Origin of the sequence: Amycolatopsis sp. NPDC052450 (assembly GCF_044547565.1) — a bacterium.
In the GTDB taxonomy this organism is placed as follows: domain Bacteria; phylum Actinomycetota; class Actinomycetes; order Mycobacteriales; family Pseudonocardiaceae; genus Amycolatopsis.
This window is the reverse complement of record NZ_JBIUAQ010000007.1, coordinates 1-54993: the sequence shown is the minus strand read 5'-3', so window position 1 is coordinate 54993 and position 54993 is coordinate 1. Positions and strand designations below refer to the sequence as shown.

Annotated in this window: 58 protein-coding genes (1 of these 58 only partly in view); 29 read left to right on the top strand and 29 right to left on the bottom strand. The window is 69.1% G+C overall.

Annotated elements, in window-relative coordinates; all coding sequences use genetic code 11:
* On the top strand, nt 1-2901 hold the 3' portion of the coding sequence (locus ACIHAO_RS14275) for an AfsR/SARP family transcriptional regulator (RefSeq protein ID WP_396557813.1). The gene continues 120 nt to the left of window position 1, outside the view; the window shows 2901 of its 3021 coding nt (coding positions 121-3021); its start codon lies off the left edge, out of view; its stop codon occupies nt 2899-2901.
* A gap of 1 nt (nt 2902) precedes the next feature.
* Here ACIHAO_RS14275 and ACIHAO_RS14270 read toward each other — a convergent pair whose 3' ends face one another.
* Nucleotides 2903-3331, bottom strand: coding sequence for a hypothetical protein (locus tag ACIHAO_RS14270; RefSeq protein WP_396557811.1), 429 nt, complete (start codon nt 3329-3331; stop codon nt 2903-2905).
* Nucleotides 3332-3479: 148 nt separating this feature from the next.
* Between ACIHAO_RS14270 and ACIHAO_RS14265 the strand changes: the two genes are divergently transcribed.
* Nucleotides 3480-4346 (top strand): DUF4394 domain-containing protein, encoded by an 867-nt coding sequence (locus ACIHAO_RS14265; protein ID WP_396557809.1) that lies wholly within the window; start codon nt 3480-3482, stop codon nt 4344-4346.
* A 49-nt stretch (nt 4347-4395) separates the two neighbouring features.
* On the opposite strand, the gene ACIHAO_RS14260 is transcribed toward ACIHAO_RS14265, so the two are convergent.
* The gene (locus tag ACIHAO_RS14260) at nt 4396-5397 is read right to left on the bottom strand and encodes an anion permease (RefSeq protein ID WP_396557807.1); all 1002 of its coding nucleotides are present in this window, start codon (nt 5395-5397) and stop codon (nt 4396-4398) included.
* Nucleotide 5398: 1 nt separating this feature from the next.
* Entirely contained in the window at nt 5399-6025 is a 627-nt protein-coding gene (locus ACIHAO_RS14255) for a DUF47 domain-containing protein (RefSeq protein WP_396557805.1), read from the bottom strand.
* 133 nt (nt 6026-6158) lie between these two features.
* Here ACIHAO_RS14255 and ACIHAO_RS14250 point away from each other — a divergent pair, with 133 nt between their 5' ends.
* A complete protein-coding gene (locus ACIHAO_RS14250; RefSeq protein ID WP_396557803.1) occupies nt 6159-6860 on the top strand; it encodes a hypothetical protein in 702 nt (233 codons plus the stop codon).
* Between the two features lie 10 nt (nt 6861-6870).
* Here the strand turns inward: ACIHAO_RS14250 and ACIHAO_RS14245 are convergent, their stop codons facing one another.
* Both ACIHAO_RS14245 and ACIHAO_RS14240 read right to left on the bottom strand, forming a co-directional pair.
* Nucleotides 6871-7032 (bottom strand): hypothetical protein, encoded by a 162-nt coding sequence (locus ACIHAO_RS14245; protein ID WP_396557801.1) that lies wholly within the window; start codon nt 7030-7032, stop codon nt 6871-6873.
* A gap of 51 nt (nt 7033-7083) precedes the next feature.
* Nucleotides 7084-7578: a DoxX family protein gene (locus ACIHAO_RS14240; protein ID WP_396557799.1), complete on the bottom strand. Its 495-nt coding sequence runs from the start codon at nt 7576-7578 to the stop codon at nt 7084-7086.
* Between the two features lie 77 nt (nt 7579-7655).
* On the opposite strand from ACIHAO_RS14240, the gene ACIHAO_RS14235 reads away from it, so the two are divergent.
* The gene (locus ACIHAO_RS14235; protein WP_396557797.1) at nt 7656-8192 is read left to right on the top strand and encodes a TetR/AcrR family transcriptional regulator; all 537 of its coding nucleotides are present in this window, start codon (nt 7656-7658) and stop codon (nt 8190-8192) included.
* A gap of 7 nt (nt 8193-8199) precedes the next feature.
* Here the strand turns inward: ACIHAO_RS14235 and ACIHAO_RS14230 are convergent, their stop codons facing one another.
* The 4 genes from ACIHAO_RS14230 to ACIHAO_RS14215 all read right to left on the bottom strand — a co-directional run bounded on the left by ACIHAO_RS14230 (nt 8200) and on the right by ACIHAO_RS14215 (nt 11039).
* Entirely contained in the window at nt 8200-8967 is a 768-nt protein-coding gene (locus ACIHAO_RS14230) for an SDR family oxidoreductase (protein ID WP_396557795.1), read from the bottom strand.
* Between the two features lie 250 nt (nt 8968-9217).
* Nucleotides 9218-9901, bottom strand: coding sequence for an ABC transporter permease (locus ACIHAO_RS14225; RefSeq protein ID WP_396557793.1), 684 nt, complete (start codon nt 9899-9901; stop codon nt 9218-9220).
* The gene (locus ACIHAO_RS14220) at nt 9898-10710 is read right to left on the bottom strand and encodes an ATP-binding cassette domain-containing protein (RefSeq protein ID WP_396557791.1); all 813 of its coding nucleotides are present in this window, start codon (nt 10708-10710) and stop codon (nt 9898-9900) included. The genes ACIHAO_RS14225 and ACIHAO_RS14220 overlap by 4 nt, the downstream gene beginning before the upstream one ends.
* Nucleotides 10707-11039, bottom strand: coding sequence for a PadR family transcriptional regulator (locus ACIHAO_RS14215; protein ID WP_396557789.1), 333 nt, complete (start codon nt 11037-11039; stop codon nt 10707-10709). The genes ACIHAO_RS14220 and ACIHAO_RS14215 overlap by 4 nt, the downstream gene beginning before the upstream one ends.
* Before the next feature lie 160 nt (nt 11040-11199).
* On the opposite strand from ACIHAO_RS14215, the gene ACIHAO_RS14210 reads away from it, so the two are divergent.
* Nucleotides 11200-11568: a YciI family protein gene (locus ACIHAO_RS14210; RefSeq protein ID WP_125789303.1), complete on the top strand. Its 369-nt coding sequence runs from the start codon at nt 11200-11202 to the stop codon at nt 11566-11568.
* Entirely contained in the window at nt 11556-12776 is a 1221-nt protein-coding gene (locus ACIHAO_RS14205) for an RNA polymerase sigma factor (protein ID WP_396557787.1), read from the top strand. Before ACIHAO_RS14210 ends, ACIHAO_RS14205 begins: the two co-directional genes overlap by 13 nt.
* Here the strand turns inward: ACIHAO_RS14205 and soxR are convergent.
* Nucleotides 12766-13212, bottom strand: coding sequence for a redox-sensitive transcriptional activator SoxR (soxR, locus tag ACIHAO_RS14200; protein WP_396557785.1), 447 nt, complete (start codon nt 13210-13212; stop codon nt 12766-12768). The two genes, ACIHAO_RS14205 and soxR, sit on opposite strands and share 11 nt — an antisense overlap.
* Before the next feature lie 52 nt (nt 13213-13264).
* On the opposite strand from soxR, the gene ACIHAO_RS14195 reads away from it, so the two are divergent.
* The 3 genes from ACIHAO_RS14195 to ACIHAO_RS14185 all read left to right on the top strand — a co-directional run bounded on the left by ACIHAO_RS14195 (nt 13265) and on the right by ACIHAO_RS14185 (nt 15926).
* Nucleotides 13265-13885, top strand: coding sequence for a hypothetical protein (locus ACIHAO_RS14195; protein ID WP_396557783.1), 621 nt, complete (start codon nt 13265-13267; stop codon nt 13883-13885).
* On the top strand, nt 13882-14706 hold the full coding sequence (locus ACIHAO_RS14190; RefSeq protein ID WP_396557781.1) for an NAD(P)H-binding protein: 825 nt from the start codon (nt 13882-13884) through the stop codon (nt 14704-14706). Before ACIHAO_RS14195 ends, ACIHAO_RS14190 begins: the two co-directional genes overlap by 4 nt.
* Nucleotides 14707-14831: 125 nt before the next feature.
* On the top strand, nt 14832-15926 hold the full coding sequence (locus ACIHAO_RS14185; protein WP_396557779.1) for a methyltransferase: 1095 nt from the start codon (nt 14832-14834) through the stop codon (nt 15924-15926).
* Here the strand turns inward: ACIHAO_RS14185 and ACIHAO_RS14180 are convergent.
* Nucleotides 15895-16779, bottom strand: coding sequence for a LysR family transcriptional regulator (locus ACIHAO_RS14180; RefSeq protein ID WP_396557777.1), 885 nt, complete (start codon nt 16777-16779; stop codon nt 15895-15897). The genes ACIHAO_RS14185 and ACIHAO_RS14180 overlap by 32 nt on opposite strands.
* Nucleotides 16780-16849: 70 nt before the next feature.
* On the opposite strand from ACIHAO_RS14180, the gene ACIHAO_RS14175 reads away from it, so the two are divergent.
* Nucleotides 16850-18184, top strand: coding sequence for an FAD-binding oxidoreductase (locus tag ACIHAO_RS14175; protein ID WP_396557775.1), 1335 nt, complete (start codon nt 16850-16852; stop codon nt 18182-18184).
* A gap of 97 nt (nt 18185-18281) precedes the next feature.
* Nucleotides 18282-19463: an acyltransferase family protein gene (locus ACIHAO_RS14170; RefSeq protein ID WP_396557773.1), complete on the top strand. Its 1182-nt coding sequence runs from the start codon at nt 18282-18284 to the stop codon at nt 19461-19463.
* Between the two features lie 76 nt (nt 19464-19539).
* On the opposite strand, the gene ACIHAO_RS14165 is transcribed toward ACIHAO_RS14170, so the two are convergent.
* Genes ACIHAO_RS14165 through ACIHAO_RS14155 form a run of 3 tightly spaced genes read right to left on the bottom strand, consistent with a single transcriptional unit; the run spans nt 19540 to nt 21055 of the window.
* The gene (locus ACIHAO_RS14165; RefSeq protein WP_396557771.1) at nt 19540-19956 is read right to left on the bottom strand and encodes a nitroreductase family deazaflavin-dependent oxidoreductase; all 417 of its coding nucleotides are present in this window, start codon (nt 19954-19956) and stop codon (nt 19540-19542) included.
* Between the two features lie 36 nt (nt 19957-19992).
* Nucleotides 19993-20343, bottom strand: coding sequence for a PLDc N-terminal domain-containing protein (locus ACIHAO_RS14160; protein WP_396557769.1), 351 nt, complete (start codon nt 20341-20343; stop codon nt 19993-19995).
* A 37-nt stretch (nt 20344-20380) separates the two neighbouring features.
* On the bottom strand, nt 20381-21055 hold the full coding sequence (locus ACIHAO_RS14155) for an oxidoreductase (RefSeq protein WP_396557767.1): 675 nt from the start codon (nt 21053-21055) through the stop codon (nt 20381-20383).
* A 73-nt stretch (nt 21056-21128) separates the two neighbouring features.
* Between ACIHAO_RS14155 and ACIHAO_RS14150 the strand changes: the two genes are divergently transcribed.
* The gene (locus tag ACIHAO_RS14150) at nt 21129-21983 is read left to right on the top strand and encodes a PaaX family transcriptional regulator C-terminal domain-containing protein (RefSeq protein WP_396557765.1); all 855 of its coding nucleotides are present in this window, start codon (nt 21129-21131) and stop codon (nt 21981-21983) included.
* Nucleotides 21984-22068: 85 nt separating this feature from the next.
* On the opposite strand, the gene ACIHAO_RS14145 is transcribed toward ACIHAO_RS14150, so the two are convergent.
* Entirely contained in the window at nt 22069-22473 is a 405-nt protein-coding gene (locus ACIHAO_RS14145; protein WP_396557763.1) for a RidA family protein, read from the bottom strand.
* Between the two features lie 48 nt (nt 22474-22521).
* On the opposite strand from ACIHAO_RS14145, the gene ACIHAO_RS14140 reads away from it, so the two are divergent.
* Nucleotides 22522-24873 carry a bifunctional salicylyl-CoA 5-hydroxylase/oxidoreductase gene (locus ACIHAO_RS14140; RefSeq protein WP_396557761.1) on the top strand — a complete coding sequence of 784 codons (2352 nt, stop codon included), beginning with the start codon at nt 22522-22524 and terminating at the stop codon, nt 24871-24873.
* The gene (locus ACIHAO_RS14135; RefSeq protein WP_396557759.1) at nt 24870-26012 is read left to right on the top strand and encodes an acyl-CoA dehydrogenase family protein; all 1143 of its coding nucleotides are present in this window, start codon (nt 24870-24872) and stop codon (nt 26010-26012) included. Before ACIHAO_RS14140 ends, ACIHAO_RS14135 begins: the two co-directional genes overlap by 4 nt.
* On the opposite strand, the gene ACIHAO_RS14130 is transcribed toward ACIHAO_RS14135, so the two are convergent.
* On the bottom strand, nt 25984-26619 hold the full coding sequence (locus ACIHAO_RS14130) for a DUF2306 domain-containing protein (RefSeq protein WP_396557757.1): 636 nt from the start codon (nt 26617-26619) through the stop codon (nt 25984-25986). The genes ACIHAO_RS14135 and ACIHAO_RS14130 overlap by 29 nt on opposite strands.
* A gap of 191 nt (nt 26620-26810) precedes the next feature.
* On the bottom strand, nt 26811-28199 hold the full coding sequence (locus tag ACIHAO_RS14125; protein WP_396557755.1) for a GH1 family beta-glucosidase: 1389 nt from the start codon (nt 28197-28199) through the stop codon (nt 26811-26813).
* A gap of 85 nt (nt 28200-28284) precedes the next feature.
* On the opposite strand from ACIHAO_RS14125, the gene ACIHAO_RS14120 reads away from it, so the two are divergent.
* Both ACIHAO_RS14120 and ACIHAO_RS14115 read left to right on the top strand, forming a co-directional pair.
* Complete coding sequence (locus tag ACIHAO_RS14120) at nt 28285-29532, top strand: ROK family protein (RefSeq protein WP_396557753.1); 1248 nt, start codon at nt 28285-28287, stop codon at nt 29530-29532.
* A 109-nt stretch (nt 29533-29641) separates the two neighbouring features.
* The gene (locus tag ACIHAO_RS14115) at nt 29642-30868 is read left to right on the top strand and encodes an RICIN domain-containing protein (protein ID WP_396557752.1); all 1227 of its coding nucleotides are present in this window, start codon (nt 29642-29644) and stop codon (nt 30866-30868) included.
* 106 nt (nt 30869-30974) lie between these two features.
* On the opposite strand, the gene ACIHAO_RS14110 is transcribed toward ACIHAO_RS14115, so the two are convergent.
* The gene (locus ACIHAO_RS14110; RefSeq protein ID WP_396557751.1) at nt 30975-31637 is read right to left on the bottom strand and encodes a GntR family transcriptional regulator; all 663 of its coding nucleotides are present in this window, start codon (nt 31635-31637) and stop codon (nt 30975-30977) included.
* 182 nt (nt 31638-31819) lie between these two features.
* On the opposite strand from ACIHAO_RS14110, the gene ACIHAO_RS14105 reads away from it, so the two are divergent.
* The 5 genes from ACIHAO_RS14105 to ACIHAO_RS14085 are packed head-to-tail and all read left to right on the top strand — an operon-like array spanning nt 31820 to nt 36117.
* Nucleotides 31820-33064, top strand: coding sequence for an MFS transporter (locus ACIHAO_RS14105; RefSeq protein WP_396557749.1), 1245 nt, complete (start codon nt 31820-31822; stop codon nt 33062-33064).
* A gap of 26 nt (nt 33065-33090) precedes the next feature.
* Nucleotides 33091-33885 (top strand): putative hydro-lyase, encoded by a 795-nt coding sequence (locus ACIHAO_RS14100; protein ID WP_396557747.1) that lies wholly within the window; start codon nt 33091-33093, stop codon nt 33883-33885.
* A 14-nt stretch (nt 33886-33899) separates the two neighbouring features.
* Entirely contained in the window at nt 33900-34658 is a 759-nt protein-coding gene (locus ACIHAO_RS14095; protein WP_396558251.1) for a LamB/YcsF family protein, read from the top strand.
* The gene (locus ACIHAO_RS14090; RefSeq protein WP_396557745.1) at nt 34658-35263 is read left to right on the top strand and encodes an allophanate hydrolase subunit 1; all 606 of its coding nucleotides are present in this window, start codon (nt 34658-34660) and stop codon (nt 35261-35263) included. The genes ACIHAO_RS14095 and ACIHAO_RS14090 overlap by 1 nt, the downstream gene beginning before the upstream one ends.
* The gene (locus ACIHAO_RS14085) at nt 35260-36117 is read left to right on the top strand and encodes a biotin-dependent carboxyltransferase family protein (protein ID WP_396557743.1); all 858 of its coding nucleotides are present in this window, start codon (nt 35260-35262) and stop codon (nt 36115-36117) included. Before ACIHAO_RS14090 ends, ACIHAO_RS14085 begins: the two co-directional genes overlap by 4 nt.
* 125 nt (nt 36118-36242) lie before the next feature.
* Here ACIHAO_RS14085 and ACIHAO_RS14080 read toward each other — a convergent pair whose 3' ends face one another.
* The 8 genes from ACIHAO_RS14080 to ACIHAO_RS14045 all read right to left on the bottom strand — a co-directional run bounded on the left by ACIHAO_RS14080 (nt 36243) and on the right by ACIHAO_RS14045 (nt 43017).
* Complete coding sequence (locus tag ACIHAO_RS14080) at nt 36243-37499, bottom strand: DUF222 domain-containing protein (protein WP_396557741.1); 1257 nt, start codon at nt 37497-37499, stop codon at nt 36243-36245.
* 284 nt (nt 37500-37783) lie between these two features.
* A complete protein-coding gene (locus ACIHAO_RS14075; protein WP_396557739.1) occupies nt 37784-38413 on the bottom strand; it encodes an alpha-ketoglutarate-dependent dioxygenase AlkB family protein in 630 nt (209 codons plus the stop codon).
* Nucleotides 38401-38538 carry a hypothetical protein gene (locus ACIHAO_RS14070; RefSeq protein ID WP_396558274.1) on the bottom strand — a complete coding sequence of 46 codons (138 nt, stop codon included), beginning with the start codon at nt 38536-38538 and terminating at the stop codon, nt 38401-38403. Before ACIHAO_RS14070 ends, ACIHAO_RS14075 begins: the two co-directional genes overlap by 13 nt.
* 86 nt (nt 38539-38624) lie before the next feature.
* Nucleotides 38625-39683 (bottom strand): zinc-dependent alcohol dehydrogenase family protein, encoded by a 1059-nt coding sequence (locus tag ACIHAO_RS14065; RefSeq protein ID WP_396557737.1) that lies wholly within the window; start codon nt 39681-39683, stop codon nt 38625-38627.
* Between the two features lie 10 nt (nt 39684-39693).
* On the bottom strand, nt 39694-40080 hold the full coding sequence (locus ACIHAO_RS14060) for a transcriptional regulator (RefSeq protein WP_396558249.1): 387 nt from the start codon (nt 40078-40080) through the stop codon (nt 39694-39696).
* A 187-nt stretch (nt 40081-40267) separates the two neighbouring features.
* A complete protein-coding gene (locus ACIHAO_RS14055; RefSeq protein ID WP_125684091.1) occupies nt 40268-40951 on the bottom strand; it encodes a metal-dependent transcriptional regulator in 684 nt (227 codons plus the stop codon).
* 22 nt (nt 40952-40973) lie between these two features.
* Nucleotides 40974-41423 (bottom strand): GNAT family N-acetyltransferase, encoded by a 450-nt coding sequence (locus ACIHAO_RS14050; RefSeq protein WP_125791639.1) that lies wholly within the window; start codon nt 41421-41423, stop codon nt 40974-40976.
* Nucleotides 41424-41427: 4 nt separating this feature from the next.
* On the bottom strand, nt 41428-43017 hold the full coding sequence (locus ACIHAO_RS14045; protein ID WP_396557734.1) for an amidohydrolase: 1590 nt from the start codon (nt 43015-43017) through the stop codon (nt 41428-41430).
* 47 nt (nt 43018-43064) lie between these two features.
* Between ACIHAO_RS14045 and ACIHAO_RS14040 the strand changes: the two genes are divergently transcribed.
* From ACIHAO_RS14040 to ACIHAO_RS14025, 4 genes are read left to right on the top strand one after another with little or no spacing between them, the layout of a single operon-like run.
* Nucleotides 43065-43817 carry an enoyl-CoA hydratase/isomerase family protein gene (locus ACIHAO_RS14040; RefSeq protein ID WP_396557732.1) on the top strand — a complete coding sequence of 251 codons (753 nt, stop codon included), beginning with the start codon at nt 43065-43067 and terminating at the stop codon, nt 43815-43817.
* Entirely contained in the window at nt 43814-45358 is a 1545-nt protein-coding gene (locus ACIHAO_RS14035; protein ID WP_396557730.1) for an ATP-dependent acyl-CoA ligase, read from the top strand. Before ACIHAO_RS14040 ends, ACIHAO_RS14035 begins: the two co-directional genes overlap by 4 nt.
* Nucleotides 45349-45990 carry a TetR/AcrR family transcriptional regulator gene (locus ACIHAO_RS14030; protein ID WP_396557728.1) on the top strand — a complete coding sequence of 214 codons (642 nt, stop codon included), beginning with the start codon at nt 45349-45351 and terminating at the stop codon, nt 45988-45990. The genes ACIHAO_RS14035 and ACIHAO_RS14030 overlap by 10 nt, the downstream gene beginning before the upstream one ends.
* Before the next feature lie 58 nt (nt 45991-46048).
* The gene (locus ACIHAO_RS14025) at nt 46049-46390 is read left to right on the top strand and encodes a hypothetical protein (RefSeq protein ID WP_396557726.1); all 342 of its coding nucleotides are present in this window, start codon (nt 46049-46051) and stop codon (nt 46388-46390) included.
* Nucleotides 46391-46467: 77 nt separating this feature from the next.
* Here ACIHAO_RS14025 and ACIHAO_RS14020 read toward each other — a convergent pair whose 3' ends face one another.
* A complete protein-coding gene (locus ACIHAO_RS14020; protein ID WP_396557724.1) occupies nt 46468-47637 on the bottom strand; it encodes an acyl-CoA dehydrogenase family protein in 1170 nt (389 codons plus the stop codon).
* A gap of 126 nt (nt 47638-47763) precedes the next feature.
* Here ACIHAO_RS14020 and ACIHAO_RS14015 point away from each other — a divergent pair, with 126 nt between their 5' ends.
* Both ACIHAO_RS14015 and ACIHAO_RS14010 read left to right on the top strand, forming a co-directional pair.
* On the top strand, nt 47764-49104 hold the full coding sequence (locus ACIHAO_RS14015; RefSeq protein ID WP_396557722.1) for a cation:dicarboxylate symporter family transporter: 1341 nt from the start codon (nt 47764-47766) through the stop codon (nt 49102-49104).
* Entirely contained in the window at nt 49101-49790 is a 690-nt protein-coding gene (locus tag ACIHAO_RS14010) for a 4'-phosphopantetheinyl transferase family protein (protein ID WP_396557720.1), read from the top strand. Before ACIHAO_RS14015 ends, ACIHAO_RS14010 begins: the two co-directional genes overlap by 4 nt.
* An 86-nt stretch (nt 49791-49876) precedes the next feature.
* Here the strand turns inward: ACIHAO_RS14010 and ACIHAO_RS14005 are convergent, their stop codons facing one another.
* Together ACIHAO_RS14005 and mihF are read right to left on the bottom strand one after the other, a co-directional pair.
* Nucleotides 49877-51016: an isochorismate synthase gene (locus ACIHAO_RS14005; RefSeq protein WP_396557718.1), complete on the bottom strand. Its 1140-nt coding sequence runs from the start codon at nt 51014-51016 to the stop codon at nt 49877-49879.
* 109 nt (nt 51017-51125) lie between these two features.
* Nucleotides 51126-51437, bottom strand: coding sequence for an integration host factor, actinobacterial type (gene mihF / locus ACIHAO_RS14000; protein WP_005155963.1), 312 nt, complete (start codon nt 51435-51437; stop codon nt 51126-51128).
* A 451-nt stretch (nt 51438-51888) separates the two neighbouring features.
* Here mihF and ACIHAO_RS13995 point away from each other — a divergent pair, with 451 nt between their 5' ends.
* Together ACIHAO_RS13995 and ACIHAO_RS13990 are read left to right on the top strand one after the other, a co-directional pair.
* Nucleotides 51889-53526, top strand: coding sequence for a long-chain fatty acid--CoA ligase (locus tag ACIHAO_RS13995; RefSeq protein WP_396557716.1), 1638 nt, complete (start codon nt 51889-51891; stop codon nt 53524-53526).
* Nucleotides 53527-53626: 100 nt separating this feature from the next.
* Entirely contained in the window at nt 53627-54889 is a 1263-nt protein-coding gene (locus tag ACIHAO_RS13990) for an ABC transporter substrate-binding protein (RefSeq protein ID WP_396557714.1), read from the top strand.
* Nucleotides 54890-54993 lie beyond the last annotated feature (104 nt).

Genomic DNA, 54993 nt, shown 5'->3' with positions numbered 1-54993 from the left:
GGCGGCGAGGCGATGTCCAAGCAGGATCTGGTGGACGCGCTCTGGGGCGAACGGCCGCCGCGCAGCGCGGTGAACGTGCTCCAGACCCACGTCAAACATCTGCGGCGGCTGCTGGAACCCGGCCGCCCGCCGCGGTCCGGCAGCGAGCTCCTGCCGCATGTCGGCGGCGGTTACGCCTTGCGCTGGGACGCCGTCGAAATCGACCTGCCGCACGTCCGGGGTCTCGTCGCCGAAGGCAACGACGCCCAGCGTGACGGCGAGACGGGCCGGGCCGCCGCCTTGTTCGGCGAGGCCCTGCGCTGGTGGCACGGTAAACCGCTGGCCGACATCCCTTCGCTCGCAACGCATCCGAAGGTCGTGTCGCTGGTCGCGGAACGCCGTTCGCTGCTCGCCCGGTACGGTGACGCGATGCTCGCCCTCGGCGCCGCCGAAGAGGTGCTGACGGAACTCGTCGAGGCCGCCGCGGACCAGCCGCTGGACGAACCCGCGCAAGCGCGGCTGATCCGCGCGTATCACGGCGCCGGGCAGCGGGCCACGGCTTTCCGTCTGTACCACCAGGTTCGCGAACGGCTCATCGAGGAACTGGGCGTCGATCCCGGACCAGAACTGCTCGCGGCGCACGCCGCCCTCCTCGACGACGGCAAGCCGATCGGGATCGTCGAGGTCGGCCCGGCGAAGCGGGTCCCCCGGCAATTACCCGCCGAACCGCACTGGTTCACCGGCCGGGCCACCGAACTGTCCATTTTGGACGAACTGCTGCCGCGTCCCGGCGGACACGGCGGCACGGTGGCGATCGCGGCCGTCTCGGGGAGCGCGGGCGCCGGGAAGACCGCGCTGGCCGTGCACTGGGCGCACCGCGTCTCCGGCCGGTTCCCCGACGGGCAGTTCTACGCGAACCTGCGCGGCCATTCGGCGGGCCCGCCCGCGACCGCGCTCGAAGTGCTCAGCCGGTTCCTCTCCGCGCTGGAGATCCCCGCCGAACGCGTACCCGCCGACACGGAAACCGCGTCGGCGCTGTACCGGACGCTGATGACCGACCGGAAAGCCTTGGTAGTGCTGGACAACGTCGCCGGCGCCGAGCAGGTCCGGCCGCTGCTGCCCGCCGGCCCCGGCTGTCTGGTGCTGGTGACCGGCCGCGATCGGATGACCGGGCTGATCGCCCTGCACGGCGCCCGGCGGCTCACGCTGGACATGCTCGATCCCGGTGAGGCACTGGAGTTGCTGGGCCGGGTCATCGGCACGGAACGGATCCGGGCCGAACACGAGGCGGCCGCCGAAATCGCCGGGCTCTGCGCGTATCTGCCACTCGCGCTGCGGATCGCGGCGGCCAATCTCGCCGACAACCCCGGTTTTGGCCTGGAGGACTACGCCATCGAGTTGCGCAAGGGCAACCTGCTCGCCGCGCTCAGTGTGCCGGGTGACGAACAGATCGCGGTCCGGACGGCCTTCGACCTCTCTTACGCGGCCCTGCCCGGCGAAACGCGGCGTTCGTTCCGGTTGCTGAGCCTGATACCGGGCAACGACATCGGCGTCGAACCGGTCGAAGTCCTCACCGGCCTGCGTGAAACGCGACCGATGCTGGACACGCTCGCGGGGGCGCATCTGGTCGAGCAGCACGCTCCGGATCGGTATCACTTCCACGACCTGCTTCGCCGCTATGCCGCCGATCGCCTGGATGCGGAGGAAACCCGTGCCGAACGCGATGCCGCCCGCCGGCGGTTGCACGAGTGGTACCTGCGTGCGGTCGACCGCGCGGCGCGGCTGGTGTACCCGCACATGTTCCGCGGCCATCCGGTCGTACCCGGCGGCCGGATCCCCAGCGCCGTCACGGAAACACCGGCGGACTGGCTGGAGTCGGAACTGGGCGCCATCGTCGCCGTCATCCAGGACGCCGCCGGATCCGGGCCACCCGAGGTGGCCTGGTCGCTGTCCGACGCCCTGCGCGGCTACTTCTGGATGTCGTTGCGCCAGGCGGAATGGCGGGCCGCCGCCGAAGCCGCGCTGTCCGCCGCCGACGAGGACGGCGATCTCCACGCTCGCGCGTCCGCCCGGTTCAGCCTGGCCGACCTGAGTTTCCGCCAGGGCCGGTACCGGCAGGCCGTCCGGCACTACGCGGGCGCGCTCGCCCTCGCCCGGCGGGCGAAATGGGTGGAGGCGCAGGCGGCGATACTGGGCAATCTCGGCTGCGCCTATTGGCAGTCCGGACGGCTTCCCGCCGCCGCGGCGCGATTCTCGCGAGGCCTGGAATTGAGCAGGAGCAGCGGCATTCCCGCCGGGGAAGCCGTCGCGCTCGGCAATCTCGGGCTCGTCCAGTGGGAGATGGGCGATCTGCCGCGGGCGGCCGAGCACTACGCGCAGGCGCTGCGCCGGTATCGGCGGCTCGGCTCGCACTACGGTGTGGCGATCAACCTGAGCAATCTCGGGCAGGTGCAGCACGCTCGCGGCTTCGTCGCCGAGGCGGGACGGCTCCTCGCCAAGGCGCTCGACCTGCATCGCGACGCCGGGAACCGCGCGGGAGAGGCGGAAACGCTCGGCAGGCTCGCGTCCGTGTACCGCGATCTCGGCAGGCTCACCGACGCCCTCGACCGCGCGCGAGACGGCCTGCGGCTGGCGCGGGAGACCGGCGAACCGCGTGGCGAAGGCGAGGCCCTCGTCGCGCTCGCCGGCGTGCATCACCGCGCCGGACGGCACCAGGACGCCGCGCGCCGCTATCGGCAGGCTTTGGCCCTGCTGCGGGAAACCGGCGACCGGTATCCCGAGGTCGACGCGCTCATCGGCCTCGCGACCGCCACCGGGGACATCGACCAGGCCCGGCAGGCACTCGTGCTGGCCGAGCGGGCGGGTTACCGGGCGCTGCGAAGACGGGCGGCGCTCGTCGTCGACGCCATCCTCCGCGCCTGAGTCACGTCGGTTCGATGCCGCTTCGAGTGTCGTACGCGCCCGCCGGGGCGAACGTGACGACGACCCACGGATTCACGCCGTGTTCCTTGCCGTCACTGGCCGAACACGAGAACTCGCTCATGTCGAACGCGCTCCACCCCGGACCTCCCTGCACCGGGTTCACCGCCTCCTCGATCCGGCCGACCCACCGGCAAGCGGTATCGAGCACCCGAGGGGTCACCGACGGTTCGGCCCAGCCGATCGTCCCGCCGTCCGCACACCAGGAAAGCCCGTAGGTGTAGGTCCACCTCCCGGGGTCTTCGAGTACGACGGGTTTGATGGTCTTGACGCCGGAAGCGCAGTCGCGCGCCGCGTCCGCCTCACCTTCGGCGACGAACGTGAGCCCCGCGCAAAGGATCACCGAACCGGCCACGACATTCCTGATCGTCATCGTTCCCCCTTTTCCGTTGTCCTCCCACTGTTCCGCCGGTCCCGCGCGCCCGCAATCCGCCGTACGCCGAGTCCAATCGACGTCCAATCGGTGTCCAGTGCCGCCGATTAGCTTGTGGCCGCACAGTTTCCGTTGAGGGGAGCAGGAGATGAAGACAGGGCTCAAGAAGGCCATGGTCGCGGTGGCCACCACGGTGACCGTCGCGGCGGCGCTCGTCGTCGGGACCGCCGGCGGGAGTTCGGCACAGGTCGCCGGGCTGAAGGCGTACGCGATCTCGACCGACGGCAAATTGATGGCGACCTTCACCACCGACCAACCCCAGGTGCTCGGCTGGGTCCGGCTCGTCAACGGACTCGTGTGCGGGGAGACGAACCTGATCGGGATCGACTTCCGCGTCCAGAACGGCGTGATGTACGGGGTCGGCAACAAGGGCTGCATCTACACGATCAAGACCCCGCCCGAGGCCCCCGACGTCGTCGTCACGAAGGTCTCGCAACTGAGCGTTCCGTTGTACGGCACGTACTTCGGCGTCGACTTCAACCCGGCGGCCGACCGGCTGCGTGTCATCAGCGACAACGGCCAGAACCTCCGCCACAACCTCGCCACCCACAGCACCACCGAAGACTCGACCCTGACCACCCCGCCGCTCACGGCCCCGGCCAAGGGCGTCACGGCCGCGGCGTACACCAACAACGACCTCAACCCCGACAGCGCGACCACGCTGTTCGACATCGGCACCGCCGGCGACCAGGTGCTCATCCAGTCGCCCGCCAACAACGGGCTGCTGGCCCCGACCGGCGCGCTCGGTGTCGACGCCGGCCCGAACGCGGGCTTCGACATCTACAGCGACCTGAACGGCGGCAAGGCGACGGCGGTGACCGGGTTCGCCGCGCTGAACCCGGCGAGCGGCGGCTCGGCGTTCTACACCGTCAACCTGCTGAACGGAGCGGCGACCAAGGTGGGTGACTTCCCGCTGCCGCTGGGCGACATCGCGATCGCGCTGGACACCTACTGACCCCCGGGAGCGTGAGCGGGCCCGTCCCTTCGGGGGCGGGCTTCGTCCGTCAGGACGTCATCGCCAGCAGCGGCCACGCGAAAAGGGCTCCGACCGCCCCCGCCGCCGGGAAGGTGAGGAACCAGGCGCCGAGGATGTTGCCCGCGGTTCCCCAGCGCACGGCGGAGAACCGCCGCGTGGCACCGGCGCCCATGATGGCCGCCGTGATGGTGTGCGTGGTCGAGATGGGCGCGCCGAAGCCGAGAGCGGCCACGTACAGCACCGAACTCGCCGTCGCCTCGGAGGCGAAGCCTTCCGGTGGGCGGAGGTCGATCACCTTGCGGCCCAGCGTCGCGATGATCCGGCGCCCGCCGGAGTAGGTCCCGGCCGCGAGGACGGCGCTGACCAGGAAGTACACCCAGAGAGGAATGTGCCAGCCGGTCTGGTAGCCGCCCGCGACCAGTGCCAGCACCACGATGCCCATCGATTTCGCGGCGTCCTGCATCCCGTGCCCGACCGCCATCGCGGCGGCCGAACAGGTCTGGGCGATCCGGAAGCCGTGGTTCAGGCGTTTCGGCTTGCCGTTGCGGAAGATCCACAGGATGGCGAGCATGAACGCGTAGCCGAGCGCGAAGCCCAGCAGCGGCGAAACCAGCATCGGCACGATGACGTCTTCGACGATGCCGCCCCAGAAGACGAGCCCCGCCGACGGCAGCGCCGCGCCGACCAGCCCGCCGACCAGCGCGTGGGACGAACTCGACGGCAGGCCGAAATGCCAGGTGACGAGGTTCCACGCGATGGCGCCGAGCAGCCCGCACGCGACCACCGTCAGCCCGGTGACGCCGGTCGGCAGCTGCACGATCCCGGCACCGACGGTCTTGGCCACCTTGGCACCGAAGAACGATCCCGCCAGGTTGCCGACGGCCGCCAGCACCAGCGCGGCACGGATGCTCAACGCCCTGGTGGACACCGACGTGGCGATCGCGTTCGCCGCGTCGTGGAAACCGTTGGTGAAGGTGAAACCGAGCGTGACCGTGATGACCACGAGTACCGCGATCAACTCGCCGCTCACGTTACGACTCCTTGACGACGATCGCTTCCACCGTGTTCGCGACGTGCTCGAAGGCGTCCGCGGCCTGTTCCAGGCTGTCGCCGACGTCCTTGAGCTTCAACACGGTGAGCGCCTCGTACTGGCCGCCGAACAGGCGGACCAGCAGATGGCGATACTCGCGATCCGCCTCGTTCTCGAGCGCGTTCGTCTCGACCCAGTACTGCTTCAGGTCCTTGTTCTCGGCGAACCGCTCGAAGGCGGGCGCGACGATGTCGCCGAGCTCCCGCAGGATCTCGAGCTGCCGGACCATCTCCGGTGGCGGCGGCTCGCCGTCGAAGAGCCCGTACAGGTGAGCCAGTGTGGCCGCTTCTTCGAGCTGGTCGATGACGTCGTCGAGCCGCGCGGCCAGCCGGTACATGTCGTCCCGGTCGAACGGGGTGATGAACGACGTGTTGAGCTTGTTGTACAGCTCGTGCGTCACTTCGTCGTTGTCGTGCTCGATTTCCACCAAGCGCTCACTGAGCTCCGCCGAGCCGACGGCGGGATCCCCGAGACCGCCGATCGCGGCCGCGGCCCGCTCGGCGTTGCGAGCCGCCCGAGTGAAGAACTCGAACAGCTCAGGCTGCCGAGGGCGCAGTCGTAGTCGCATGCAAGACGGCCTACCCAGAAATCCGATCAAGGAAACCCCCGGATCGGCTCAAACCCTGGTCTGATATCTCCTATCTCGGAGTCCAGCCCACGGTCCGATCCGGAAACCGCCGTCTCGCAGCAGGCTGACCGGTATGAACCCCACTTTCCCCGGCCGCCGCGTCGCCGCGGTCTCGATGGTCCTCGGCCCGGTCCTGCTGCTCACCGGAACGCTGCTGCGGTCACCCTTCGACTTCTTCTTCCCGGACCAGCTCCGGGCGATGAGCGAGCATCCCGCCCTGATGACGGCCGCGTACACGTGTTTCCTGGCGGGCAACGTCGTGCTGTTCCCCGCGATCATCGCGCTCGCCACGGAGATCGGCCGCACCAGGACGGCACTGGCCGCCTGGGGTGGCTTGTCCGTCCTCATCGGACTCTTCGAACGGACCTTCCACGCCGGGATCGACCAGGCCGCGCTGGGGCTCGCCGGACGACGCGGCGCCGGCTTCGCCGAGAGCGTCGTCAGCGAGTCTTACCAGGACCTGCATCTGTTCAGTTTCCTGTCGTTCACGATCATGTTCGGCTGGTACGTCCTCGCCTTCGCGGCATACCGCGCGAAGGTGCTCGGCGTCGCAGGCTCGATCGGGCTGGCGACGATGGGACTTCTGCCCTTGGGCGTGTTGAAGGGAACCGAATTCGTTTCGATCGTCGGAACCGCGGGACTTTGTGTCGCGTTGGTTCCGGCCGGTATCCGCGCCTTACTGGAAAGTCCCCGACCGAGCCGGAAGACGATGCTGCTCACGGCGGTGGCGATTCCGGCATTGGGCGCGCTCGCTTTCGCGAGCACGCTGGGCTGAGGACTTCTCCTCAGGCCAGCCGCACGGGCGTTTTCTCTTTTCTGTCACCGGATTCGTGATCGCGCCCCGCCGGGAGACAGCTCATCAGCAGTACGACACCGATTGCCCCGAGAAGCATGTGCCCGGCGAGGATGCACAGCCCACAGAATCCGATCCACAATGAGATCTTCATTCTGGGATGGTAGGGCCCAATTCCGGAGCACGACCCGGACTTGGGAAAGACTTAAGGTCTCCTTTGGGCAAAGGGTCTGTTCGGCGTACGCGCGTAATACACCACCAGCGACCCGGTCGCGGCCAGGAAGACCACCTGCATCAGGCTCCGCGGCACGAGTTCGTCCATCACCGACGTCACCGGCCCGTGCAGTGCCTTGTACACGTTCGCCGGGAACATCCCCAGCAGCAGCAGGGTCAGCCCGGCGGCGGCCCACGGCGCCGTCCGCGACCACAGCACTCCCGCGGCGCCCGCGAGTTCGAGCACGCCGGTCACGGCGACCAGCAGCCCGGGCGCGGGCAACGCGGGCGGCACCATCGCGACGAGTTCCTCGCGCATGCCGATGAAGTGCGCGAGCCCGGTGGTGACGAACAGCGCCGCGACGCCGCCGCGCACGGCCACCGGCCACGGCTTCAGCCGCCGGACACCGGCGGCGCCCAGCAGGGACAACGTCGCCGTGACGGCGATCAACATCAGTACGGGTACGAGACCGGGATCCATGAGCATGCCCTCCGAGCAGTGAAACTTTCCACTGACAAGATGCGCCGTTGCGGACCATCTTGTCAATGACTAGATTCGGGGGCATGAGTCCCTACCACCACGGCGACCTCCGCCGGGCCGTCCTCGACGCCGCCGTCGCGGCCATCACCGAACACGGTCCGGCCGGGATCAGCCTCCGCGACCTCGCCCGGCGCGCGGGGGTCTCCCACGCCGGGCCGGTCCACCATTTCGGCGACAAGGCCGGGGTGCTCACCGCACTGGCCGCCGAGGGATTCGACCTGCTCGCCGACGCGCTCGCGGCCGAGGGCGAACGGGACTTCGTCGAGGTCGGCGTCGCTTACGTGCGCTTCGCGATCGAGCATCGCGCGCATTTCGAGGTGATGTTCCGCCCCGAACTGCACCGCGAGGACGACGAGGCGCTGACCGCCGCCCGTGACCGCGCGGGGCTTCTGCTGACCGGCGGCGCGGCGAAGGTCAGCGACGACGCGATGGCCGGGGTCGCCGCGTGGTCGCTGATGCACGGGTTCGCGAACCTGTGGCTCACCGGCGCGCTCCGCACCGAGCACCTCGAGGATCCGGACACCGCCGCCCGCGCGATCGCCCGGATCCTGTTCCCCTGAACCCGGCTCAGATCTGCGCGGTCGGCATCACGGTGACCTGCTGGAGGTTCACCCGCGCCGGGAGCGAGGTCAGGAACGCCACGGTCTCGGCGATGTCGTCCGGCTTCAGCCAGGTCAGCGACTCGCGCGCGCCGTTCAGCCAGTCCAGCGCGCCGGCGTCGGTGACATGTCCCTGAAGCTCGGTCTCGACCAGGCCCGGCTCGATCGCCGCGACCCGCACGCTCTTCGGGCCGAGGTCGGCGCGAAGGTTCTTCGACAAGTGCGTCACGTACGCCTTCGAGGCGACGTACACGGCGAAGGACGGGAAGACGGCCTGCGCACCGATGGACGAGGTGTTCACCAGGTCCGCGACACCCTTTTCGGCCGCCGAAGCGACCAGATGCGGGACGAACGCGCCGATCGCGTTCATCAGGCCCGTCATGTTGACGTCGATCATGCGCTGCCAATCGCCGGTCGCGAGTTCATCGATCGGCGCGGCCAGCATCACGCCCGCGTTGTTGAACAGCAGGTCCGCGCGGCCCAGTTCCGCCTCGACCCCGGCCGCCGCGGCCCGCATCGCCTCGGCGTCGGCGACGTCGGCCGCGACCACGAGCGCGGTACCGCCGTCGCGCTCGATCTCCTTGGCCAGCGTTTCCAGCCGGTCCGCCCGCCGGGCGATCAGCGCGACCGCCGCACCCGAGGCGGCGAGCCGCCTGGCGGTCGCCTCGCCGATCCCGCTGGACGCGCCGGTGATCACGGCGACCCTGTTCGCGTGCCGTGCCGGGGAGTTCGTCATCTCTGTGTCTCCTAAGTGGACTCGTTCTCGCTTCTGAGTCCAGGAAACCCGGCGCTGCCCGGCGGTGGCACGGTCTGTCCGACCTGGGTCCGGCATTACCAGGCAGACGATCCGCCCGTGTGGTGATTCGGCGTGGTGCCGAAGAATGGGGCGACTGTGTCGCGAAAGCCACTTTCGCGACCCCTGGGGTCGCGAAAGTGGCTTTCGCGACGCACCTCATGGCCCCCGGACCAGGCGCGAAACGCGGACACTAAACGAACTTGAGGTGCGAACGACGCCGCAACCAGAACCCCGACGCGACGGCGACCGCGCCGAGCAGGAGCACGAACGAGACCACTCCGTGCGCGACACCCCGTGTCAGGTAACCGATGTCCGTGTGGTCGATGGCGTAGGTGCCGATCTCCCGGCTGGACCAGAACGGCAGCAGTCGCGCGATCAGCCCCGACGGGTCGGCCATCATCTGCAACCCGACGACCATCAGCAGCACCAGCGTCCCTTCGAGTTCACGCGGCAGCACCGAACTGAGCGCGAGCCCGAACGGCGCCGACACGGCGACCGTCAGCGCCATGATCAGCGCGACCGGACCGTACCGGACGTCGTGCTGATCGACGAGGATCAGCGCGAAATACGGCGCTGACAAAAGGAAACCGACCGTCCACAGTGCACTCAAGCGGCCGAGGTACAGATGATGCGGGCGGTAACCCGAAAGCCTCAGCCGGGGTTCCATGGCGCGGCTCGCGCTGCCGGCGAACAGCGCGGCGGTGCTCAGCGCCCAGCCGAGACCGAGGCAGACGAACCGGATGGACTGGCCGAGGTGGTCGCCGCGCCTGCTCAAGTAGAACAGCAGGGGCAGCAGCACCAGGATCAGCAGGACCGACCTGCGCCGCAGCAGTTCACGCAGCGCCATCTCCGCGACCGTCAGAATCTTTTTCACGCGACCGCCTTCCTGGCCGGGGAGAGTTCGAGGACGGTGTCGACCCGGTCCAGCTGGTTCAGCAGATGGGTGACCACCACGATCGCCTTGCCCGCCTCCCGCCATTGCCAGACCTGATGCCAGAAGTCGAGGTAGGCGCCCTTGTCGAAACCCTGGTAGGGCTCGTCGAGCAGCAGCACGTCCGGTTCGCCGAGCCCGGCGAGCACGAGGTTCAGCTTCTGCCTGGTCCCGCCGGAAAGGTGCCGGGCCTGACCGCCACGCGCGGGCGTCCAGTCCAGCGCCGCGGCACGGGCCGCCCCGATCCGGGCCGACTCCTCGCGGGCCATCCCGCGGCCGGCGCCGATCAGGACGAAATGCTCTCCCGCGTCGAGGAAGCCCGCCGTGCCACCGTCCTGCGGGCAGTAGCCGAGCGAACCGCGCACGCGGACCTCGCCCTTGTCCGCGCCGGTGAGCCCGGCGCAGATGCTCAGGAACGTGCTCTTGCCACAACCGTTCGCCCCGATCACCGCGGCGATCTCCCCCGACCGCACCACGAGGCCGACGTCGTCCAGCACCGTCCGGCGGCCGTATTTCTTCGTGATGCCACGAGCCTCCAGCAGCACCTCGCCGGGACGGCGCCTCGGCCGTCCCACGCTTTCGGCAACGGCCGAGGCGTAGACGGCGGGCGGTCCGAAGACCCGGATCGGGTCTCCGCCGCTTTCCCGCAGGTGCACCGCCGCCTCCGCGACCACCTGCCGTGCCGCGTCCTCGCCGACGCCGCGACGACGCAGCTCGTGCGTCAGCGCGGAAAGCCATCCGTCGTGGTTCATCTTCCCTCCCGCAAGATCGAGGCCACCCCGGCGGAGAACTCCTGCCAGTCGGCGGTGGCGTGCCGCAGTGTTTCCCGGCCTTCCGCGGTGATCCGGTAGTACTTGCGCGCGGGCCCGGCCGTCCCGTCCCGCCAGCTCGCGGTGACCAGGCCGAACCGTTGCAGCCGCAGCAGCACCGGGTAGAGCGTGCCGCCCTGGATGGGGCCGATCCCGGCGGCGTCGAGCGCTTGGGCCAGCTCGTAGCCGTAGGACTCGCGCTCCGCGACCAGCGCCAGCACGCAGGGCGCCAGCACTCCCCGCAACCACTGGCCTCGCCGGTCCTGATCCACGGCGAGCAATGTAGCAGTACTACCTAGGTAGCACTACAAGTTAGTTTGACCTGCGCCGATGTGCGCGAAAAGAAAAAACGCGGAAAAATCGCCGCCACTGTCGAATCGGCGGGACGCCCTTCGTATAGGGAGTGACAACCGCACGATTGAGGAGGACGCCATGACCCAGTACCTGATAAGCCTGTACCACCCCGACGGCCCCATCCCGCCGCCGGAGGTGCTCGAACCGGTGATGCGCAAGATCCAGGCGCTCAACGACGAGATGAAGACCGCGGGTGTCTGGGTGTTCGCCGCCGGACTCCACCCGCCGACCACCGCGACCGTGCTCCGGGCCAAGGAGAACGGCGAGATCGCGATGACGGACGGCCCGTACGTCGAAGGGAAGGAGCACCTCGGCGGTTTCACCATCGTCGAAGTACCGGATCTGGACGCCGCGCTCGACTGGGGCCGCCGGGTCGCCGAGATCACCTACCTGCCGGTCGAGGTCCGGCCGTTCCAGGGCGTGGAAGACCCTTCGTGCGTCCCCTGACCACCGAAGACATCGGCCGTGTCTTCACCGAGGAGTACGGCCGCGCGGTGTCCGTGCTGGTCCGGGTCTTCGGCAACATCGACATCGCCGAAGACGCGGTCCAGGACGCCTTCGCCGCGGCGGTGGACCGGTGGCCGTCCACCGGTCCACCGCCGAGCCCGGCGGGCTGGATCATCACGACCGCCCGCAACAAGGCCGTCGACCGCCTGCGGCGGGACGCGGCCCGCGACGACAAGCACGCGCAGGCCGCGCTGCTCAACGCCGACAACGAACCAGCGGAGGAGGGCCCGGTGCGTGACGATCGCTTACGGCTGATCTTCACCTGTTGCCACCCCGCGCTGGCCGTTCCCTCGCAGGTCGCGTTGACGCTGAAGCTGCTGGGCGGCTTGACCACCGGCGAGATCGCGCACGCGTTCTTCGTTCCCGAAGCGACGATGGCGCAGCGGCTCGTGCGGGCGAAGGGCAAGATCCGGGACGCGAAAATCCCGTATCGCGTCCCGGGCGACGCCGACCTGCCGGATCGGCTGCGTTCGGTGCTCGCCGTGATCTACCTCGTGTTCAACGAGGGGTACACGGCCACTTCGGGCGAGCGGCTGGTGCGGGAGGACCTGTGCGCCGAGGCGATCCAGCTCGGCAGGCTGCTGACCGGCCTCATGCCGGACGAACCCGAGGCCACCGGGTTGCTGGCGCTGATGCTGCTGACCGAATCCCGCCGGGCGGCCCGCACCGGCGCGGACGGCGACGTCGTACTGCTGGCGGAGCAGGACCGGTCGCGCTGGAACCGGGAACTGATCGCCGAAGGGCAGGCGCTGGTCCGCGCGTGCCTACGGCGGAACCAGCCGGGGCCGTACCAGATCCAGGCGGCGATCAACGCCGTCCACAGCGACGCCGCCGACACGGCGAGCACGGACTGGTCGCAGATCGTCCAGTTGTACGACCTGCTGCTGGAGCTGAACCCGACCCCGATCGTCGCGCTCAACCGGGCCGTCGCGGTGGCGGAAGTGGACGGCCCGGCGGCGGCGCTCACCGCGATCGACGGCCTCGATCTGGAGGAATACCACCTCTACCACGCCATCCGCGCCGATCTGCTGCATCGCGCCGGCCGCGAGACGGAATCGGCGCGGGAGTACGAAGCGGCGATCCGAAGATCCGGGAACAGCGCCGAAAGACGGCTGCTGGAGCGGAAGATGGCCCTGGTCAGTCGTTGATCAGGCGTGCCGGGCCCGGCCCCTTGGCGGCGAGGACGTCACCGGGGTTCACCAGGACGCACTGCTCGAAGGACAGGCAGCCGCAACCGATGCATTCGGTGAACCGGTCGCGCATGCACTCCAGCTGCTCGATGCGTTTGTTGAGTTCGGCGCTCCAGCATGCCGAGGCACGCTGCCAGAAGGCCTGGTCCGGCGCGGCACCCTCCGGCAGGAACGCGAGCACGTCGCCGATCACCTCCAGCGGGATGCCGAGGTGGTGCGACGCGCGGATGAACGCGACCACGCGGAGCATGGTGCGGGGGTAGCGGCGCTGGTTCCCGCTGGTCCGCCTGCTGCCGATGAGGCCTTGGCGCTCGTAGAACCGCAGGGCGGAGGTGGCGACCCCACTGCGCCGGGACAGTTCCCCGATGGTGAGTTCGGACGACAGTTCGGCCATGTCCGCCATCCTAGCTTGACTTGAACCCTTGTTTAAGTTCCATGCTGAAGACATGACGAAACAGGGGATCGAGAAAATGACCGTCCACAAGGGACATTGGCCGGAGCCGGCGGCCGGACTGGTCGCGGTGGCGAGGGAGTACCCGGACGCCGGCTCGGCGCGGGCGGCCTTCGAGGCGCGGGCGAACGGAGCCGAAGGGCTCGTCTCCTTCACCGCGTACGAGGGCATCGACCACGACGGCGCCTTCACTTACGAGCAGTGGACCAGCGAAGACGCCATCCAGGACCTCGACGGCGCGCCCGTGTTCCAGCTCTACCGCGGGCAGCGCGGCGAGGGAGTGCCCGGCTGCCTCGTGATCGTCTCGGTCGAGTTCGAGGGCCCTGACGAGCGACGACAGCGCGACTGGGTCGACCTCGTCTTCGAAGCGCTGGCGTCGGAACCCGCGCGGCCGGAAGGCGGTATCGGCGGGCATTTCCACGTCAGCACCGACGGGACCCGGGTGTTGAACTACGCCGAGTGGACCAGTGCCGAAGCGCACCGCGCCGCGCTCGCGGCCCCCGGCTCCGACGGCATCGGCACCACGGACGTGTGGAAGAAGGTGCAGACCTACCCGGGAATGTCCGGCGGGTCGGTCAAGCGGTACCGCCCGATCGTCTCGGCGGTGGCGGCATGAAGCCGATCCTGGTCGCCGGCGCCACCGGCCACGTCGGCTCGCAAGTGGTCGCCCAGTTGCGGGCACGGGACGTCCCGGTCCGGCCGCTGAGCCGGAATCCGCCGCCGGACGGGGTCCGCGGTGACCTGACGGATCCGGCGACGATCGCACCGGCGCTCGACGGCGTCGACACGGTGTTCCTGATGCTCGCCGGATCCGCCGAGGCACTGGTGCCCACCGTGGCACTGCTCGGGGAGCGGGTGAAACGCGTGGTGTTCCTGTCCTCGGGAGCCGTCGACGATTCCCTGGCGGAACAGGACAACGCCATCGGCACCTGGCACCGGACCGTCGAGGAGGCGATCGAAGCCGCGGGCGTCGACTGGACCTTCTTGCGGCCGCACGCGTTCGCGACGAACACCCTCGGCTGGGCGCCGTCGATTCGCGCGGACGGCGTCGTCCGCGGGGTGTACGGCGAGGCGGCCATGACGATGATCCACGAACGGGACATCGCCGCGGTGGCCGTCGAAGCGCTCACCGGAGACGGGCACGCGGGGGCGAAGTACGTGCTCACCGGGCCGCGGCCGGTCACGCAGATCGAGCAGGTGCGCCTCATCGGCGAGGCCGCCGGCCGCCCGGCGCGCTGGGAGGAAACCCCCTTGGAGGAGGCCAGGGCGGCCATGCTCGCGAAAATGCCGGACTTCATCGTCGACACGATGCTGACCGGATTCCGTGAGCTCGTCACGAAACCCGGCGAGGCGACCTCGGCCGTCCAGGACGTCACCGGCAGGCCGGCGCTGGAGTTCGACGTCTGGGCCGCCGAGCACGCCGCCGCGTTCCGGTAGGCTCGGGTTCGTGTCGACCCCGGTTCATGCCGCGGTGGTCCGCTAGCCGCCGTTCCTGACCTTGTCCCCCGACGAGCCACACCCGCGGGGTCTCTTCGCCGCGGGCGGATCCAGGAACGGAAACCATGAACCCCCTGTCCGCAAAGGACGGTGGTCGGCACTGGCTGACCACCGTCGGCGTGAAACCGCCTCGCACCGTCGTCGCCGTCGACGACGGGATCACCGCCGACGAGGCGTTCCGGCTGACCACCTCCGGCACCGGGCTCGCCTGGTACGGCGACTTCCCCGGCGCTCGGAACCTCCTCGCCGCACTGTCCCGCCGTTGCGGAACGGCGGCCGGGAAACCCTTTCAGGATCAGCGGAACCATCAGTCTCGCCGGGCACGGCTCCTCGGCAGGCTGCTGGTCCCGCTGGATCCCGGCCACGTCCTGCCGTTGCGTCGCGGGCCGGACGTGCGCGAGGCCTGCACCGAGGTCTACGGGCCTTCCGAAACCGCGTCGCTGGTGTCCCTGCGCGAACTGCTCGGTGTCATCGGCGCGCACGAGTGGCGAATGAAGGGCGTCGAAATCCCGGCGCTCGGCGCGAAGCTCCATCCGCACCACGGGGTCTTCTCCCCCGTCCGCGGCGAGTACGTCGATCTGGTGGCGAGGATTCCCTTGCCTGCCAAGGAACTGGCCTTCGACATCGGCACCGGGACCGGCGTGCTCGCCGCGGTCCTCGCGCGCCGAGGGGTGCGGCGCGTGGTGGCGACGGACAACGAACCCCGCGCGCTCGCCTGCGCGCGCGAGAATTTCGGACGCCTCGGTTTCGGCGGGATCGAAACGCTCGAAACGGATGTGTTCCCGCCGGGCCGCGCGCCGCTGGTCGTCTGCAATCCGCCGTGGCTGCCGTCCCGTGCGCGGACTCCGCTCGAACGCGCCGTCTACGACCCGGGAAGCCGGATGCTCAAGGCGTTCCTGGACCGGCTGCCCCGGCACCTCGAACCCGGCGGGGAGGCGTGGCTGATCCTGTCCGACCTCGCCGAACTGCTGGGCCTGCGCACGCGCGACGAGCTGCTGGCCGCGTTCGACCGGTCCGGCCTCGAAATCCGGGGCCGGGAGGACATCCGGCCGCGGCATCCGCGCGTCACCGATCGGTCGGATCCGTTGCACGACGCCCGCGCGCGTGAGGTGACCTCGCTGTGGCGGCTCACAACCCGAGCAGCGCCCGCGCCTGACTGATGAACACGCGGGCGGCGGGGCTGACCGGCCCCTCCGTCCGCCAGGCCAGCGCCAGTTTCGCGCGCAGCCCGGCAGGCCGCGTGATCTCCATGGCGTGCAGATCCGTGTAGTGCGTCGCCAGCGACATCGGCACCACGGCGACACCGAGCCCCCGGCCGACCAGTTCGGCGACGACGTTCGGATCGCCCGCCTCCAGCGTCACCCTCGGCTGCGCGCTGTCGGCGAGGAACGCGGCGTCGACGATCGCGCGCATGCCGGTGCCCTTCGGCAGGCTCACCAGCGAGCGGCTTTCCAGTTCCGACAGCGTGATCGTGGCCTTCGCGGTGAGCGGGTCCTCCGGTCCGGAGATGGCGACGAGCGGTTCGTCGAGGACGACCTCGAAACCGATCCCTGGCGGCGGCTCCCCGGAGAGCCCGATCAGCGCGATGTCGAAGCGGCCGTCGGCGACGCCCGCGAGCAGGACGTCGGAGGTGGCCTCGGCGAGCGTGATGTCCACGGCGGGATGCCGTTCGTGGAAGCGGGCGAGCAGATCCGGGAGGTTGACCGGACCGCGCGAGGACACCATGCCCATCGCGACCTGGCCGCGGACCAGGCCGGTGAGGTCGTCGACCGCCTGCCGCACCCCGGCGACGGCGGCGAGCGCGGCCCGCGCGTGCGGGAGCGCGGCGGCACCGACCTCGGTCAGCCGCACCGACCTGGCCGACCGGTCGAGCAGCGGCTGCCCGAGTTCGCGTTCGAGACGGCGGATCTGGGCGCTGACCCCGGGCTGCGCGACGTGCAGCCGCTCGGCGGCGCGGGTGAAATTCGCTTCCTCGGCCACCGCGACGAAGTATTCGAGCTGACGCAGTTCCATAACCGATGACTCTAGTTCCCAGACCAACTAGATCTTGGACTTCTGGCCGAATCGAGACCACCCTGGTGCCATGACCACGATGCTCCGCTCCGGCGACCCGGAATACGACAACGAACTCGCCGGTTTCCAGACCGCCGTGCCCCGCCGCCCCGACGTCATCGTGCCCGCCGCTTCGGCCGCCGACGTCGTCGAGGCCGTCCGCTACGCCGGCGAGCACGACCTCCCGATCGCCGTCCATTCGACCGGGCACGGCGTGGGCGTCCCCTTCGAGGGCGGCGTCCTCGTCACCACCCACCGCATGACCGGGATCCGGATCGACGACGGGATCGCACGGGTCGACGCGGGCGTGCGCTGGGGAGCGGTCATCGAGGCGGCCGCCGGGCACGGGCTGGCGCCGCTCAGCGGATCCTTCCCCGGTGTCGGCGTCGTCGGCTACACCCTCGGAGGCGGGTTCAGCCTGCTCGGCCGCAAGTACGGGCTGGCCGCCGACCAGGTGACCGCGTTCGAGGTGGTGACCGCCGACGGCGAACTCCGCCGCGCCACCCCGGACACCGAACAGGACCTGTTCTGGGCGCTGCGTGGCGGCCGCGACAACTTCGGGATCGTCACCGCGCTCGAGTTCCGGCTCGTCCCGGTCACCCGGCTGTACGGCGGCAGCCTGCAGTTCGGCACCGAATCGCTGTCCGCGGTGCTCCACGCCTGGCGCGATTGGGCGGCCGAGATGCCGCGCGAAATGACGTCTTCGCTGGGCATGGTCCCGATGCCGGACCTGCCGATGGTGCCCGGACCGCTGCGCGGGCAGCACGTCGCGCAGATCCGGGTCGCCTACCTCGGCGACGCCGCCGAGGGCGAACGCCTGGTCGCGCCGCTGCGCGCCGCCGCCCCCGTACTGGGTGACACGCTCGCCGAACTCCCGTTCACCGAATCGGGCAAGATCGCGAACGAGCCGCCGTTCCCGCACGGCTACCGCGCCGACAACGTCACCGTGCCCGAACTCAACGACTCGATGCTCGACGCGATCCTCGAACACGCCGGCCCGGACGCCCCGGTGCCGACCGTCCTCCTGCTGGATCTGCTCGGCGGCGCGCTGTCCGACCCGCCCGAGCACCCCGGCGTCGGATGGGACCGTGAAGCCCGCTTCACCGTGCGGGCACTGTCCGTAGTGGACGACGTCGGCATGGCCGAGATCAAGGCGGCCCACGGGAAGCTGTTCGACGCGCTGAAGCCCTGGTCGACCGGCAAACTACTGACCTTCGTCTACGGCGAGAGCAGCGCGGCCGAGGAAGCGTCCAAGGTCTACTCCCCGGCCGATCTGCGTCGGCTCGCCCAGGTCAAGGCCGCCGTCGACCCGGCGAACCGGTTCCGGCTGACGCATAACCTCGAACCGGCGCGTGACGCTGGGTGATGCCCGAAATCCGCTGGTAGACGGCCTCCATCCGGGGCGAAGGCACAGTGGGCGGGCCCCGTATACTTCCGGGCCGATACCGCCATTAGGGGGCACTGTGCGCACTTTGGACCATGACGAGTTCCTCGCCATGCGTCGGTTCCCCGCGCTCGACGGGCTGCGCGCCATCGCGGCCACCATCGTGATCCTCTTCCACTTCGCGGGTCCGAAATGGAACTGGCTGTCCGGCTGGGTCGGTGTCTACATCTTCTTCGTGCTGTCCGGTTTCCTGATCACGACGCTGCTGCTGCGTGAACAGGACCGGACCGGCCGGATCTCGCTTTCGGCGTTCTACCTGCGGCGGGTGTTCCGGATCCTACCTCCGTACCTGGTGATCCTCGGCGGGATCGTGGTGTTCGTGTGGCTGCGCGGCGAGTTCTTCACCCGCGAACTGCCGCACGCGCTGAAGTACTACCTGACCTTCTTCAACGAGTTCTTCCCCGCCAGCAGCCCGAACGGGCCGGACAACTTCTTCAGCGGCTCGTGGACACTGGGCATCGAGGAGAAGTTCTACCTGGTCTGGCCGTTCCTGCTGGTGGCCGCGGGTGCCGTCGGCCTGGCCGCGGGTGTGCGCAAACTCGCGCTGGCGTTCGCCGCGTTCGCGCTGATGGCCGGGCTGGTGGGGGTCACCAGCGGCTGGGTGCTCAACGGGCCGCAGGTGCCGATCTACCGGTCGACCGTGCACTACGCGATCCTGCTGATCGGCTGCGTGCTGGCGATCGCGATGCACTACCGCCGGTCCTACGCGGTGATCAAACCGCTGACCCATCCGCTCGCGGCGATCCCGGTGTTCGGCGCGTTCGCCGTACTGCACGTCAACATGGAAAGCCTGTGGTGGGAGACCGGCAGCAACCTGGGCCTGCTGATCGCCTACGGCCTGCTTTCGGCGATGTTGCTGGTCGTGCTGGTCTCGCCGGGGCCGCTGCGCTGGCTGCTGGCCACGAAGGTGATGCGCTTCGTCGGTGAGCGTTCGTACTCGCTGTACCTGCTGCAGGGCCCGGTGCACTTCGCCGTGGTCGCGGCGATCCCGCCGCTGGGCGAGCACCGGATGATCAGCGCGCTGACCGTGTTCGCGGTCGGGCTCGGGATCGCGGATCTCATCCACCGCTGGGTCGAGCAGCCGATGATCCTCACCGGCAAGAAGCTGATCGCGCGCCGCCAGGAGCGCAAGGCGCTGCGTGCGGCCGAAGCCGAACTCAAGCGCCCGAGCGCCGTCGAAGCCCCCAGCGGCGCGCGCTGACTCTCCCGCGTTTCGTCCTCTGAATGCGATAGTTGCAGGCGCAAGTACCGCATCCAGAGGACTGAACGCGGCTGAGTCAGCGCGAAATGGTGACGATCGGGATCACCCGATCGGTCTTCTCCTCGTAGTCGGCGAAGCCCGGCATGAGGCTGACCATCTTCGCGTAGAGACGGTCACGCTCGGCGCGGTCTTCGAGCACCACGGTCGCGGTCGCGTCGAACTTCTCCGTGCCGACCTCGATGGTGACCTTCGGGTTCGCCACGATGTTGTGGTACCAGGCCGGGTTCTTGTCCGCCCCGGCGTACGACGCGGCGACGATGTACTTGCCGTCTTCCTCCGCGTACGCGAGCGGCGAGGTCCGCGGCTCGCCGCTCTTCGCCCCGACGGTGGTGAGCAGCAGCAGGGAACCGCCCTCGAACGGGCCGCCGACCTTGCCCTCGTTCTCGCGGAACTCCTTGATGATGTTCTTGTTCCAGTCCAACGCTTCGGACATGCTTTCCTCCAGTGTCGATCTCTCCGCCGAGGCTACTCAGCCTTCGCGCGCCTTGCGGCGCTGCGCCTCGGCCCGTTCCCGGCACTTGCGGAGGAACTCTTCGTCGTCTTCGGCACTCGTCGCGGCGAACCGGCCCGGCCGGTCGTACTCCGGGAACGCCGGAGTCTCCCGCTCGTACCGGCCGCGCAGGGCGCGGGCGGCGCCCTGCGGACGACCGGCCACCAGCCAGACGATCGAGCCGATCAGCGGGACGATCAACACCAGCAGCAGCCACATCCCCTTCGGCATGTTGCGGCACGATCCCTCGTCGGTGGTGATCACGTCGACAAGGCAGAAGATCCACAGACCGAGCGTGAGAACGCCTAATAAACCATTGAAATACAGCATCGAAAGACTCCCCAGTTCCAGATGACCGGGGTAAGTATTAGCACAAGAGGGCGTCGAGAATTCCCGCGGCCACTCGCAGCGCCTGCGCTTCTCCCGGGCACCGCTTGGGCCCTGCTCCGAACGGTCGTTCCGACAGGTCCACCTCGACCACCTCGCCGCCGACCCATCGCCGGGTGATCCGGACCGGCGGATCCTCGCGCAGCACCCGATCGAGCAAACCCTCGGCGTCCTCACCGGACCGGTGCGCGGCCAGCGCCTTCCCGAGCAGCTTGGCCGTCGCGTCACAGGCCTGGACCAGAAGCCCGATCCGCGCGGCCGTCCGCTCGTCGACCTCGCCCCCGCAGACCTCGACCAGCCGTCGCATCGCTGCTTCGGCGTCGTCCCCGATTCCCGTATGCGGGTGATAGCTGCCGGAAACCGCCGCGATGTCGCGGGAAACGTCCGGAAGGCCGAGTTCGGCGGCCAGCACGGCGACCGGGACCGTCCACAGGATCCGGTCCACCTCGCCGCCCCGCATTTCCCGAGTGAGCGCGAAAGCCTTGTCCCGCAACGACCCCATCGTCGCGAGCTCGTCGAGCACCAGCGCCCGCCGCCGCGCGTGGTCCTCCGGACGGCTGAACCGGGCGACGTTCGCCCGCAACCACCCGACGCCACCCGGCTCGACGTCCTGAGGCACCGGCGGGACAGGGGCTTCGATCAGCGGGTTCTCCATGTCGCCACGCTAAATGCGGAACGCTTCGGTCACGGCCGAAACGAGAGCGCGCCTTCGTTGTTATGGTGACCGGGTGACGGCCGTGTCGGAGGCAACCGAAGTCGACGGCGCGGGGCGAACGGCGCAACCGCGCCAGTTGATCGTGACCGTGTACGGCCTCTATTCGCGCGGCGAAGGCGGCTGGCTTTCGGTCCGCTCCCTGATCGATCTGCTGGCCGGCGTGGACGTCGAGGAACCCGCCGTCCGGTCGTCTATCTCGCGGCTGAAGCGGCGCGGGATCCTTGCCGCGGTGCGCCGCGACGGGTCCGCCGGTTACGAACTCTCCGAAACCGCGCTGGCGATCCTGCGCGAAGGCGACGAGCGGATCTTCCGCCGCGAACGCGCCACCCCCGCCGACGGCTGGCTGCTCGCGGTGTTCTCCGTCCCGGAAGCCGAACGGCACAAAAGGCACGTTCTTCGCACGCAGCTCGCCCGGCTCGGCTTCGGGACCGCGTCGTCCGGGGTCTGGATCGCGCCCGCGCATCTGCGTGACGCGACCTCCGACATGCTGCGACGGCTCGAACTGGAGGGTTACGCCGACCTCTTCCACGCCGAGCATCTCGCGTTCGGCGACGTGCGGGAGAAGATCCGCGACTGGTGGGACCTCGACCAGCTCGAGTCGCTGTACACCGCGTTCCTCGACGAGCACGCGGCCGCGCTCCGGCGATGGCAGCGGCGCAAGACCACGGACGAGGCCGAAGCCTTCGCCGACTACGTGCGGGTGCTCACCGACTGGCGGCGGCTGCCCTACCTCGACCCGGGGCTGCCCGCCGAACTGCTGCCGTCCGGCTGGGCCGGGATCCGGGCCGCGGATCTGTTCTTCACGCTGCACGCGCGGCTGGGCGAAGCCGCGGCCGCGCACGTCTCACGCACGCTGCCCGACGGGTGACGAACGGGACCGGGTCAGCCCTCCGACGTGAGATGAAGGACTCCTTCATAGCAAAATTTGCAATGAAAGCGTCCTTCATGTCGCTTCACGCGGCGACCACCGCGAAGCCCTGCACCTCCACCAGCGCCTCGGCGTCCCAAAGCCGGCTGACGCCGATTCCCGCCATCGCGGGGTACTCGCTCCCGGCCAGCCGCTTCCACACCGCGCCGATCTCGCGCGCGTGGGCCCGGTAGTCGTCCATGTCGACGATGTAGACGGTCACGCTGCACAGGTCCGACGGCGCCCCGCCCGCCGCGCGCAACGCGGTGAGCAGGTTGGACAGCGCGCGTTCGAACTGCGCGACCACGCCGTCGCCGACGATGCGGTTCTCCTCGTCCAACGCCGTCTGACCGGCGAGGAAGACGAATCTCCCGGTCGCGGCGACGGCGTGCGAGAAGCCGGAAGGGCGGCCGAGTTCGGGCGGGTTGATGCGCTCCATACGGGTCAGCATATCCCGTATCGTTGACGGTCGTACATACCGCGACATACCCTGAGCGACGTGCGTATCGCGGTGTTAGGCGGCGGCCCGGCGGGGCTCTACTTCGCCGCGCTGGCGAAACAGCTCCATCCCGATCACGAGATCACCGTCTGGGAGCGCAACGCGCCCGACGACACCTTCGGGTTCGGGGTGGTGTTCTCCGATGAGACGCTCGGCGGCATCGAGCACGCCGATCCGGTGATCCACGCCGCCATGCGGCGCGAGTTCGCGCGCTGGGACGACATCGACGTCCACTTCCGCGGCACGGTGCACACCTCCGGCGGGCACGGGTTCGCCGCGATGAGCCGCAAACGGCTGCTCGGCATCCTCCAGGAACGCTGCGCGGAGCTCGGCGTCGACGTCCGTTTCCACACCGAGGCCCCGGGCGTGGCCGAGGCGAGCGCCGAGTACGACCTCGTCGTCGCGGCGGACGGCGTCAACTCCCCGACCCGCACCGCGCTGGCCGCCGGTTTCCGGCCGAGCCTCCAGACCAGGCGCTGCAAGTACATCTGGCTCGGCACGGATCTCGTGTTCGACGCCTTCAAGTTCCACGTCCTCGAAACCCCGCACGGGATCATGCAGATCCACGGCTACCCGTACAGCGACACCGCGAGCACGTTCATCCTCGAACTGCACGAGGACGTCTGGCACCGCGCGTTCGGCGAGATCGCCGCGACCGCGCTGGCGCCGGGTGAAAGCGACGAGAAGTCCATCGAGGTCATCCGCGAACTGTGCGCGGACGTCCTCGGTGGTCACCAGGTGTTCGCCAACAACTCGAAGTGGACCGCGTTCGCCACCGTGCGCTGCGCGAGCTGGCGGCACGAGAACGTCGTCCTGCTCGGCGACGCCGCGCACACGGCCCACTTTTCCATCGGCTCCGGCACGAAACTCGCCATGGAGGACGCGCTCGCGCTCGCCGCCTGCCTGCACGAACAGTCCGATATGGACAGTGCACTCGAAGCGTATGAAGCCGAACGCCGCCCCGTCGTCACCTCTACCCAGCGTGCCGCGCAGGCGAGCCTGGAGTGGTTCGAGAACATGGGCCAGTACACCCACCAGGATCCGGCGCAGTTCGCGTTCAACATCCTCACCCGCAGCCGCCGCGTCACCTACGACAACCTCCGGCTGCGCGATCCCGAGTTCGCCGACGAACTGGACACCTGGTTCGCGTCCACTTTGGATTCCGACGTCCGGCCGCCGATGTTCCAGCCGTTCCGGATCGGGAACCTCGACCTGCCGAACCGCGTCGTCGTCTCGCCGATGGACATGTACTCCTCCGAAGACGGCGTCCCGACCGACTTCCACTTGGTACATCTGGGAAGCAAGGCGCTCGGCGGCGCCGGGCTGGTGATGACGGAGATGGTCTGCGTCTCCGAAACCGGCCGCATCACCCCGGGCTGCGGCGGCCTCTACACCGAAGAACAAGAACAAGCGTGGGCAAGGGTCACCGACTTCGTCCACGGCCACACCCCCGCGCGGATCGGCGTCCAGCTCGGTCACTCCGGGCGCAAGGGCTCCACGAAACTGATGTGGGACGGTATCGACCAGCCGCTACCCGAGGGCAACTGGGAGATCTGCGGCCCGTCCGCGATACCGTACAGCGACGCGAATCAGACCCCGCGCGAGCTCACGATCCCTGAGCTGCAAGAGATCCGCGACCAGTTCGCGCATTCCGCCGCTGCCGCCGCGCGCGCCGGTTTCGACCTCCTCGAACTCCACTGCGCACACGGCTATCTCCTGTCATCTTTCCTGTCGCCGCTGACGAACCAGCGCACCGACGAATATGGCGGCTCACTGGAGAACAGGCTGCGCTTCCCCCTCGAAGTCTTCGACGCCGTCCGCGCGGCCTGGCCCGCGGAGCGGCCGATGACGGTCCGCATCTCCGCGACCGACTGGTACGACGGCGGGATCGACGTCGACGACGCCGTCGAGATCGCCCGCGCGTTCGCCGAACACGGGGCGGACGGCATCGACGTGTCGACCGGTCAGGTCGTCAGCGAAGAGAAACCCGAGTACGGCCGCAGTTACCAGACACCGTACGCGGACCGGATCCGCAACGAGATCGGGCGCGAGTACGGGATCGCGGTGATCGCCGTCGGCGCGATCTCCTCCTACGACGACGTCAACTCGCTGATCCTGGCTGGCCGCGCGGATCTGTGCGCGCTCGGCAGGACGCATCTTTACGATCCACAATGGACGTTGCACGCCGCCGCCGAACAGGGCTACCCGATGCCGTGGCCGAAGCAGTTCGCGGCGGGCAGCCGGAAACCGCAGGGCGGCCGCACCGACGGGCCGAAACCACGGCTGGAGTTGTTGCGTTCCGGTGAATCCGGCACCGCACACGCCCGCTGGCGACCTGGGAGCGACCGATGACAGCCTTCGCACTGAGCCCCGACCAGCAGGCCTTCGCCGACGAGGTCCGGCGACTGGGCGCCGAAAAGCTCCGCCCGCTGGCCGAATCCGGCACCGAAGGAGCGGTGAACCGGCCGCTGCTCAAGGAAATGGGTGCACTCGGCCTGCTTTCCCGGCTGTTCCCCGGCGTCGACGGCGGCAGCCCGAGCCGGGAAGCCGCCGCGACGGATCTCTGCATCCTGCGGGAATCGCTCGCGAGCCAGAGCACCGAAGCCGAGACCGCGCTGGCGTTGCAGGGTTTGGGCACGTATCCCGTGCTGCAATCCGGGCAGGACTCGCAGGTCGCGAAGTGGGTTCCCGCCGTGGCCGCGGGTGACGCGGTCGCCGCTTTCGCGCTCACCGAACCGAACGCGGGTTCGGACGCGGCGGCGCTGGAACTCGCCGCCGAACCCGACGGCGACGGCTGGCGTCTCACCGGCGAGAAGATGTGGATCTCCAACGCCCCCGAGGCCGATTTCTACAGCGTTTTCGCCCGCACCACCCCGGAAGCGGGCTCGCGCGGCGTGTCCGCGTTCGTCGTCCCTGCCGACCGCGCCGGGCTGTCGGGCGAACACCTCGACCTCGTCAGCCCGCATCCCATCGGCACCCTGGTCTTCGACGGCGTCCGCGTGGAACGGGACGAGCTGCTCGGCGAACAGGACCGCGGTTTCGGCGTGGCCATGCGGACGCTGGACCTGTTCCGGCCGAGTGTCGGCGCGTTCGCCGCCGGGATGGCGCGGGCCGCGCTCGACGCCGCCGTCGCCCACGCGCAGACCCGGGTCGCGTTCGGCGGCCCGTTGCTGAAGCAGCAGACCGTGGCGCACACCCTCGCCGAAATGGCGACCCGCACCGAGGCGTCGCGTCTGCTGGTCTACGCCGCGGCCGCCGCCTACGACGCGGGCGAGCGGAACCTCGCCGGCCGCGCCGCGATGGCGAAACTGTTCGCCACCGAGACCGCGCAGTACGTCGTCGACTCGGCGGTGCAAATCCACGGCGCGCGGGCGCTGCGGCGAGGTCATCTGCTCGAACACCTCTACCGCGAGGTCCGCGCGCCGCGGATCTACGAAGGCGCGTCCGAAGTGCAGCGGACGATCATCGCGCGATCGCTGACTTCTTCTTAGCCGGGCGGCGATCGAGGTACCACTGCGTGGCGAGCACGACCAGCGTCGGGCTCAGCCAGGCCGTGATCCCGGCGACCGACTGGGTCAAGGCGAGTTCGCTGCCGCCGAACGTGGTCTCCAGCTGCGGTTGCAGCGTGATCAGCGCGACCGGGCCGACCAGGCGGCTGACGATGATCGACATGGTCAGCGCGAAGCTGCGGATCATCCAGCGCCGGTGATCGCCGAACCGGCGCTGCCGTGCCGCGCGCCAGCCGGCGAACGTGCACGCCAGCCACAGCACCCCGGCCAGCACGTTGGCCACCCGCGTCACCGGGCCGAACGGGCTCATCGCGCCGACGGTCAGCGCCAGCAGCCCGGCCGGGAGCACCCCGGCGAAGACGTACACCCGGCCGATCTTCCGGTGCACCGCCGGGTATTTCGCCCGGAACCACGGCCAGATCTGGAGCAGCGCCCCGACCATCGCGATCGAGCCGAACAGCACGTGCGCCGCGAGGAACCAGTAGTGCGACGTGAACCCGGCCGGCTGCGGGACCCGTGACAGCGACGGGTCCATCGCCAGATACGGCGGCATCGAAAAGGCCAGGAACACCACGACGACGACGGCCAACGGCCCCACCCACGGCCTTCGCCACCACGATTTCCGTGGCGCCGTACCCGGTTGGTCACGCTGTTCGAGCCTGACTGTCATCACTGTCCCCCACGTTTCCTTTACCGGCGACCGACTTTCGTTGCCGAACCTAGGACGCGGGGCTTCCGGAAAACAGGGAGCGGACCGCCGGATCGAGGGTGGGGCAGACCCTACCGCCGTCCGCCGCGCACCCGCTCGACGATGTCGCGGTACGCCAGCCCGCTCTGCTTGATCGTCCGCGCCTGCGTCTCGCGGTCGACCCGCACCAGGCCGAGCCGTTTCGCGTAGCCGTACGCCCATTCGAAACCGTCCAAAAAGGACCAGGCGAAGTAGCCGCGGACGTCCGCGCCCGCCTGCCGCGCGGCGGCCGTGGCGGCGACGTGCGCGGAAAGATACGCGGCGCGGTCTTCGTCGCGGACGAATCCGGTCTCGTCGGGGACGTCGGCGAACGCCGCGCCGTTTTCGGTGACGTAAAGCGGCAGGCCGGGATGGTCGCGGCTGATCCGGACGAGCAGTTCGGTGAGCTTGTGCGGCAGGATCTCCCAGCCCAGTACCGTCGACGGCGCCCCGAACGGCACCTTGCGGAACGACGGCATCCCGAAGTGCTCCACCGCTTTCCCGTTCTCCTCCACCCCGGAGTACCGCGTCCCGAAGTAGTAGTCGACGCCGAGGAAATCGAGCGGTGCCGCGATGATCGACGGATCCCACGGCTCGGACGGCAGGCGGATGCCCTGCCGGGCAAGAGTCTCGAGGACGTCCTCCGGATACCGGCCGTGCATGAGCGCGTCGAGGTAGAACCTCGTCCCGAGGCCGTCCTCGAACCGGGCGGCCTCGCGGTCGGCCTCGCTGGGGGTGGCCGGATCGGCGGTGCTCAGGTTGAGCGTGATGCCGAACTTCGTCCCGGGCGGGGCGAGTTCCCGCATCCGCCGCACGGCGAGACCGTGGCCGAGCAGCAGGTGATGCGCCGCCGCCATCCCCGCCTTCGCGTCCCGGCGGCCGGGCGCCATCACCCCGTGGACGTAACCGTGCATGGCCGTGCACCAAGGCTCGCTCAGGGTGGTCCAGTGGCGGACACGATCACTCAGCCGCTCGAACACGAGCATCGCGTAGTCGGCGAACCGGACGGCGGTGTCGCGCGCGGGCCAGCCGCCCGCGTCTTCGAGGTGCTGCGGCAGATCCCAGTGGTACAGCGTCAGCCAGGGATCGATGCCGTTGTTGAGCAGTTCGTCGACCAGCCGGTCGTAGAAGGCGATGCCCGCCGGGTTGACGCCGCCGCGCCCGCGCGGCTGCACACGGGGCCAGGAAACGGAGAACCGGTAGGTGTCGACGCCGAGTTCCTTGAGCAGCGCGACGTCGGCGGGCATCCGGTGGTAGTGGTCGCAGGCGACCTCACCGGTGTCACCGTTGTCGACGGACCACGGGGACTGGGCGTAGGTGTCCCAGATGGACGGTGTTCGTCCGTCTTCGGAGACCGCGCCTTCGACCTGGTACGCCGAGCTGCCGACACCCCATCGGAAGTCGGGCGGCAAGGTGCCGATGAGCTCGTCGTCCCCCGTCATGACCCTCTTCCCGCCTTATTTCACCAGTTGATACATGGCGGAGGCTAAGGTCGTGGGGCATCCTGGAAAGGTCCGCCGCCATAAGATGGGTATCCGCATGCCTGCCAAGCGCACCACCGTCCGTGACCTGCGGCGGCACAACCGTTCCCTCCTGCTGTCGAAACTCTACTTCGACGGCCCGCTCAGCCGCCACGAATTGAGCGGTCTGACCGGTTTGAGCGCCGCGACCGTCAGCAACGTGACCGCCGAACTCGGCGAAGAACGCCTCATCACCGAAGCCGGGCTCGTCGAGTCCGACGGCGGCAGGCCGCGTGTACTGCTCCGCGTCGACCCGGCGTACGGCCATGTCGCCGGCGTCGACATCGGCGAGACCGGCGTGAAGGTCGAACTGTTCGACCTCACCATGAACCGGCTCGCCACCGTCGAGCATCCGCTCGCCTCGCCCCGCCCGGACGCGGCGGCGGCCGTCACCCAGGTGGCGTCCGGACTTCGCGAGGTGATCACGGAATCGGGGATCGACGAGGCGACCGTGCTCGGTGTCGGCGTCGGCGTCCCCGGCACCGTCGAACAGGGTGAGGCGCTGCGCGTGCACGCGCCCACCATCGGCTGGAAAGGGGTTCCGCTCACCGACCTCCTGCGCGCGGAGGGTGTCGAGCTGCCGCTGTTCATCGACAACGGCGCGAAAACCCAGGGCCAGGGCGAAATGTGGTTCGGCGCCGGCCGCGGCGCCCGGCACGCGGTGATCGTCCTGATCGGGTCCGGGGTCGGCGCGGCCGTGGTCACCGACGGCACCACGTACCGGGGCTCCACCAGCAGCGCGGGCGAATGGGGCCATACGACGATCGTCTACGGCGGACAGGAATGCCGCTGCGGATCGCGCGGCTGCTTGGAGTCCTACGTCGGCGCGGAGGGCGTTCTCGCCCGCTATCGCAAGGCACGCGGCGGAAAGGCCGCCTCGGGTGAGGACGAGCAGACGCAGTTCGCCGCCCTGCTGGAGTCCGCGGGCAAGTCCAAGACCGCGGCCAAGGTGCTGGAGGAGACGGCGGGTTACCTCGGCGCGGGCATCGGCAATCTGATCAACCTGTTCAACCCGGAGCGGATCGTGCTGGGCGGCTGGGCAGGGCTGGCGCTCGGCGAGGAGTACCTGCCCGAGATCCGGCGCGTGGCCGGTGAGCACGCGCTGGCGCATGTGTTCGACCAGACCGAGATCGAACTCGGACAGCTCGGCCCGGACGCCGTCGCCATAGGAGCCGCCACCCTCCCGGTCGCCGCCCTCCTCGACCAGGGCGCGGATCCGCGGACGGCCGGATCGAAGCGCGGCACCGCCGCCTGACCTTAATTCGGGCTCGAAAAATACGTCTTGTCGCAGTGGTAGAGACCATGCATACTTTGTTGTCAGGCACAACAAAGTAGTTCTCTGCCTGCGAAGAGAGGCGACAACGATGTCCATCTCCTCCCGTTTTCGCTGGGCGGCGCTCCTCGCCGCCGGCGTCCTGCTCGGCTCACTCCCGGCCACCGCCCAGGCTCCGGCTTCCGAGGCCGCGGTCATGGCCGCGACCTTCACCGACGACTTCAACGGCCCCGCCGGCGCGGGTATCGACACGTCGAAGTGGCATTTCGAAACCGGCGACAACGTCAACAACCACGAGCGGCAGTGGTACACCTCCGGGACGAACAACGCGGCGCTCGACGGCCAGGGCAACCTCGTCATCACCGCGAAGAAGGAGAACCCGGGCAACTACAACTGCTGGTACGGGCGCTGCGAGTACACCTCGGCGCGGCTGTCCACGCAGGGGCAGTTCACCCAGACGTACGGCCGGTTCGAAGCGCGGATGAAACTGCCGCGCGGGCAGGGGATGTGGCCGGCGTTCTGGATGCTCGGCGCCGACATCGGCAACGTCGGCTGGCCCGACAGCGGCGAGATCGACATCATGGAGAACGTCGGCTTCGAGCCGAACACGGTGCACGGCACCCTCCACGGCCCCGGTTACTCCGGCGCGGGCGGCATCGGCGCGGCCTACAACGGCCCGAACTTCTCCGACGACTTCCACACCTACGCCGTCGACTGGGCGCCGAACCAGATCAAGTGGTACGTGGACGGCAACCTCTACCAGACCCGCACCCCCGCCGACCTCAACGGCAACCGCTGGGTCTTCGACCACCCCTTCTACCTGATCCTGAACCTCGCCGTCGGCGGCTACTGGCCGGGTGACCCGAACTCCAGCACGGTCTTCCCGCAGCGTCTCGTCGTCGACTACGTGCACGTCAATTCCAGCGACACGGCCGGAAGGAGCGGCCGGATCACCGGGATCGGCGGCAAATGCGTCGATGTCGCGGGCGCGAACACCGCCAACGGGACGCCGGTCCAGATCACCGACTGCAACGGCAACGCCGCGCAGAACTGGACCATCGGTGGCGATGGCACGATCCGCGCGCTCGGCAAGTGCATGGACGTGTCCGGTGGGAACACCGCGGACGGCACGGCCGTGCAACTGTGGGACTGCAACGGATCCGGCGCGCAGAAGTGGGCGATCAGCGGCGCGCGCGACATCGTGAACCCGCAGGCGAACAAATGCCTGGACGCCACGGGCAACAGCTCCGCGAACGGGACGAGACTCCAGATCTGGACCTGCGGCGGCGGCACGAACCAGAAGTGGACCACTCCCTAGACGTCACCGAAACCCCGCAATTCGGCACCTGATCGCGATAGTTCGCCTTGCCGACTATCGCAATCAGGTGCCGAATTGCGGTAGTTGGGCACGCGAACTAGCGCAATCAGGTGCCGGGTTGCGTCTGGGAGCGTTCGGCGTAGGCCTCGACGAGCTGGTTTTCGGCGTCGGTGAGGTACTGCGCGAGGAGCTTTTCCGCGCCGAGGCCGTCTCCGGCTTCGATGCGCTCGAGGATCTCCGCGTTGCGCTTGAGGTACGGCTCGTGGAAGCGCCGCGGGTCGGCCATCATGTGGAACACCAGCCGCAACTCGGCGAGAATGCCGCGCATCAGCTCGTCGATCCGTTCGCTGCCGCTGAGTTCCGCGATCGCCGAATGGAACCGGATGTTCGCGGTGCCGAGGTCCTGCCAGCGCTCACTCCGCTCGGCGAGCTTGCCGTCCTCGACCAGGCGCGCGAGCTTCGCGAACGTCGGGGGCTTCTCCGTCACCGCCCGCACCGCCGAGCACTCGACGACCTTGCGCACCTTGTAGAGGTCGGCGACGTCCTCGACGGGCAGAACCCGCACGAAGACGCCGCGATTGAGCTCGTGGGTCAGCAGCCGTTCGTGTGTGAGCAGCCGGAACGCCTCTCGCAGCGTGTTGCGGGAGACGCCGAGCGCCGAGCCGATGTCGTGTTCCGACAGCCGGACGCCAGGCAGGAAGAACCCCTCCGCGATACGCGTACGAAGGACACCCGCGACCCGTTCGGCCGTACTGGTGCGGCTGATCATGCCTCGATCAGCCTCAAGTCCTTCTACCGAGGCAGGACCACCCTCCGCGATCGTCACGTGACCGATCCTACCTAGGCACAAGAGCCTCAGCCAAGGATCCTCTTGTGGAATTGTTGAACAATCCCTAAAGTGCCTACTCATGTGACCCGTGCCACCCTGAAAAGTCACCTCTGGAGGTGCCGATGAACGCGACAGCCACAACCGAGGACACTCGCCCCTTCGCCTGGTTCCGCACGCTCGGTTCGCGAGGCCGCCGGGCCTTCGTCGGCGCGTTCGGCGGATACGGGCTCGACTCGTTCGACTACCAGACCCTGCCGCTGGGCCTGGCCGCGATCACCGCCTACTACGGCCTCTCCGGCGGCGAGGCGGGCCTGCTCGGCACCACGACACTGGTGGTCTCGGCGATCGGCGGCATCGGCGCCGGCATCCTGGCCGACCGCATCGGCCGCGTACGCACCCTGCAGATCACCATCGCGATGTACACGATCTTCACCGTGCTCTGCGGATTCGCGCCGAACTTCGAGACGCTCCTGATCTTCCGCGCACTGCAGGGCCTGGGCTTCGGTGGCGAATGGGCCGCCGGCGCCGCGCTGGTGGCGGAGTACTCGCAGGCGAAGTACCGCGGCCGCACGGTCGCCTTCGTGCAGAGTGCGTGGGCTGTCGGCTGGGCGCTGTCGGTCGTCGTCTACACCGTCGTCTTCAGCCTGTTCAGCCCGGACATCGCCTGGCGCGTCATGTTCTGGACCGGCGTCATCCCCGCGCTGCTGGTGCTGTGGGTCCGGCGCAACGTCCAGGACGCTCCCGTCGCGGAAGCCGCCCGTGCCAAGAAGAAGGAACGCGGTTCGCTGGCGGGCATCTTCAAGCCGGACCTGCTGCGCACGACGTTCTTCGCCGCACTGCTCGCCACCGGTGTCCAGGGTGGCTACTACACGCTCGCGACCTGGCTGCCGAGCTACCTGAAGACCACCCGCGGCCTCACCGTCATCGGAACCGGTGGTTACCTCGCGTTCCTGATCTCCGGCGCGTTCATCGGATACGTCACCGGCGGCTATCTCACGGACATCTTGGGCCGTAAGAAGACATTCCTGCTGTTCTCGGTGCTGTCGGCGGGTCTCATCGTCGCCTACACGCAGATCCCGGCGGGTGCGAACACGCTCGTACTGTTCCTCGGCTTCCCGCTCGGGTTCTCGATGTCCGCGATCTTCAGCGGGTTCGGCGCCTTCCTCGCCGAGCTGTACCCGTCGGCGCTGCGCGGGACCGGACAGGGCTTCACCTACAACCTCGGCCGGGCCATCGGCGCCACCTTCCCCGCCGTGGTCGGTTTCCTCGGCGCGGGCGGCGCGATGGTGTTCGGCGCGGTCGGCTACGGAATCGCCGCGCTGGCGCTGCTCGGCCTGCCCGAGACTCGCGGCCGCGAACTTCTGTGACCACAATCGGAAGAGGAGGCACCGCGATGACCACCTTCGACGAACCGGCGACGTTGTCCCCCGGCGAGGCCCGCGCCCTGTTCCGCGCGGGCACGGCCCGCCCCACCACCGGCTGGTCCAACGGGTTCACCCAGACCAACCTGATCGCCGTCCCCGCGGACTGGGCCTACGACGTCCTGCTGTTCTGCCAGCGGAATCCGCAGCCCTGTCCGGTGCTCGACGTCAGCGATCCCGGCGACCCGTCGACGAGGCTGGCCCCCGGCGCGGATCTGCGCACCGACCTGCCGCGCTACCGCGTCTGGCAGAACGGAGCGCTGGCGGGCGAGCTCGCGGACACGAGCGGGTTGTGGCGCAGCGACATGGTCGCGTTCTCGATCGGCTGCAGTTTCACCTTCGAATCGGCGCTGGCCGCCGAGGGCATCCCGCTGCGGCACGTCGACCAGGGCCGCAACGTGGCGATGTACGTGACGAACCGCGAGTGCGTACCCGCCGGACGCCTGCACGGGCCGATGGTGGTCTCGATGCGGCAGATCCCCGAAGACCGCGTCGACGACGCCGTGCGCATCACCCGCGGGATGCCCGCCGTGCACGGTGCCCCGGTGCACATCGGCGACCCCGCCGCGCTCGGCATCGCCGATCTCGGCAAGCCGGATTTCGGGGATCCGGTCGACGCGGAACCCGGTGACGTACCGGTGTTCTGGGCGTGCGGCGTGACCCCGCAGGCGGCGCTGATGGCCTCGCGGCCGCCGTTCGCGATCACGCACGCGCCGGGCTACATGTTCGTGACCGACAAACTCGACAGTGAGTTCAGGGTGGCCTGATGGATTCCAGCCGTATCGACCTCAACAGCGACCTGGGCGAGGGTTTCGGCGCCTGGAAAATGGGTGACGACGACGCCATGCTCGACATCGTCACCAGCGCGAACGTCGCCTGCGGCTTCCACGCCGGCGACCCGTCGGTGATGCGGCGCGTCTGCCAACGCGCGGCGGAACGAGGCGTCGTCATCGGCGCCCACGTCGCCTACCGCGATCTGGCCGGATTCGGCCGGCGGGCGATGGACGTCGCCCCCGCCGACCTGGCCGACGACGTGCTTTACCAGATCGGCGCGCTGGACGCGTTCGCCCGCGCGGCGGGCACGCGGGTCCGGTACGTCAAACCGCACGGAGCGTTGTACAACACCGCCGCGGTGGATCCGGAGCAGGCGGCCGCGGTCGTCGAGGGGATCCGGCGGTTCCATCCCGAGCTCGCGTTGCTGTGCCCACCCGGGTCGGAAATGGCCAAGCAGGCGGAAAAGGCCGGGTTCCCCGCGTACGCCGAGGCCTTCGCGGACCGCGCGTACACGCCGGAAGGCCTTCTGGTCTCCCGGAAACTCGCGGGCGCCGTACTCCACGACGCCGACGAGGTGGCCGAGCGGGCGGTCGCGATGGCGACCACCGGCAAGGTCGTCGCCATCGACGGGACCGAGCTGGCGCTTCAACCGCATTCGTTGTGCGTGCACGGCGACACACCCGGCGCCGTCGAACTGGCACGACGGATCCGGGCGGGGCTCGACGCTTCCGGTGTCCACATCGGACCGTTCCTCGAGGCCGCGTGATGCGGGTACTGCCCTATGGGGCGCGTGCGGCCATGGTCGACTTCGACGATCCGTCGGAGGTGCTCGGGCTGCACGCGTCACTGGAGCAGGAGCCGCCGGACGGCGTCCTCGAACTGGTCCCCGCCGCGCGAACCCTGCTCATCCGGTTCGACCCGGGCAGGACCCATCACGACCGGCTCGCCGGTGACGTCCTCGATCGATCCACTGTGGACGTCAAACCCCGCGAGGCCGCTGAGATCGTCGTGCCGGTGCGCTACGACGGCCCGGATCTGGCCGACGTCGCGGCCGCCGCCGGCATGTCGGCCGAGGCGGTCGTCCGGCGGCACGAGGACGGGACCTACGTCTCGGCGTTCTGCGGCTTCGCACCGGGTTTCGCCTACCTGACCGGACTCGACCCCGCACTGCACCTGCCGCGCCGGACGAGCCCGCGCACCCGCGTGCCCGCCGGTTCGGTCGCGATCGCGGGCGAGTACACGGCGGTGTACCCGAACGCCTCACCCGGTGGCTGGCAGCTGATCGGGCGGACCTCACTGCCGGTGTGGGACGTCGAGCGCGAGCCGCCGAACCTGCTCGCACCGGGAACCCGGATCCGGTTCACTTCATGACGGCGAAGATCGAAGTGATCCACCCCGGGGTCTTCACCACCGTGCAGGATCTCGGGCGACCAGGGCTGGCCGCGATCGGCGTCGGCCGCTCCGGTGCCGCCGACCGCGGTTCGCTGCGGCTGGCGAACCGGCTGGTCGGAAACCCGGAGAGCCACGCGGCGCTGGAGTGCGTCCTGGGCGGCCTCGTCCTCCGGTTCTCGGCTCCGGCGACCGTCGCCGTCACCGGCGCGCCCTGCTCGATCACCGCGGGCGGGCGGGCTTTCGGCCCGGACTCCCCGATCCCGGTCGGCCCCGGCGACGAACTCGTTCTCGGGATGGCTTCCCGAGGTTTGCGTTGCTATGTCGCCGTGCGCGGCGGCATCGACGTCCCTCCGGTACTGGGCGCGCGGGCGACCGACACCCTCGGGAAGCTCGGCCCACCCCAGCTTTCGGCCGGGATGACCTTGCCGATGGGAGAACGGGTGCTGCCCCACCCCGCTGTCGACCTGGCACCTCGTGCTCCCCTCGCGGACGAGCCGGTCTTGCGAGTCACCGCCGGCCCCCGGGCTTCGTGGTTCACCTCCGAATCACTGTCCACTTTGGTCTCTTCCGGTTACGTCGCCACTGCCGACGTCGATCGCGTGGGCGTGCGACTGGAGGGACCCGTGCTGTCGCGTGCGCGAGCCGGCGAGCTGCCGCCCGAGGCCGCCGTGCCCGGTGCGTTGCAGGTTCCTCCTTCCGGGCAGCCGATCCTGTTCCTGGCCGACCACCCGGTGACCGGCGGCTACCCGGTGATCGCGGTGGTGGACGAAGCGGATCTGGACCAGGCCGCGCAAGTGCGACCGGGGCAACGGGTGCGTTTTCGTCTCGCTTAAGGGTTTGTCTCGCATTTAGTGGATGCTCTCGGATCACTTTGGGTCCGCACGCTCATTGGCAAAGGCGCGAGCCATTTACACCTGCTCGCTCACTGCCTGGGGGACTCGGGTTCGGAGGTTTCGGCCTAGATCCTGAGGTGCATGGTGTTGCGCCGTGGTGTTCGGGTGGGGTCGAGGTAGGTGGGGGCGGTGAATTCGGGGAGTCCGTCTTGGGCGATGTGGACTTTCCATTTGCTGTGGTGGATGAGCCGGTGGTGTCTCGTGCACAGCAGCACCAAATTATCGATCTTCGTGTCGCCGTGGTGTCGCCAGAAAACAATGTGATGGGCGGTGCAGCGGGGTACGGGCATGTCACAGCCCGGGAAGGCGCAGCCGCCATCGCGGAGGGTCAACGCATACTTCTGCGCCAGGGAGACGGTCCGTTTCGAGCGGCCGATGTCCAAGGGTTCGCCTGCGGTACCGAGAACTCCGGGTCGCACACGGGCATCGCAGGCGAGAATCCTCGCGTCGGTGGCGCTGATCGGTCCGACGAGGTCGAGGTGGGCTTCGCCGATGTCGCGGATCAGGTCGTCGTAGGACATGGTGACCAAAATGTGGGTCGCCTCGCCCGCCTGGCCGGGAAGGTTACGGCTGGTGGTCTTCAAGCGGACGTAGTCGGTGAAGGCGTCGCCGTAGCGTTCGTCCTGGGTGCGGGAGTCCCGGACACCGTCGATGGCTTTGTGGGGTTTGGCCATGGGATCCAGATCCGACTTCAGCCGGGCATACGTTTCCAGGTCGAGGGTGGCTTTCAAACCGAGGGTGCCGTCGCGGTGTTGGACGAACCGCATCTCCGGTCGGACGTCCTTGGGGTCCTCGTTGCGGGGCTCTTTGCCGTCGGGGTCGAGTTTGTCCAGCAGGCGGCGTCCGGCGCGGGCGATCTGCCGCGGCCCGGCATGACGGGCCAGGTCGACCAGGATCTTCTCCCCGGCCCGCACGTCCTCTTCAGCGACGGTGGCGGGGATACGCGCGAGGGTGCGGATGATGGCGTCGATCTGCGAGCCGCCGATCGCGCCTTCGGCGGCGGCCGCGGCTGTCAGTGGTGCCAGGGGCGGCACGGTGCCGCCGCCGATACCCGGGCCGGGGTGCAGGGCGAGGACGCGGTCGGCGCGGGCACTGGCTTCCTTGTCCGTCACGCGGAAGTCTTCGAAGATCAGCGCCGCCAGCGTGGAATGGCCGCTGCATCCGCGCACTCCGCGGGCATTGATTTCCGCGAGGATCGCGTCCTGTTCCGCGTCTATCTGACGCTTCTGGATTTCGAGTTCTTGTTTGCGGGCGTGCAGCGTCGCGGTGTCGACGCGCCACCACTCGGCAGGTGTCGTCGGGGATGCGTCGTTGCTGGCCACGACACCCACACTACACCCAATCGAACAGACGTGCGAGCACGAACGGCCTAACGGGAAAGAATCCGTAATGCGCTAGCAGAGAAAGCAGCGAAGCGTGCTTAAAGGCGCGAAGGCAATAAAGAGATCGACAGTGCGAAGCGGTGTTAAGACACGTAGCCGAGCGCAAACACGTGACTGGGCGGACGACTCGCGTGATTAGACGGACGACACACCGCAGCCAACCAGAGCAGCGCGGCAGGCGATCCGACCTCCGGAGCGAGCCGGCAAAGACGGCCTAGCCATCCTCAATCACTCACAAGGCCCGAAACCCGCAAAGTGATGTTCAACCGCCCCGCCAACCCCAACTCCGGATCGGCGGTTCCCGGCAAGACTCGGGGCACCCCGTGGAAAGCCAGCCTCGACTCCCCGCCGAACACGAACAGGTCCCCCGACCGGAGGTCCACATCCGTGTACGGCCGCCCGCGGTCGACCGTGTTCCCGAACCGGAAGACGCAGGCGTCCCCGAGGCTCAGCGACACGACGGGCTCCAGCGAGGCCTCGTCCTTGTCTTGATGCAGCCCCATTTTCGCGGCGGAGTCGTAGAAGTTCACCAGTGCGATGTCCGGCTCGTACGACGACGGACCGTAAGCGGCGGAAACCGCCCGACGGCCGAGATCGCCCAGCCACGAAGGGAACGGGAGCACCGGGGAGCCGTCGTCGGTCACCTTCGAGTACCGGTACGGGTGCCAGTGCCAGCCGAGGCACACCGTCCGCACCGACATGACGCCGCCGTTCGGCAACCGTGTCCGCCGGTAGCCGCGCCAGCCTCGGCAGGCTTCGACCAGCCGTCGTTGCTCGTCGAGATCGAGCCAGTCGGGAACGTGCACGGCACCGGGCGCGACCTCGGTACGCGGGCGAGGGATCAGCGCGTCCACGCGTCGAGTTTGCCAGGGCGCGCGCCGATGAGCCGGTGGCCCCGCGCCATCAAGCCCGCCTCGGCGAACCGGCGCAGCACACGCTCGACGAAACGCGGCCGGGACGGGGCATCCATGACTGTCACGGCCGGAGAACGTGCCACAAACGGGCGGCGGAAGCCACCTTTCGGACTACTCCGATCGGCCGGTTGACCGTAGTGCGTTCACCCGGTCACAGAGCGAGTTCGACCACGGTGACCCCGGCCTTGGCCGGCACCGGGTCGTTCATCTCCGCGAGCACCGCGGGGACGTCGTCGAGGCCGACCCGTTTGCCGATCATGCCTTCGAGATCGATTCCGGCGGTCTCCACCACCCGCAGCATCTCGGGGTACTCGTGCGCCTGGAGCCCGTGGATGCCGACGAGTTCCAGTTCACCGCCGATCACGCGGTGCATCGGGATCGGCGCGATGCCCTGCGCGGGCGGCATCAGCCCGGCCTGGACGTGACGTCCGCGTTTCCGGAGGCTGCCGACCGAGGCCGCGCAGGTGGTCGGCGAGCCGAGACAGTCGAGGGAGACGTGCGCGCCGCCGCCGGTCAGGTCCCGGACATGCGCGGCGATCGCTTCGTGCCCGTCGAACGCCGAAGCATCCACGCTCACCACAGCGCCCATTCGCGACGCCAGCGCCCTGGCCTGCGGAGACGGGTCGACGGCGACCACCGAAGCACCGGCCGCGACGGCCAGCAGGATCGCCGACACGCCGACGCCACCACAGCCGTAGACCGCCACCCACTGGCCGGGCCGGACCCCGCCTTGGCGCAGCACCGCCCGGAACGCCGTCCCGAACCGGCAGCCCAGCGCCGCCGCTTCGGCGCAAGCCAGCGAGTCCGGCAGCGCCACGAGGTTGACCTCGGCGTTTTCGATGGCGACGTAGTCGGCGAACGAGCCCCAGTGGGTCGCGCCCGGCTGGAATTCGCGGTCACAGATCTGCTGGTCACCGGCCGCGCACTGCGCGCAGGTTCCGCAGGCGCACACGAACGGCACCGTCACCCGGTCGCCGACCGACCAGCCGCGGACGCCCTCGCCGAGCGACGCGATCCGGCCGGCGAGTTCGTGCCCGGCCACGTGCGGCAGCTTCACCGACGTGTCGTGACCCTGCCAGGAGTGCCAGTCGCTTCGGCACACCCCGGTCGCCTCGACGGCGATCACCACCCCGCCCGGTGGCGTGGCCGGATCCGGCACCTCGCGCACCTCGGGCAGTACCCCGAACTCCTCGAAGACGACCGCCCGCACCCGTACTCCTCTACGTTCCCGTCTCCCGGCTTCGCTGCATCACGAGGCCCTCGCCGGGCACCGTACACCGGGCCGCCCGTCCGCGCGGCGGTCCCAAAAGCCGCGACAGGGACCGCTCCGGCACCCCGAGGACGTCCTCGAGATTCTTCAGCACCAGCAGGGATTCCGGCCGTTCGGGACGGCAGCGGCCGGACTGCCAGTGGCTCAGCGTCGCGAGGCTGACCGAGCACCCCCGCCCTCTCAACCGGTACCGGATCCGATCGAGGCCGAGGCCTCTCGCCCTGATCGCCGCCCTGAGGGCGTCCGCGAAGGGCCCTGTCTCCAGCAGTCTCCTGACTTCACGTCCTTCCGCCACCCCCCGGTCGATGGTGTGTGTCCGCTGACCGGTCATCGTCATCGCCTTCGTACGCTCGCTAGCCACCCGGAATAGCGCAGCCTAGGCGCGTGAACTCATGATCGGAAGGGCCTTAGATCACCTATCGGCCCGGCATGTGGGTGAAGTGCCGAGAGCCGAATTATGCAGGGACGTACGGAAAATTCACACCGCGCGTACCATTCGAAACGCGTCCACAGTGGACACGCCGTCAGCGCAGCGCGACCGACAGTGCCTGCGCGATCTCCTTGCCGATCGCGTGGGTCGCCGCGTCCGGCGGTGAGCCGACCTTGACCACCATGGGGCCGCCGAAGGGCTGGCGTTCGACGACCTCGATCCGCTCGCCGAGGCCGATCGAATGCTCGGTCAGGTAGCGCAGGAGTTCCGGGTCGGTGTCCCAGACGCGGACGATCTCGCCGACCGCGCCGGGCGGGAGGTCGTCGAGGATGCGCATCGGCATCTCCTCGACGCTGCCGTCGGGGGCGGGGATGGGGTCGCCGTGCGGGTCGCGCACCGGGTTGCCGAGCTTCGCCGCGATCCGCTCGACGAGCCTGTCCGACACCGCGTGTTCGAGCGCGTCCGCCTCGGCGTGCACCTCGTCCCAGGTGTAGCCGAGCTCGGACACCAGGTACGTCTCGATCAGCCGGTGACGGCGGAGCACGGAGCGGGCCAGCAGCCTGCCTTCGGTGGTCAGCTCGATGCCCCGGTACGGGACGTGCGCGACCAGCCCGAGCTGGGACAGCTTGGTGACCATGCCGGACGCCGAAGACGGGCTGACCTCCAGCCGCCCGGCCAGCGACGTGTTGGTGACGGCCTCACCGCGTTCCACCAGCCCGTAGATCACCCGGACGTAGTCCTCAACGGACGACGACCTGCGGCTTGCCCCTTCACCCATGCCCTCGAGTTTACGGCTTGGCTCACTTCGCGTGCGGCCGCCAGCGGTACCGGATCCAGCCGGGGACGGGCTCGGCGCCGAGCTGGGCGTAGAACGCCTCGCCCTTCTCGTTGCCCTCCTGCATGTCCCATTCGACCCGGCCCGGTGTCCGCGCGCTCAGCTCGTCGAGCAGCTCCCGCCCGAGGCCGAAACGGCGGTGCTCCGGGCGCACGAAAAGATCGTCGAGCCAGATCCCGGGCCTGGCCTCCCAGGTGGAGAAGTTCCAGCTGCAGAAGGCGAAGCCCGCGACCTTGGCAGGCTCGTCCGGAGGGGTGGCCAGCAGCACCCACGCCTTCGGATCGGGCCCGAAGAGGAACCCGGCCATCTCCTGCCTGTCGAGCTTCAGATCGTGTTTGTCCTCGTAGACCGCGTGCTCCTCGATGAGCGCGCAGATCTCCTCGATGTCGTCCGCGACCGCGTCCCGCACCGGCATGGTCTCAGCTCCGTTCGTAGACGATGTCGCCGCCGACGGCGGTGGCGACGACGTGGATCGAATCCAAAGTGGACTCGTCGGTCGGGTCGGCCGAGAGGACGGCGAAGTCCGCGAGCTTGCCGGGCTCCAGCGTGCCCAGGTCCTTCTCGGCGAAAGCGGCGTACGCGGAGCCGTACGTGTACGCGTGCAGGGCTTCGGCGGGTGTGAGCCGCTCATCGGGACCCAGCACGACGCCGGTCGCGGTCTTCCGCCGCACCATGTCGGCCAGCGCGAGCAGCGGTGCGCCCTCGACGACCGGGCGGTCGGAGCTGGCGGGCAGCACGCATCCCGCGTCCAGCAGGCTCTTGAGCCGGTAGCACCACGGTTCGCGCTCGGGGCCGAGCGCGGCCCGCATGCCGTCGCCGATCTCGTTGACGAACCGGCCCTGCGGCGAGGCGATCAGCCCCAGCGACGCCAGCCGCCGCAGCTCTTCGGGCCGCAGCACCGCGCAGTGCTCGATGCGGTGCCGGTGATCAGGCCGCGGGTCGGCCGCGAGCGCGGCTTCGTAGGCGTCGAGGACGACCGTGATCGCGCGGTCGCCGATGGCGTGCGTCGCGATCTGCCAGCCGGCCTTGTGCGCGGCGGCGATCGTCCGCGCGATCTCGTCCTCGGGCACCTGGAAGTAGCCGACGTTGTCCGGCTCGCCCGCGAACGGCTCGTGCATCGCGCAGGTCCGGCCGATCAGCGAACCGTCCGCGAACAGTTTCATCGCCCCGATCCGCAGCCATTCGTCGCCGAACCCGGTGCGCATCCCCAGGTCGAGACCGAAGCCCGCGCCCGCGTCGAGCTCATGGAGCACACTCGCCGCGACCATCACCGTGCTGCGCACCCGCAGGACGCCACGGTCGCGCGCCAGCTGGTACGCGGCGAGTTCGGCGGGGGTCTCCCCCACGAGACCCCCGCCGATCCCGGCCTCCTGGACGCTGGTGATGCCTTCGGCCAGGTATCGCTCGCTCGCCCTGTCCAGGCCGCGGACGACGGTCTCGATCGGCGTCGGATAGGTCAACGGCCGCAGCATGAGCTGGGCCTGTTCCCGCAGCAGCCCGGTCAGCGAGCCGTCCTCGTCGCGGACGACGTCGCCGCCCACGGGCACGTTCCCCAGGTCCAGCCGCTCCAGGACGGCCGAGTTGACCACGGTCATATGCCCGGACGTGTGCTTGAGCCGCACGAGGTGGCCGGGGGCGGCACGGTCCAGCCCCTGCCGCGTCGGGTGGCCGCCGACGAGCTTGTTCTGGTCGTAGCCGCTGCCGATGATCCAGCCGCCCGGCTGCGTTTCGGCCGCGCGCCGCGCGACGGCGTCGTACACCTCGTCGACGCTGCGGCAATCGGACAGCGCGACGTCGTCGAGCGCCATTCCGAACCAGGCCATGTGGTTGTGCGCGTCGTGGAAACCGGGCACCACCACCGACCCGCCGAGGTCGACGCGGCGCTTGGCGGAAAGCGCGGCAGCGTCGTGATCCAACGCGACAATTCGTCCGTTCAGCGCCGCAAGCGCTACGGATTCCCCCGTTCCGGTGAGGAACCGGGCGTTCTCGTAGACCGTGTCGACCCGCATGGATTCGACCCTATCGATCGATCGATCGGTCGTCTAGGCTCGGTGCCATGAGCACCGTGGACTACGCACTCGACGACGGCATCGCTTTGCTCTGGCTGAACCGCCCGGAGCGCCTCAACGCGGTGGTCCCCGAACTGGTCGACGACCTGCTGGAGGCACTCGACGCGGCCGCCAAGTCGGACGCGCGCGCCGTCGTGCTGGCAGGCCGGGGACGCGCTTTCTGCGCGGGTCACGACCTCAAGGAGCCCACCCCGTCCGGGGACGCAGTTGATTCCAGGACGCGGCTCGACCGGTTACAGGACGTGACCCGTCGCCTTCGTGGGCTTCGCCAGCCCGTGATCGCCGCGGTTCACGGTTACGCGATCGGCGCGGGCGCCGAGTTCGCGATGGGCTGTGACCTGATCCTCGCCGCCGAAGACGCGGTGTTCGCCTTCCCCGAGGTCTCGCTGGGCCTGAGCGTCACCGGCGCGGCGTCGCGGCTGCTGCCGCTGCTGGTCGGCCCGCTGAAGGCCAAGGAACTCCTGCTGCTGGGCGAGCGGGTGAGCGGCTCCAAGGCGCAGGAACTCGGCCTGGTCAACGCGGCCCTGCCCGCCGACGACCTGATGGACACCGCGCTCGCGTGGGCGGCCAGGATCGCCGCGCATCCGGCGGCCGCGGCCACGATGGCCAAACGCGCCCTCGATTCCGGCATCGACAGTTCGCTCGACGCCGCGCTCGAACTCGAAGTCAGCCACGCGCTGATCACCGAACACTCCGCCGAGGTCGCCGCCTCGGCCGAGGCCTTCCGGAGCCGGACATGACCTCGCTCGCCGGGATCGACACCCTCCTCGGGCTGACCACCAGGGCCGCCGCGCGCTGGCCGGACAAGACGGCGTGGATCTTCGACTCCACCGGTGAGAGTTTCACGTTCGCCGACGTCGACGCGCGCAGCACGGAGTTCGCCCGCGCGCTGCTGGCGCTGGGCGTGAAACCGGGCGACCGGGTCGCGGTGATGTTGCGCAACCAGCCCGAGTTCCCGTTGCTGTGGCTCGCCCTGGCCAAGATCGGCGGCGTGCTCGTCCCGGTCAACACCGGATACCGAGAGTTCGACGGCGCCCACGTGCTCCGGCATTCCGGCGCCAGGTTCGCCGTCGCGGCCGAGGAGTTCCTGGAACTGCTGGACAAGATCGCGCCGGAGACCTCGCTGGAACGCGTGCTCACGCCCGGCGAACTGACCGGTTCCGGGGCCACCCCGGACTTCGCGAGCGAAGGCGAACGCCCGGTCAACATCCAGTACACCTCGGGCACCACGGGCGCGCCCAAGGGTTGCGTACTGCCGAACCGGTACTGGACGACCTTGGCGATCAGCCTGGCCACGGACTTCCCCACGGTCGGCGCCGACGACGTCATCCTGACCGCGCAACCGTTCCACTACATCGATCCACAGTGGAACGTCGCGCTGGGGCTCGCGGGCGGCGCGACACTGGTGGTGCTCGACCGCTTCCACCCGTCCACGTTCTGGGAGAAGGTCCGGGAACACGGCGTCACCTGGTTCTACTGCCTCGGCCTGATGCCCACCCTCCTGCTGCGCCAGCCGGAAAGCGAGCTGGACAAGGCACACCAGGTCCGCGCGATCTGCGCCTCGGCCATCCCCCGTGACCTGCACGCCACGCTCGAAACACGCTGGGGCACGCCGTGGTACGAGGCCTTCGGCATGACCGAGACCGGCGGCGACATCCGGATGTACCCGGCGGATCACGACGAGACGGTCGGCACCGGCTGCCTCGGCAGGCCCGCGCCTGCCCGCGAGGTGATGATCGCGGACGAGGCCGGGAAACCGCTGCCACGAGGGGAAACCGGCGAGCTGCTGATCCGCGGGGTCGGCCTGATGCACGGCTACCACGACGACCCCGAGGCGACCGGGCGGGCGTTCGACGGCGGCTGGTTCCACACCGGCGATCTGGCCACAATGGACGCCGAGGGCCGCGTGTACTACGTGGGCCGCACCAAGGACATGATCCGCCGCAGCGGCGAGAACATCTCCGCCGACGAGGTCGAGCGGGCACTGCAGCTGCATCCGGCGGTCAAGCTCGCCGCCGTCATCGCGGTGCCGGACGACATCCGCGGCGAAGAGGTCAAGGCGCACCTCGTCCTCGACGAAAACGAGGGGCACCGGTGCGAACCGGCCGAACTGGCGGAGTTCTGCTCGGCGAAACTGGCCTACTTCAAGGTTCCCCGGTTCTGGACCATCGTGACGGAACTGCCGATGACGCCGTCGGAACGCGTCGCGAAGGGCGAGTTGAAGAAGGCGGAGGACCTCCGCGCGGGTTCCTGGGACAGGACCACCCGAACATGGCTCTGAGCACCCGCGACCGCGTTCGGCAGGCGGCGGTGAAACTGTTCGCCACCAAGGGGTTCCACGGCACCGGCATCCGGGATCTGGCGCAGGAGGCCGAGCTGTCGTCCGCCAGCCTCTACCACTACATGGGCACCAAAGAGGATCTGCTGGTGGCCATCATGAACGAGTCGCTGCGGCGCCTGCTCGACGCGGCCGAGGAGGCGACCGCCGGGCGCACCGATCCCGTGTCGCGACTCGGATCCCTGGTGGCGTTGCACGTGCTCGCGCACGCCATCCAGCCGGATGACACCCGCGTGGTGGACAACGAGGTCCACGCCCTCACCCTCGGCGCCAGGGCCGGGGTGGTGGGGCTGCGCGACGCCTACGAAAGGCTGTGGGCGGACGCCATCGAAGACGGGGTCGCGGCGGGTGTCTTCCGCACCGACCAGCCTTCGGTCACCCGGCTCGCGCTGGTGGAGATGTGCAGCGGGGTCGCGCGCTGGTACTCGCCGAGCGGGCCGCTCACCCTGGACCAGCTGGCCGTCCACTACGCCGAACTGGCGCTGCGGGCGCTCGCCTGCGAACGCCGGCTGGACGTCACAGCACTGCAAAACTGCCGTGAAGTGGTCTCAAGAGTGTGGCGAGTGCCCGTTTAGCGGCGACTTTAGGTCGGTACGCCTTGCTCAGACGGCTTCTCTGGGGGACGCTCGAAGGGTGACTGAGCAAACGATCCAACTCGAACTGGACGACTCGGGTCTCTCGCCGGCGTTGCCGGTGCCTTCGAACCCCCGTGATCAGGTGCAGGACGTCCCCTACCGCCCGGTGGGATTCCGGGACGACGACCTGCCCACGGCGCTCGAACGGTGCGCGACATGGCTACGCCAGGCTCAGGAGTGGCTCGGGGAACCGGTCGATGTGCTGGCCGTCCATCTCGACTACGACGACCGCAAGGGTTCGCCGTACTACGACGTGAAACTTCTCTGCAACGAAGAGGACCTTGCCGGGGTCCCGATCGCGATGCGGAATCAGAAGGACGACGACGAGGACGAAGACTAGAGAGACCGACGCAATGAAGGGGCCTTTCATCGCGAAATTTGCGATGAAAGGCCCCTTCATTGCACTTGGGAGGGGTATCAGCCCAAGGTGCCGCCGACCTTGACGTGCCCCTTGAGCAGGTTGCGCGCGATGGTCCGGCGCTGGATCTCGTCGGTGCCCTCGTAGATCCGCAGCAGCCGCAGTTCGCGGTACCAGCGCTCGACCGGCAGTTCCCGCGTGTAGCCCATCCCGCCGTGGATCTGCAGGACGCGGTCGACGATCTCGTTCGCCTTCACACCGCCGTACAGTTTCGCCATCGACTGCGCGTGCCGCGAGTCCAGCTTCTGGTCGACCTGCCAGGCGGCGTGCAGCACCAGCCAGCGCAGGGCCTCCAGTTCGGTGCCGGAGTCCGCGATCATCCACTGGATGGCCTGGCGCTCGGCGATCTTCTGCCCGAACGTCTCCCGCGTGTTGGCGTGCTCGATGGCCATCGAGATCAGCCGCTCGCAGGAGCCGATCGCGCGGGCGGGCAGCAGGTAGCGGCCGGCGCCGATCCACTGCATGGCCAGGTCGAAACCGTGGCCGAGCTCGCCGAGGATCTGCGTCTGCGGCACCCGGACGTCCTCGAAGACCAGCGCGGCCGGACCCCATTCGCCCATGGTGTCGATGTACTCGGACTTCCAGCCCGCGTCGCGGTCGACGAGGAAGCAGGTGACGCCGCCGTTCGCGCCCTTCTCCGGGTCGGTGATCGCGAAGACCATCACGAAGTCGGCCTCGTTACCGCCGGTGATGAAGGTCTTCTCGCCGTTGATGACCCAGTCGGTGCCGTCCTTGCGGGCGGAGGTCCGGATGGCCTTGGCGTCCGAACCCGCGCCGGGTTCGGTGATCGCGAAGCACGACTTGCGTTCGCCCGAGATCGTCGGGAGCAGGTAGCGCTCCTTCTGCTCGTCGTTGGCGTAGTACAGGATGTTGTCCGCGGCGCCGCCGAAGCGGAACGGCACGAACGTGCGGCCGAGTTCGGCCTCCAGCAGCGCGGTCATCACCGCGGACAGGCCCATGCCGCCGTACTCCTCGGGCGTCTGCACCCCCCAGAAGCCGGATTCCTTGGCCTTCAGCTGCAGTTCGCGCAGCTCGTCGGAGGTCAGGCCGGGCTGGCCGGCGCGTTCGCGGCGCAGCACCTCCTGCTCGCGCGGCATCAGGTCGCGCTGGACGAAGGTGCGCACCCAATCGCGTACCTCGCGTTCCTCGACGCTCAGAGAGAAATCCATGGTCAGCCCGCTCCTGTTCGACAGTGACTAAGCGCTCGCTTAGTTCAGCGTACCGCTTCGGTTGTCGTTCGCCGAGGAGTTGTCATAAGTTTTCGCAACCTGTCCCCACCTCGTCGAAGGGCACCCATGAGCACGGCAGCACCCGCGGCGAAGCGGGATCGCACCCATTACCTCTACCTGGCCGTCATCGCGGCGGTGGCGCTCGGCATCGCGGTCGGCATCCTGTTCCCCGCCCTCGGCAAGGAACTGAAGCCGCTCGGGACCGGGTTCGTGAACCTGATCAAGATGATGATCTCGCCGATCATCTTCTGCACGATCGCGCTCGGCGTCGGCTCGGTGGCGAAGGCGGCGAAGGTCGGCCGCGTCGGCGGGCTCGCGCTCGGCTACTTCCTGATCATGTCGACGGTCGCGCTGGTCATCGGCCTGGTCGTCGGCAACATCCTCCAGCCGGGCAGCGGGCTGCACCTGACCCCCGAGATCGCCGAAAAGGGCCAGGACCAGATCGCCAAGAGCGAGGGCACCGTCGAATTCCTGCTCGGGATCATCCCGAAGACGCTGGTCTCGGCGTTCACCGAAGGCGAGGTCCTGCAGACGCTGCTGGTCGCGCTGCTCGCCGGGTTCGCGCTGCAGAAGCTGGGTACGAAGGGCGAGCCGATCCGCCGCGGCATCGAGCACATCCAGCGGCTCGTGTTCCGGATCCTCGCGATGATCATGTGGGCGGCGCCGGTCGGCGCGTTCGGCGCGATCGCCGCCGTCGTCGGCGAGACCGGCTGGAAGGCACTGCAGAGCCTCGCGGTGATCATGCTCGGCTTCTACATCACCTGCGCGCTGTTCGTGTTCGTGGTGCTCGGGCTGATCCTCGGCCTGCTCGCCAGGGTCAACATCTTCAAGCTGCTGAAATACCTCGGCCGCGAGTTCCTGCTGATCCTCTCGACTTCGTCGTCCGAGTCGGCGCTGCCGCGGCTGATCGCGAAGATGGAGCACGCCGGCGTCTCCAAACCCGTGGTCGGCATCACCGTGCCGACCGGGTACTCGTTCAACCTCGACGGCACCGCGATCTACCTGACGATGGCGTCCATCTTCATCGCCGACGCGCTCGACAAACCGTTGACCATCGGCGAGCAGATCTCCTTGCTGGTGTTCATGATCATCGCGTCGAAGGGGGCCGCCGGGGTCACCGGCGCGGGGCTCGCGACGCTGGCGGGCGGGCTGTCCTCGCACCGGCCGGAGCTGGTGGACGGCGTCGGGTTCATCGTCGGCATCGACCGGTTCATGTCCGAGGCCCGCGCGCTGACGAACTTCGCGGGCAACGCCGTCGCGACCGTGCTGATCGGCACCTGGACCAACGAGATCGACCGCGAGCAGCTCGACCGGACGCTGGACGGCCGATCGCCGTTCGACGAAGCGACGCTGCTCGACGAAAACGCGGGTGATGCCGGCGTGGAATCGGGTAAGAAGGAGACGTGATCGAATGTGCGGTCCGCTGGTCCCCGCCCCTGCCCGCCGAACCCCGGTTCCTCGCCTTGCTCGACGAGCTGGAGCAAGGCCGGTACGGAAGCTACCGCCAGGACATCGACAAACGCCGGTTCCTGACCGGCCGCGTGCTGGCGAAGACCGTCGCCGCCGAGCGGCTCGGCCTGGCCGTCGAGGACGTGAGCTTCGACGCGACCTGCGATGACTGCGGAAAGCCGCACGGCCGCCCCCGGGTCCCGGGCGCGCCGCTGATGCTGTCGATCTCGCATTCCGGCGACCTCATCGGCGTCGCGGCCACCGCGGGGACCGCTGTCGGCCTCGACGTCGAGACGGCCACCAGGCGGGCCGAGGACTCGCTCATGGAGTACGCGCTGACCCCCGCCGAACTGGCCGCGATCTCCGGGCTCTCCGACGACGAGCGCGCGACGGCGTTCTTCACCTACTGGACACGCAAGGAAGCGGTCATGAAGGCCACCGGGAAGGGCCTCAAGATCCCGCTGCAGAGCATCACGTTCTCCGGCTACGACGAGCAGGCGCGGCTGGTCCGGTCGAGCCATCAGGCCCTCGACCCGGAGCGGACCCGGCTCGCGGACCTGAAGGCGGCCGAGGGCTACCGGGCCGCCGTCGCGCTCCTGACCTCGGACGACATCTCGGTCACCGAAGCCTTCGCGCCCCTCTGACCCCCGCAATTCGTCACCTACTCGCGTGGGCGCTTACCGGCGCCGGGCCTCGATCGGGCGCAAGTAGGTGACGAATTGCGGGGGTCCTAGATCTCCAGGCCCATGGCGGCGAGCAGGGTGCGGAACTTCGCCGAGGTCTCGTCAAGCTCGGTCCGCGGGTCGGAGGCGGGCACGATGCCGCCGCCGGCGTACAGCCGCATGGAGGTGTCGGCGATCTCCGCGCACCGGATCCCGACGGCCCATTCGCCGTCCCCTGCCGCGTCGACCCAGCCGACGGCGCCCGCGTAGTACTCGCGGTCGAACGGCTCCAGTTCCCGCACCAGCGAGCGAGCGGCATCGGTCGGCGTACCGCAGACGGCCGGGGTCGGATGCAGCGCGGCGGCGAGGTCCAGCGCGGTGATGTCCTGATCGAGCAGCTCACCGGTGACGGTGGTCGAGAGGTGCCAGATCGCCGGCGTCGAGACGAGTTCGGGGCCCCGGACGTCGAGGGTGCGGCAGAACGGCCGCAGGATCTCGACGACGGACTCCACCACCACGGCGTGTTCGACGTGGTCCTTTTCGGACGCCAGCAGCGCCTCACCATTGGCCTTGTCGATCGCCGGGTCCGCCGACCGGGGCATCGACCCGGCATGCGGCCGGGACAGGACGGCCCCGCCGGTGCGGGACAACAGAAGTTCAGGAGTGGCGCCGACCAGCGTGCGCCCGCCGGGCAGCTGCGCGGCGTACGTGGTGTGCCGGGGGTTCCCGTTCGCCAGGTTCCGGACGACGTCGGCGACCGGAACGGCCTCGGAGAAGTCGAGATCGAGCGCGCGGGCCAGGACGACCTTGCGCAGGTCCCGGTCGCTCAGCGCCGCGACGGCCGCGCGGACGGCGGCCAGATGTGCCTCCGGCTCGGGCACGGAAGTGACCTTGACCGGCTGCGGAAGCGCGGTGCGCGGCGGGACGGCCGCGTGCTCGGACGTCGCGCGATGGACCGCACGGGGCAAGACCAGATGCCCCGGCGCCGAGGTGGTGTCGAAGGGCAGCACGCCGACCGCGATCGACGCGCCGGTGTCGGCGAACAGTCCGGGGAGCGCCCCGGAGAGCCGCGCCGGATCGGTGTCGGTCGCGGTGGCCGCGGCACCGCTCGCGAGGAGCGCGTGCCGCGCCGTGGCCAGGAGGAAGTCGCCCCGCTCGTAGCGGGCGGCCAGGTCTGCCGGGGTCGCCGGTGCGGTACTGGTCGTCACCTCACCAGCGTCCCAGGCTCCGGCTGAGACCAGGGAAAAGTGTTGTCCGGGCAACAGCCTCTGGAGACAACACCTTCCCCCGGGCAACCCTGTGACCTGGGCGGAAGCGTTACTTCAGCGCCTCGAGGAGGGCCTCGCGCTGCCGCTCGCCCAGGCCGGCGGCACGCCGGTCCGGGTCGATCCCGGCCTGCTCCAGCAGGGCGGCGACCTTGACCGCGCCCAGGCCGGGCACGGCCTTCAGCAGCTGCGTGACCTTCGTCTTGCCGATGGTCTTGTTCTCCTTGGCCTGCTTGAGCACCTTGTCGATGCTCTCCTTGCCGGACTTGATCGACGCAAGCAGCTCGGAGCGCGCTTTGCGAGCCTCAGCCGCCTTGGCGAGGGCATCGGCGCGCTGCTCCGGAGTCAACGTGGGCAGAGCCAACGTAGTAGTCCTTTCATCTCAGGTCTCCGCTTTCGCGGCCGACGGCCTTTAACCATGCTTGCAAGAGCAAGCGCTGGCCAGCCGTCTCTGTAACCACGGCTCCAGTAAACGCCACCCGTTCCTCGGCCGTGAAACCGACACGCACTTATTACCCCTCGACCACGTCACGGGCAACCCGCCCCAGCCTGCGGAAACACGCCGTTCGGGCGGCGATTCGCCCGCGTTCATCACCCTTATGAGCGATGGCGGGACTTCGCACTGTCAGCCATTTTTCGTTTCATGGCAGGAAAAATGCGAATTATTGATGATCTTGGCCTGAACCGGCGAACACCCGTTAGCGCGACACTGTGACCGAACGGTTGCCTGCGATGTTACTGACCGGTTCACCCCTCCCGGATTAGAGTCGGCGCAACCCCAGTTCACCGGAGAACGAGCACCACGGGAGTACGCGATGTTGAGCACGATGCAGGACGGGCAGCTGTCACTGGGCAGGCTGCTCCGCCACGGCACCACGGTGCACTCCGAAAGCGAAGTCATCACCTGGACCGGTTCAGAAGCCCGCCGGGAGACCTACGGCGAACTCGGCAAGCACGCCGCGAAGCTCGCGAACGCCCTCCGGAGCCTCGGCATCACCGGTGACCAGCGCGTCGGCACGTTCATGTGGAACAACGCCGAGCACATGGCCGCGTACCTGGCCATCCCCGCCATGGGCGCGGTGCTGCACACGCTCAACATCCGGCTGTTCCCCGAGCAGCTGGTCTTCGTCGCCAACCACGCCGAGGACCAGGTCGTCATCGTCGACGGCACGCTGGTCCCGCTGCTGGCCAGGCAGCTGCCCGAGCTGAAGACCGTGCGTCACGTCATCGTGGCCAACGGCGACGCCGCCACCCTCCCTGCGCCCGACGGCGTCCAGGTGCACTCCTACGACGAGCTGCTGGCCGGCCAGCCGGACACCTTCGACTGGCCCGACGTGGACGAGCGGTCCGCCGCCGCGATGTGTTACACCTCGGGCACCACGGGTGACCCGAAGGGCGTCGCGTACTCCCACCGGTCGATCTGGCTGCACTCCATGCAGGTCACGATGTCCGACAGCATGCGGCTGGCGCAGCACGACAAGGCCCTCGCGATCGTCCCGATGTTCCACGCGATGGCGTGGGGCATGCCGTACGCGGCGATGATGGTCGGCGCCTCGCTGCTGATGCCGGACCGCTTCCTCCAGCCCGCCCCGATCGCCCAGATGCTCGACGTCGAGAAGCCCACCTTCGCCGGCGCCGTCCCGACGATCTGGCAGGGCCTGCTGTCCCACCTCGACGCGAACCCGCAGGACATCTCGCATCTGCGCGAGGTCGTCGTCGGCGGATCGGCCGCGCCGCCGTCGCTGATGCACGCCTTCGAAGACCGCTACGACGTGCCGATCCTGCACGCCTGGGGCATGACCGAGACGTCGCCGCTGGGCAGCGTCGCGCGTCCGCCCGCCGCCGCGACCGGCGAGAAGGCGTGGGACTACCGCTACACCCAGGGCCGGTTCCCGGCGTCCGTCAGCGCCAGGCTGATCGGCGACAACGGCGAGGAACTGCCGTGGGACAACGAAAGCGTCGGCGAGCTCGAGGTGCAGGGCCCGTGGATCGCGGCGTCGTACTACAGCGGCACGAGCGGTGACGAGCCCGATCCGGAGAAGTTCCACGACGGCTGGCTGCGCACCGGAGACGTCGGCAAGATCAGCCCCGACGGCTATCTCACGCTGACCGACCGCGCGAAGGACGTCATCAAATCCGGCGGTGAGTGGATCTCCTCGGTGGACCTGGAGAACCAGGTGATGGCGCATCCCGCGGTGGCCGAGGCGGCCGTGGTCGGCATCCCCGACGAAAAGTGGGACGAGCGGCCGCTGGTCGCCGTCGTGCTCAAGGAAGGCGAGAGCGTCACGGCCGAGGAACTGCGCGAGTTCCTGTCCGACAAGGTCGCGAAGTGGCAGCTGCCGGAGAATTGGACCTTTGTGGACGAAGTCCCGAAGACCAGTGTCGGCAAGTTCGACAAGAAGCGGCTGCGGGCGTTCCACTCCGAAGGCAAACTCGACGTCAGTCAGCTCTAACGGGTTAATCTCCCGCGCGCCTGCCCTTCCGTGAAGGCCATCTTGAGGGACGCTGTTCCCTGAAGATGGCCTTCACTGCGTTCGGCGAAGGGTTTTGTTGGTGCGTAAGACAAACAGGCGAACGTTCCTGGCGCTCGCGGGGACCACCGTCCTTTCGGCCTGCGGGTCCAACACTGTCCAAACGGGAAATCCGCCCCCGTCGACGGCTTACTCCGCCGGAGTGACCAGGCCGAAACCGAAGCCCGTGGCTCTCACGCAGTGGTACCACCCGTACCCCGAAGCCGGTGTCCAGGAAGCCGTCACGCGCTACGCGGCCGCGTACCAGAAGTCCAAGGTCGCGGTGCAGTGGAATCCAGACGACTACGAAACGAAACTGAACGCCGCGCTGCAGGCGGGGCCGGTCCCGGACGTCTTCGAAGGCCAGGTCACCGTCGACCGCGTCCGGCAGAACCTCCTCGTCCCGCTCGACGACGTGATCGGACCCGTGCGCGGGGATTTCAACCCCTCCGTGCTGGCGGCGCAGACGGTCGGCGGCAAGCTCTACGGTATCCCGCAGTCGCTGGACGCCCAGGTTCTCTTCTACCGCAAGAGTTTCCTGCAGGAGGCCGGGGTACAGCCGCCGCAGACGCTCGGCGAACTCGTCGACGCGGCGAAGAGACTCACCAAGGACGGCGTCAAAGGACTGTTCGCCGGCAACGACGCGGGCGCCGCGGCGCTCGCCGGTCCGCTGCTGTGGTCGGCCGGGCTCGACTACGTCAAGGACGGCAAATCCGTCGGCTTCGACGATCCGCGCGCCGCCACGACGTTCGCGAAACTCCACGAACTCAACGGTTCGCTGCTGCTCGGCGCTTCGACGGACTGGGCGGATCCGCTCCCGTTCATCGACGGGCTCACCGCCATGCAATGGACCTGGCTGTGGAACCTGCCGAAGATCCAGGACACCGTGAAGGACGACTTCGGCATCCTGGCCTTCCCCCGGCTCGACGCGGCGGGCGCGCCGTCCGTCCCGGTCAGCGGGTTGAGCGCGATGGTGCACTCCAAGAGCCTGAACCCCAACGCCGCCAAGGATTTCGTCAAGTGGCTGTGGCTGGAGCGCACCGACTTCCAGCAGGAGTTCGCCACCAGGTTCGGTTTCCACCTGCCCGCGCGGCTGAGCGTGCTCGACAAGGTCGCCGCGGCGGGCGACGCGGCGAAGCTGGTCAAGGAGAACGGCCGCGCCGCTGGTCCACTGTGGACACCGACGGCGAACACCGCGCTCGTCGACGCGCTGGGCCGGATCGTCCGCGACGGCGCGGATCCGGTCGCCGAGACGAAGGCCGCGGTCGAGGCCGTCAAAGCCGAACTGGGCCGCCTGTCCGCGTGAGCAGCCGCGGGGGGGGGGGGGGTGGTTTGTTGGTTAAGGAGAAAAAAAAAAAAAAACACCCCCCCCCCAAGGACCCCCCCCCACACCCACCCCCCCACGACAGC

Bases quoted from the DNA above. Each gene is read 5' to 3' on its own strand.
- ACIHAO_RS14270 (WP_396557811.1), bottom strand. From the start codon at position 3,331: ATGACGATCAGGAATGTCGTGGCCGGTTCGGTGATCCTTTGCGCGGGG.
- ACIHAO_RS14265 (WP_396557809.1), top strand. From the start codon at position 3,480: ATGAAGACAGGGCTCAAGAAGGCCATGGTCGCGGTGGCCACCACGGTG.
- ACIHAO_RS14255 (WP_396557805.1), bottom strand. From the start codon at position 6,025: ATGCGACTACGACTGCGCCCTCGGCAGCCTGAGCTGTTCGAGTTCTTC.
- ACIHAO_RS14250 (WP_396557803.1), top strand. From the start codon at position 6,159: ATGAACCCCACTTTCCCCGGCCGCCGCGTCGCCGCGGTCTCGATGGTC.
- ACIHAO_RS14245 (WP_396557801.1), bottom strand. From the start codon at position 7,032: ATGAAGATCTCATTGTGGATCGGATTCTGTGGGCTGTGCATCCTCGCC.
- ACIHAO_RS14240 (WP_396557799.1), bottom strand. From the start codon at position 7,578: ATGCTCATGGATCCCGGTCTCGTACCCGTACTGATGTTGATCGCCGTC.
- ACIHAO_RS14235 (WP_396557797.1), top strand. From the start codon at position 7,656: ATGAGTCCCTACCACCACGGCGACCTCCGCCGGGCCGTCCTCGACGCC.
- ACIHAO_RS14230 (WP_396557795.1), bottom strand. From the start codon at position 8,967: ATGACGAACTCCCCGGCACGGCACGCGAACAGGGTCGCCGTGATCACC.
- ACIHAO_RS14220 (WP_396557791.1), bottom strand. From the start codon at position 10,710: ATGAACCACGACGGATGGCTTTCCGCGCTGACGCACGAGCTGCGTCGT.
- ACIHAO_RS14210 (WP_125789303.1), top strand. From the start codon at position 11,200: ATGACCCAGTACCTGATAAGCCTGTACCACCCCGACGGCCCCATCCCG.
- soxR (WP_396557785.1), bottom strand. From the start codon at position 13,212: ATGGCCGAACTGTCGTCCGAACTCACCATCGGGGAACTGTCCCGGCGC.
- ACIHAO_RS14195 (WP_396557783.1), top strand. From the start codon at position 13,265: ATGACGAAACAGGGGATCGAGAAAATGACCGTCCACAAGGGACATTGG.
- ACIHAO_RS14190 (WP_396557781.1), top strand. From the start codon at position 13,882: ATGAAGCCGATCCTGGTCGCCGGCGCCACCGGCCACGTCGGCTCGCAA.
- ACIHAO_RS14185 (WP_396557779.1), top strand. From the start codon at position 14,832: ATGAACCCCCTGTCCGCAAAGGACGGTGGTCGGCACTGGCTGACCACC.
- ACIHAO_RS14180 (WP_396557777.1), bottom strand. From the start codon at position 16,779: ATGGAACTGCGTCAGCTCGAATACTTCGTCGCGGTGGCCGAGGAAGCG.
- ACIHAO_RS14175 (WP_396557775.1), top strand. From the start codon at position 16,850: ATGACCACGATGCTCCGCTCCGGCGACCCGGAATACGACAACGAACTC.
- ACIHAO_RS14165 (WP_396557771.1), bottom strand. From the start codon at position 19,956: ATGTCCGAAGCGTTGGACTGGAACAAGAACATCATCAAGGAGTTCCGC.
- ACIHAO_RS14160 (WP_396557769.1), bottom strand. From the start codon at position 20,343: ATGCTGTATTTCAATGGTTTATTAGGCGTTCTCACGCTCGGTCTGTGG.
- ACIHAO_RS14155 (WP_396557767.1), bottom strand. From the start codon at position 21,055: ATGGAGAACCCGCTGATCGAAGCCCCTGTCCCGCCGGTGCCTCAGGAC.
- ACIHAO_RS14145 (WP_396557763.1), bottom strand. From the start codon at position 22,473: ATGCTGACCCGTATGGAGCGCATCAACCCGCCCGAACTCGGCCGCCCT.
- ACIHAO_RS14135 (WP_396557759.1), top strand. From the start codon at position 24,870: ATGACAGCCTTCGCACTGAGCCCCGACCAGCAGGCCTTCGCCGACGAG.
- ACIHAO_RS14125 (WP_396557755.1), bottom strand. From the start codon at position 28,199: ATGACGGGGGACGACGAGCTCATCGGCACCTTGCCGCCCGACTTCCGA.
- ACIHAO_RS14120 (WP_396557753.1), top strand. From the start codon at position 28,285: ATGGGTATCCGCATGCCTGCCAAGCGCACCACCGTCCGTGACCTGCGG.
- ACIHAO_RS14115 (WP_396557752.1), top strand. From the start codon at position 29,642: ATGTCCATCTCCTCCCGTTTTCGCTGGGCGGCGCTCCTCGCCGCCGGC.
- ACIHAO_RS14110 (WP_396557751.1), bottom strand. From the start codon at position 31,637: ATGATCAGCCGCACCAGTACGGCCGAACGGGTCGCGGGTGTCCTTCGT.
- ACIHAO_RS14105 (WP_396557749.1), top strand. From the start codon at position 31,820: ATGAACGCGACAGCCACAACCGAGGACACTCGCCCCTTCGCCTGGTTC.
- ACIHAO_RS14100 (WP_396557747.1), top strand. From the start codon at position 33,091: ATGACCACCTTCGACGAACCGGCGACGTTGTCCCCCGGCGAGGCCCGC.
- ACIHAO_RS14090 (WP_396557745.1), top strand. From the start codon at position 34,658: ATGCGGGTACTGCCCTATGGGGCGCGTGCGGCCATGGTCGACTTCGAC.
- ACIHAO_RS14085 (WP_396557743.1), top strand. From the start codon at position 35,260: ATGACGGCGAAGATCGAAGTGATCCACCCCGGGGTCTTCACCACCGTG.
- ACIHAO_RS14060 (WP_396558249.1), bottom strand. From the start codon at position 40,080: ATGACGATGACCGGTCAGCGGACACACACCATCGACCGGGGGGTGGCG.
- ACIHAO_RS14055 (WP_125684091.1), bottom strand. From the start codon at position 40,951: ATGGGTGAAGGGGCAAGCCGCAGGTCGTCGTCCGTTGAGGACTACGTC.
- ACIHAO_RS14050 (WP_125791639.1), bottom strand. From the start codon at position 41,423: ATGCCGGTGCGGGACGCGGTCGCGGACGACATCGAGGAGATCTGCGCG.
- ACIHAO_RS14045 (WP_396557734.1), bottom strand. From the start codon at position 43,017: ATGCGGGTCGACACGGTCTACGAGAACGCCCGGTTCCTCACCGGAACG.
- ACIHAO_RS14040 (WP_396557732.1), top strand. From the start codon at position 43,065: ATGAGCACCGTGGACTACGCACTCGACGACGGCATCGCTTTGCTCTGG.
- ACIHAO_RS14035 (WP_396557730.1), top strand. From the start codon at position 43,814: ATGACCTCGCTCGCCGGGATCGACACCCTCCTCGGGCTGACCACCAGG.
- ACIHAO_RS14030 (WP_396557728.1), top strand. From the start codon at position 45,349: ATGGCTCTGAGCACCCGCGACCGCGTTCGGCAGGCGGCGGTGAAACTG.
- ACIHAO_RS14020 (WP_396557724.1), bottom strand. From the start codon at position 47,637: ATGGATTTCTCTCTGAGCGTCGAGGAACGCGAGGTACGCGATTGGGTG.
- ACIHAO_RS14015 (WP_396557722.1), top strand. From the start codon at position 47,764: ATGAGCACGGCAGCACCCGCGGCGAAGCGGGATCGCACCCATTACCTC.
- ACIHAO_RS13995 (WP_396557716.1), top strand. From the start codon at position 51,889: ATGTTGAGCACGATGCAGGACGGGCAGCTGTCACTGGGCAGGCTGCTC.